Raw genomic sequence first — 56,985 nt, 5'->3', positions numbered from 1 at the left:
CATAAATTGCTGAAGTTCATTGTATCCTGTGTATCCTAAAAATGTGGCAAATCGAACAACGGTGGCCTGGCTGACCTGGGTGAGCTTCGCCAGTTTTCCCACTGTAAGAAATGGCACTGAATGCTGATTTTCCAATATATATTCAGCTATTTTTTTTTGGGATTTACTCATTTCAGGAAGTTTTTCGGCAATTAAGGCATAAACGTTTTGCTTACTCATCATTCATTCCCCCAAGTTCGTCTTTTGTTTCATATAAGATGAAAATAAGTCATTTGTCAAATTGTATTGCATCCCTGCAAACATTATGGCAAATATAAAAGTAAGCAGTACTATTGATCCGATGGAATAACATGCTGAAAGTTAAAATTGAATGCTGACATTGTCCCGGTTTTTACAATAATAAGTTACAAAGGAATAAATATTGGTTAAAAACACTGGATGACTTATGGTATAATCAACAAAATATACATGAGAAACATTTATGTTTACTACCTCCGGAAAGGGGGAAAGTATATTTAACGTCTGTCTGAATTTATATCGGAAAGGAGGAATCAGATGGGAAAGAAAGCCGGCAATGTGGTTCTTTTTCCAAAATGGAAGACATCCCTGGAGGAAAGCAGCCTGCGGGCAATGAAGGAAAAGAGATATGAAGATGCATTGGGGAAGCTGGAAGAATTAATAAGTTATAAAGTAAACCATTATGAAATAATTGTAGGAAAGATTATTTGTTTGATGGAATTAAAAAGGTTTCATGAGGCCCAGGATATATGCGAAGAGATGATGCAGCAGGGAAATGACGATTATTATCATTACTTACATATCTACCTGACTTTGCTTTTTCAAACCAACCAATATGATCTGTTAATAGAACAGGTGGAAGAGGAGCATATAAAAGGATCATTGCCGCCATTGCTTGAAAAACAAAGCAAAGAACTTTACGAGTTAAGTAAGAAAATGAAAGCAGATGTACTTATTGGCGAGCAGTCTGGTTTTATGGAAAACTTCAGACAAGCCATACATAATGATAATCATCTCGAACAATGGAGTTTAGTGGAAAGGATGCGTAAATCTAAAGCGCAGCCTGATAAACATACACTATCCACTTTGAAAGACGAACATATACATCCTGTTGTAAAAACTGCTATTTTTCAATGGCTGCAGGAAACATTAATAAAAGAAAAAGTACATATTCGTAAACTCGGTCTTCAATTAAAGGTAAAGCCTGCAGAAGTAACGGAGCTGAAAGACCAAAAAATCCTGAAAGAAACAGTATATTATCTTGATGGGATAGAACAGCAAAATCCATCCCTGATGAAGCTCTTAAATAAAATTTTATACCGTTATATATATGTAAGGTATCCAATAATGCCGCCTACAGAAGATGCCCAAATTATAGCTCAGGCATTAATACATATTGGTAAAGAGTATGTAAGTGAAGGAGATCATTCCATATCGGAACCGGATGAATTGATCGCTTCCTATCTGAAGGAAATAAATTTGTGTGAATCATTATTCCTGAGTATCATAGATGAGTAGATGGTGGAGTAAACACTTGAAAGGCGTATGAATTATGTTATAATGAGATGGTTGTAAATTTGAAATGGATAGTTAATCAATAAAAATTGCAAAAAAATGTATGGAATCTATAGATTTTGGAGGGAAATAGCATGACAGCAAATTGGGAAAAGAAAGAAGGAAATGAAGGGGTTTTAACGTTTGAAGTTTCAGTGGAAGATTTTGATCAGGCGTTGGACCAGGCGTTCAAGAAAGTATCCAAGGATGTGGAAATACCGGGTTTTCGAAAAGGGAAAATTCCGCGTAAGCTATTTGAAAGCCGCTTCGGTGTAGAAGCACTGTATCAGGATGCTGTGGATATCGTACTGCCTGATGCTTATGTGAAGGCGATTGATGAGACCGGCATTGAACCAGTTGCACAGCCGGATGTGGATATAGAAACGATTGAAAAAGGCCAGCCTCTCGTTTTTACTGCAAACGTAACAGTGAAGCCGGAAGTAACACTTGGTGAGTATAAAGGTCTGGAAGTGGAAGAGCAGTCTGTGGAAGTTACAGATGAGGATGTAGATCATGAATTGGAACATCAGCGTGAACACCATGCCGAATTAGTGGTTAAAGAAGATGGCAAGGTGGAAGAAGGCGATACCGTTGTAATGGACTTTGAAGGATTCTTGGATGGAGAAGCATTTGATGGCGGGAAAGGTGAAAATCATTCCCTTGAAATTGGCTCCGGCCAGTTCATCCCGGGATTTGAAGAAAAATTAATCGGAAAAGAATCGGGAGAAGATACTGAGATTGAAGTAACATTCCCTGAGGATTACCATGCAGAAGAATTAGCAGGTAAAGAAGCAATATTCAAGGTGAAAATCCACGAAGTAAAATATAAGGAATTACCGGAACTTGATGATGAGTTTGCAAAAGATGTGGACGACGAAGTAGAAACACTGGATGAACTGAAAAAGAAGAAAAAAGAAGAACTTGAAAAGCAAAGGAAACAGGATGCGGAAAACCAGAAAAAAGAAACCCTTGTTCAAAAAGCATCCGATAATGCCGAGGTTGATATTCCTTCTGCGATGATTGATACCGAGCTGGATCAGATGGTAAGAGAGTTTGAACAACAGCTGCAAATGCAGGGAATGACTATGGAGATGTACAGTCAATTCTCCGGGCAGGATGAAAGTGAATTAAAAGAGCAAATGAGAGAAGACGCTGAAAAACGCGTGAAAACAAACCTTACGCTTGAGGCGATTGCAAACAAAGAAGAAATTGAAGTTACCGATGAAGATATTGACGCGGAAATGGAAAACATGGCTTCTATGTACGGCACGGATGTAGAACAAATAAAACAAATACTGGGAGCAAATGCAGACGCACTAAAAGGAGACCTGAAAGCACGGAAATCAATTGATCTTCTTTTGGAGGAAAGCAAACCAGTCAGTGCCGCTGATGAAGAATAATTGAGTATAGGAAACTCATTTGAAAATCAGTAAGTTCAAAAAGGGACGGTTAAACTGCCCATGCAAACCCTAAAACAAGGTGCGAGGAATCGTACCTTGTTTTACATTTATTATGCAGGTGATATACTATTTTTTATATGAGCTAATTATTTTTTAAATGTAACATATAGATAAATAGTACGGGCCTAAAAAGTATATTGTTTTGTTTTTTGAATTCCATCTGATATGATGACTATAATGTTGAAACAGGAATGCATGACTAGGGAAAGATACAGATCTTTTAGGGGTGAAATGAAATGTTTAAATTTAACGAAGAAAAAGGACAGTTAAAATGTTCGTTTTGTGGAAAAAGTCAGGAACAAGTCCGTAAACTTGTAGCTGGACCTGGTGTATATATATGTGATGAATGTATTGAGCTTTGCACTGAAATTGTTGAAGAGGAATTAGGTACGGAGGAAGAAACTGAGTTAAAAGAGATTCCAAAGCCAATGGAGATCTGCGAGACATTGGATGATTATGTTATTGGCCAGGAAAAAGCGAAAAAGAATTTATCCGTTGCTGTTTACAACCACTATAAGCGTATTAATTCAACAAAGGGAACTGACGATGTGGAACTGGCAAAAAGTAATATTGCCATGATCGGTCCGACAGGAAGCGGGAAAACATTGCTTGCACAAACAATGGCAAGAATTCTGAATGTGCCGTTTGCCATGGCTGATGCAACATCACTTACAGAAGCCGGCTATGTTGGTGAAGACGTGGAAAATATTCTGTTAAAGCTGATACAGGCTGCAGACTATGACGTGGAAAAAGCAGAAAAAGGCATTATCTATATTGATGAAATTGATAAAGTTGCCCGTAAGTCGGAAAACCCTTCCATTACCCGTGATGTTTCCGGAGAAGGTGTACAGCAGGCATTGCTGAAGATTCTGGAAGGAACGGTTGCCAGCGTGCCTCCACAAGGCGGGAGAAAGCATCCGCACCAGGAATTTATTCAAATTGATACGACAAACATCCTGTTCATTGTCGGCGGAGCTTTTGATGGCATCGACCAGGTTGTTAAGCGCCGTTTGGGCAAAAAAGTAATTGGCTTTGGCGCCAATGAACAACAGCAGGATTTGGATATGTCCGAACTGCTGGAAAAGGTATTGCCGGAAGATTTATTGCGCTACGGACTCATTCCGGAATTCATTGGAAGAATCCCTGTAATCGGCAGTCTGACTCCTTTGGATGAAGAAGCACTCGTGGATATTCTGACAAAACCAAAAAATGCCCTGGTCAAACAATATGTTAAGTTGTTCCAGATGGATGATGTGGAGCTTGAAATGGAAGAAGATGCATTAAGAGAAATAGCGCGTAAAGCGATTGAAAGAAAGACTGGTGCACGTGGACTACGTTCCATTATTGAAGGCATTATGGTTGATGTAATGTTTGAATTGCCATCAAGGGACGATATCGAAAAATGTATCATTACCAAGGATACCGTTATTGAAGAAGATGGCAGTCCCAAATTGATCTTTAAAGACGGGACGATCAAAGAAGGCAATAAAAAGCATCCGAGAGAAAGTGCATAATTAATAAAAAAGACGAATGGAAGAGACTGACGTGGCATTACCAGGCGTAGTGCACCCGTTAGTCTTTTTTTGCCGGAAGAGGCAGGAATAAAAGTACACAATTCCAAAGGAAAGTCGGCTTCTCGAAATTTTTATTTGCTCCGGCAACCAATATTGCTTAACATGGTCAACCGGTAAGCGGATAAGCATCTTTGGTGCTTGGAGACACGGGTTCTCATTAACGGATCTTCTTCTTTGGACAAGTGGTACTTAGGAAATGTACCAACTTCCGAAATAATGTTTAAGGAGTCTGTTTTTGATTGTCAGAGATTCTCTTCCTGCGTAACTAAACCCAATGATATTGATCTCTTCTCCAATAAGTAACAAAAGATTAGATCCGGTTTTGAGCTTTTGAAGAAGTTGAAAGCTGCTATTTTGAATCAGCATTATTTATTCAAAAGTTTAGTATAGCTTGTAAAGGAAATACTAACGATAAGTAAGGTATTTTTTCTCATTATAAAACAATGATATAATTTTACAATTAACATGGTTTTCTATAGACTTTATGAATATATATTTTAATTTACATAATGATAGGGAGGTACCCACAATGAAAAAACAACATATTCAAGTTCCCCTCCTTCCTTTACGTGGGCTGCTCATCTTTCCATCAATGGTGCTTCACCTTGATGTGGGAAGGGATAAATCAATTGCAGCACTGGAAAAGGCAATGATGGGTGATCAATCCATATTTCTTGCAGCCCAGAAGAAAGTAAGTATGGAAGATCCCAAGCCAAAAGACATATATAAAATAGGAACCCTTGCAACTGTAAAACAAATGCTTAAACTTCCGAATGGAACGATACGTGTTCTGGTGGAAGGGTTGCATAGAGGGGAAATTGCTGCTTTTACGGAAGAAGATGATGAATTTATAGTGGATATCGAAAAGCTGGAGGATGTCCATGGGGATGAAAATGAAGAGGAAGCGTTAATGCGCTCCTTATTAAAACAGTTTGAACAGTATGTAAAGATTTCCCGAAAAATTACCAATGAAACATTTTCCACTGTCTCGGATATTGATGAGCCTGGCAGACTTGCAGACATCATTACTTCACACCTCTCATTAAAAGTGAAGGATAAGCAGGAATTACTGGAAATTGTTAATGTGCAATCCCGACTGCAGAAATTGATTGAAATTATAACAAATGAGAAGAAAGTACTGGACCTGGAGAAGAAAATTGGCCAGCGGGTTAAAAGTTCCATGGAAAAAACGCAGAAGGAATATTATTTGCGTGAACAATTAAAGGCAATTCAGCGGGAATTGGGGGAAAATGACGGTAAAACCGGTGAAGTGGGCGAATTACAGGAGAAAATCGATCAATCGGATATGCCGGAAAACATCCGGGAAGTTGCGTTAAAGGAATTAGGAAGGTTTGAAAAAGTACCTCAAAGCTCCGCAGAAAGCTCAGTCATCAGAAATTATTTGGAATGGCTGCTTGCCTTGCCATGGACAAAAAAATCCGAGGACAATATTGAAATTGATTATGCCGAGGAAATCCTGGATGCGGATCATTACGGATTGGAAAAAGTGAAGGAACGGATTTTGGAATATTTGGCTGTACAAAAATTAACCCAGTCGATCAAAGGCCCGATATTATGCCTTGTCGGTCCTCCAGGCGTCGGGAAAACTTCCCTGGCAAAATCCATTGCCCGTTCAATTAACCGTAATTTTGTCAGAATCTCCCTTGGCGGTGTCCGTGATGAAGCGGAAATCCGTGGACACCGAAGAACTTATATTGGTGCAATGCCAGGAAGGATTATCCAGGGAATGAAAAAGGCGGAAACGGTCAACCCGGTATTTCTGCTTGACGAAATAGATAAAATGTCCAATGATTTCAGAGGAGACCCATCATCCGCAATGCTGGAAGTATTGGATCCGGAACAAAACAGTGCATTCAGTGATCATTTTATAGAGGAAACCTATGATTTATCGAATGTACTATTTGTTGCAACGGCAAATTATGTGAACAATATTCCTTCGCCACTTCTGGATCGCATGGAATTAATCTCTATAGCTGGATATACTGAAGTGGAGAAAATGCATATTGCAAGGGATCATCTCCTGCCAAAACAATTAAAAGAAAACGGATTGCAAAAAGGAAATTTGCAGATACGTGATGATGCTTTATTAAAACTGATCCGGCGTTATACGAGGGAAGCTGGAGTTAGAGGGCTGGAACGCCAGCTGGCCACTATTTGCCGGAAAGCGGCTAAAATTGTTATTTCCAAAGAGAAAAAACGGGTCATTGTTACGGAGAACAGCATGGAAGATCTACTTGGTAAGCCCATGTACCGTTACGGAATGATGGAAAAAGAAGACCAGGTTGGTGCCGCCACCGGACTCGCTTACACTACGGCAGGCGGTGACACTTTATCCATTGAAGTAACCTATTATCCGGGCAAAGGGAAATTAACACTTACAGGAAAATTGGGAGAAGTGATGCGTGAATCGGCCCAGGCGGCGTTCAGTTATATCCGTTCACGGGCACATGAATTAAATATTGATCCTGATTTCCATGAAGAAAATGATATTCATATCCACGTTCCTGAAGGAGCAACACCGAAGGACGGACCTTCAGCAGGTATTACAATGGCAACTGCACTTGTTTCCGCCTTAACCGGAAGGGCAGTCAGGAAAGAAGTGGGGATGACAGGGGAAATTACATTGCGAGGGCGTGTTCTGCCCATTGGCGGGCTGAAGGAAAAGTCGCTAAGTGCCCATCGTGCTGGTATTACTACTATTATTATACCGGAAGAAAATGAAAAGGATATAGAAGATATTCCCGAAAGTGTACGCAGCGATTTAACATTTATAAAAGTAAACCACTTGGACCAAGTACTGGAATACGCATTGAAGGGGAAGCAGCATGAAGGTAACTAATGCGGAGATTGTCATCAGTGCAGTAAGTAAAAAACAGTACCCTAATGATGGCTTGCCGGAATTTGCATTAGCCGGCAGGTCGAATGTGGGAAAGTCTTCTTTTATCAACAGACTGATCCATCGGAAGAATCTTGCCCGCACGTCGTCCAAACCGGGAAAAACACAAACGTTGAACTTTTATAAAATTAATCAGGCATTTTATTTTGTTGATGTTCCCGGCTATGGCTATGCAAAAGTTTCCAAAAAGGAAAGAGAAAAATGGGGAGTGATGATGGAGGAGTATTTCCAAACAAGAGATACGCTTCAGGCTGTATTACTGATTACGGACCTACGTCATGAACCAAGCGGTGATGATTTGCAGATGTATGATTTTTTAAAGTATTACGATCTTCCGGTTATTATTGTAGCTACAAAACTTGATAAAGTATCAAAAAGCAAAAGGGCAGCTCATATGAAGCGCGCGAGCAGCGCATTTCAGATAGAACAGGGCGATGTGCTCTTACCGTTCTCAGCGGAAACAGGAGAAGGAAAAGAGGAAGCTTGGCGGCTTTTACGGGCTTTTTTGTAGAAAGTGAAGGATAGGGGGGGAGGAACCTGGGAATGCACTAAATGTTCATTCCACTGAAAAGATTCGTCCCTCCTGCCCAGCCTTCTATTTCCCTCTTCTAAGCAAATAAATACCTATAATAATTAATATGATTGCCCAATACCTTTCCACTAATTCAAAAACAATATAAATCCAGCTTAACCAATCAGGCAAGTTGAAAGGGAAAAGCAGGAGAACAGCTAACCCTGAAAGCAATATTCCGATTAAAAAGCTATCCTTTGTTTTTGTAGATCGGATCAGAAATGCCATACCAATAATCAAAATATATACTGCCCAATGATCAATCCAGAATGTATAATGTTCCAAGCCGTGAAAATGAATGCCAATCCCCAATAGGACAATACCACTGAAAATATTCTGATAGCTCTTTGTTTTATAGCTATGTATTAAAAAGGCCAATCCAATAATAATAACAATCGTTTGCCACGAATAAAAATTTGTAAGAATAGGTACCTTTAATTGTCTGAGCAGAAAGAAAACACCTATTCCGATTAATATATAAGCTCCAATGGATTGCTGTTTTTTCAACGAACCCCGCCTTTCGCTTCAATTGCTTGCTTCTCACATTTTCTTATGATAGAGTACAACCGTATACAACTCCTATACGATTGTATGTAAGTAAAGTTTCAGATTCTGTTCACATTTTACCAGAAAACTGCTTTTTCGGCATGTTATAATAATGAATAAAGTGTATAAAATAATAACTTATATAATCATGGAGAATTGTCTTAAACATAAAGTTGTCATTTTAAAGTATTCATGTGGGGGTAGATCAAGTGCATATATTGAAAGTCGGCTTTAATTATAAAACAGCCCCTGTTGAAATTAGGGAAAAGCTTACATTTACAGAGGATTCATTGCATAAAGCAATGATTGAGTTAAAGGAACGGAAGAGCATTCTAGAAAATGTAATTATATCCACATGCAACAGGACTGAAATTTATGCTGTTGTAGATCAGCTTCATACTGGACGTTACTATATTAAGCAATTTCTATCCGATTGGTTCCAAATAGATAAATCTGATTTTTCGACTTATCTTCATATTACGGAGGATGACGGTGCGATGGAGCATTTATTCCGTGTATCCACCGGGCTTGATTCCATGGTTCTTGGTGAAACGCAAATTCTGGGGCAGGTAAAGGAATCCTTTCTCACTTCCCAGCAACTGAAAACAACCGGAACAATTTTTAATGAGCTGTTTAAACAGGCAATTACCTTTGGGAAACGAATGCATAAAGAAACGGCTATTGGCGAACAGGCAGTTTCCATCAGTTATGCTGCCGTAGAACTTGCAACAAAGATCTTTGGTGATTTGAAAAACAAACAGGTTGCAGTACTCGGAGCAGGGGAAATGGGAGAACTTGCACTTAAGAATATTCATGGTGCCGGGGCAACGAATATTACCGTCGTAAACCGGACATTGGAAAAAGCGGAAAAAGCCGCAGCACCATATAATGCAAAAGCGGAAACCCTGGATCAACTTGATAACCTCTTGGAAGAAGCAGATATTTTAATTAGTTCTACCGCTGCAAGAGACATTGTTTTGACAAGAGAAACTGTGGCTGACATTCAGAAGAAAAGGAAAGGCCGCCCTCTGTTTTTAGTCGATATCGCCGTTCCAAGGGATATTGATCCTGAAATAAGTAAATTGGATAATGTTTTTCTATATGATATTGATGACTTGCAGCATGTGGTGGATAAAAACCTTGAAGCTCGCAAGGCCGCAGCTGAAAAAATTGAGTTACTGCTGGAAGAAGAGATCGTGAATTTTAAAGAATGGGTAAAAACGTTGGGAGTAGTTCCGGTAATCTCGGCTTTAAGACATAAAGCCCTATCCATCCAGGCGGAGACCATGAAAAGCATTGAGCGGAAAATTCCCGACCTGACTGAACGGGAAAAGAAAGTTTTGAGAAAGCATACGAAAAGCATTATTAATCAGCTTTTAAAAGAACCGGTAACTCAGGCGAAAGAACTGGCGGCAAGTGACCAGGCAGAGGAATCCCTGGATTTGTTTATCGATATTTTCGGTATTGAAGCAGAAGTAAAAGAAGAATTTGAAAAACAGGCAAAAAAAAATGAAACGATGATAAAGTTAAAAGCGAATGAACGTGCATTTGCCCTGCGAAAAAAAATACAGACCATTTAAGAGGAAGGACACCCTATATGGCTGAATGGAAATGGGTATATGAAATCATTCTTATTTTGTATGTTTTAAGTCTCATCAGCTACTTTTATGACTTTATCTGGCATAATCGGAAGGTGAAGCAAATAGCCTTCCGGTTACTTACTATGGTTTGGCTTTTTCAAACCGTTTTTTTATTGTACCAGGTGCTTATAAAAAATAATATTCCGTTATTGACATTGAATGCCAGTTTGTTTTTTTATGCTTGGGTACTGCTAACGTTGGCAATTGTTTTTAATCGGTTATTATCCATTCATTTCATTGTGTTTTTTACGAATGTTTTCAGCTTTTTTGTTTTTCTTTTATATACATCCACTATAGCCAGGGAAATGCGGCAGCCGGAAGGGGCACAGTTTGCACATGAGATTTTAATCTCCCATATTACTTTGTCCATCCTTTCCTATGGGTTCTTTACAATATCATTTTTGTTTTCCCTTATGTATCTGATACAATATCGGTTGTTAAAAGAAAAAAGAGCCATAAAGTGGATTTGGCGCTTTGGGGATTTGCAGGCACTGGATATCCATGCGTTCCGTGCCATTTCCATCGGTGTTCCAATATTATTGATAGGAATCATTTTGGGGATAGTGTGGGCTTATGTTTCCCAGTCGGAATTTTACTGGGTGGATATAAAAACTATTGGATCAATACTTTTATTGGCAGTGTACAGCCTGTTCTTAATTCTGAGACTTGGAACAGGCTATAGAGGGAAGTCCATAGCAGTTTATAATGCAGCAGCCTTTTTATTTATGCTGATTAATTTCTTTTTATTCAGCCTGCTGTCCGGATTTCATATTTAAGCGGAAGCTTGGAGACCATGTTAAGGAGGAAAAAAGATGCGTAAAATTATTGTAGGTTCAAGAAAGAGTAATCTTGCCCTGACACAAACAAACTGGGTCATTGAGCAATTGAAAAAAGCAGGTGTAAAAAACGATTTTGAAGTGAAAAAAATCGTAACTAAAGGAGACCAGATTCTCGATGTTACCTTATCAAAGGTAGGCGGGAAAGGTCTTTTTGTGAAGGAAATTGAACAGGCGATGTATAATAAGGAAATTGATTTGGCCGTACATAGTATGAAGGATATGCCTTCAGAAATGCCGCCGGGACTTATGATAACGTCAATTCCGGTAAGAGAGGACCACAGGGATGCCTTTATTTCAAAAAATAATATAGCTTTACAGGACTTGCCTGAGGGTGCGATTATTGGTACCAGCAGTCTGCGGCGGTCCGCACAGATGCTTGCAGAAAGACCGGATGTACAAATTAAATGGATTCGCGGAAATATAGAAACCCGGCTTAAAAAACTGAATGAAGAGGATTTTGATGCAATTATTTTAGCGGTCTCCGGATTGAAACGGGTGGGATTAAGTGAAGATCTGATCACGGAATACCTGGAGCCGGATGTATGTGTGCCTGCTGTCGGCCAGGGAGCACTGGCCATAGAATGCCGTGAGGAAGATGATGAGTTAAGGGAAATTCTATCATCTATTCATGATGAATATACAGCCAGAACGATTGGAGCTGAAAGAACTTTCCTTCATTTACTGGAGGGTGGATGTCAGGTGCCAATCGGAGGTTATGCCTATTTGGAAAATGAGGATGTAGTCCTGACAGCATTGGTTGGCACGCCGGACGGCAAAACGATTCTTAAGGAAGAAGTACGCGGAGAAGATCCTGAAGCTGTCGGAAAAGAAGCTGCCGACCGTCTGATCAAACAGGGAGCAAAAGAAATTGTGGAAAGCGTAAAAGAGGAGCTTGACAACTGATGGTGTCATTACATGGAAAAAGGATTCTTGTAACGAGAGAGGAAAAGCAGGGGAGGCAATTCGCTGCGAAAATCCGTCAATATGGAGGGGTTCCGATTGAAGTACCTCTTTTACAAATTTCATGTAAAGATCATCAGGAGAATATTACTTTCTTTAAACAGTTGGCAAACTATAAATGGATATTTTTCACAAGTTCGAATGGAGTACATTGTTTTTTCAAATTAGCTGATTCATATCAAATCGATACACAGTTTTTAAAAACGGTAACCCTTGCTGCAGTGGGCCATAAAACAGGAGATGCACTAAAAAATCATGGGTTTAATGCTGCTTTTATTCCATCTGTTTATAATGCGGAAGTGATGGCAAAGGAATTTTTTCAGGTTTATAATGATGTGTCTCCTGTACTCATTGTCAGAGGCAGCAAATCCCTCGATATTCTTCCGGCTGCATTTGAAAGCCGATCGATAAAATATGATGCCATGGAAGTGTATGAAACAGGCTCCCGAATGGATATGAAATCACGTTTAAATGATACGTTGAATACAGGTGAAATTGATTTTATTACATTTACGAGCCCTTCTTCCGTTGAAGCATATCGTGCAATGGCCCAGGTGAATTTGGAAGTGCCGGTCGTATGTATTGGAACTACGACAGAAAAAAGAGCAAAACAATTAGATTTTCAATCCATATTAGTGCCTGAGGAGTTTACTATAGACGGAATGATTCACAGATTGGGAAAGTATCTTTCGAAAAAGGAGCTTGATGAGTAATGACCAATAGTTTTGACCGTCACCGAAAATTACGCACTTCAAGTGCAATGCGTTCTTTGGTACGGGAAACCCATCTTCACGTTGATGACCTGATCTATCCATTATTCGTTGTGGAAGGGGAAAATGTAAAAAACGAAGTACCTTCCATGCCGGGAATTTTTCAAGTATCCCTTGATCACCTGCAGGAAGAAGTGGCGGAAGTTCAGCGTTTGGGGATTAAAGCAGTGCTATTGTTCGGAGTGCCGAAAGAGAAGGATGAAAAAGGAACCGGAGCGTTTATTTCCAGCGGTATTGTTCAGGAAGCTACTCGTTTTCTGAAAAAGGAATTCCCCGAAATACTTATTATTGCCGATACCTGCTTATGTGAGTATACTTCGCATGGTCATTGCGGCGTCATTCATGAAGGGGACGTGGATAATGATGAATCGTTAAAGCTGCATGCGAAAACAGCTGTGTCCCAGGCGGAAGCGGGAGCGGATATTATTGCTCCATCCAATATGATGGACGGGTTTGTTACCGTAATTCGTGAGGCGCTCGATGAAGCAGGTTATCAAAATATCCCAATCATGTCCTATGCCATCAAGTACGCCTCTGCTTTTTATGGTCCGTTCCGTGATGCAGCAGACAGCACACCGCAATTTGGTGACCGCAAAACATATCAAATGGATCATGCCAACCGTCGGGAGGCATTGCGTGAAGCAGAATCGGATATGTTGGAAGGTGCAGACTTCCTTATTGTTAAGCCAGCCTTTTCATATTTGGATATTATTCGTGACGTGAGGAATAATTTTGAAGCACCTGTAGTTGCTTATAACGTAAGTGGTGAATATTCCATGGTAAAAGCTGCAGCGCTAAACGGCTGGATCGATGAAAGGGAAATTGTACTGGAAAAGTTGACATCCATGAAGCGGGCAGGAGCCGATTTAATTATCACATACTTTGCAAAAGATGCAGCAAAATGGTTGAATGAATAATATAAGCTGAACCATTAAAATCAGAGATGGATTTTGACCCCCTGATCGCTGGTTGAACAATTCTGGTTCTTTTACTGGCTGATGATTCTTATAAAACTACTCAATGGCCATTCATGGAATGCGATCCAGGGACGTTACAATATTATTGGCCGGCCAATATAACCTGCAATAAACTAATGAGGTAAGGGTGATGATGAATGAAATTCGATAATTCTGTTGATGCGTACAAAGAAGCTGTTGAGTTAATGCCGGGGGGAGTAAATTCACCGGTCCGTGCCTTTAAATCTGTTGGCATGTCACCGATTTTCATGGAATCGGGCAAAGGATCCAAAATCAGGGATATTGACGGAAATGAGTATATTGATTATGTATTAAGTTGGGGACCTCTTATTTTAGGACATGCTGATGACCGTGTTGTGGGCAAGCTGCAAGAAACAGCTGCAAAAGGAACAAGCTTTGGTGCCCCATCTATTTTGGAAAATAAATTAGCTAATCTTGTTATTGAACGTGTACCTTCCGTAGAAATGGTTCGCATGGTAAATTCAGGGACGGAAGCGACGATGAGTGCGTTGCCTTTAGCAAGGGGTTATACCGGAAGAGACAAGATCCTTAAGTTTGAAGGCAATTATCATGGGCATGGGGATTCTCTGCTTATTAAAGCAGGATCCGGAGTGGCTACTTTAGGTTTGCCGGACAGTCCAGGTGTACCTGAATCCATTGCGCAAAATACGATTACTGTTCCATATAATGATATGGAAAGTGTAGATTACGCATTTAAAGAGTTCGGAGAAGATATAGCCGCTGTTATCGTGGAACCTGTTTCCGGAAATATGGGTGTGGTTCCTCCGGTTGATCAATTCCTGGAAAAGTTAAGAAAAGTCACGGAAGATAATGGCTCCCTGCTTATATTTGATGAAGTAATGACAGGTTTCCGGGTAGGATATAAATGTGCGCAGGGGCATTTTGGCGTTACCCCTGATTTAACCTGTTTAGGAAAGGTGATTGGCGGAGGTCTGCCAGTAGGTGCATACGGTGGTAAAAAGGAAATAATGGAAAAAGTAGCACCGACCGGTAACATTTATCAGGCAGGAACACTTTCCGGTAATCCGCTTGCTATGACTGCTGGCTATGAAACATTAAGCGCATTGGATGAAGAAGCCTATACGGAGATTAATAAAAAAGCAGACCGATTAGTGGAAGGATTCGAAAAAGCAGCAGCAGCATATAATATTCCAATTCATATAAACCGAGCAGGTTCCATGGTTGGCGTTTTCTTTACAGACGAGAAAGTGATCAATTATGAGACCGCACAATCATCCAATTTGGATCATTTCGCTAAATATTACCGGGCAATGATCGAAAAGGGCGTATTTTTGCCACCTTCGCAATTTGAAGGATTATTTTTGTCGACTGCTCATACAGATGATGATATTGAAAAAACAATCGAGGCTGTTGACTATGCATTCTCTAAGTTAAATTGAATATATTGTAGTAAGAGTACAAAGCTATTCCTTCGACGGGGAATAGCTTTTTTTAATTGCAGCAGCAGTGCAGTCGGCCTTTCGTCCACAAGTATTGCACTTATCAACCTGCCCCAGCAGCACTTAAATTAGCATATTCTTGCATGCAGGTTCATATAGTTAATTTAGACAGGAATATATGGAGTATATTAGGAAGGGAGGAAATCCGTTGTCACAAGGAAATCAGACATTCCGTTTTGAATTGAATGAATCCATTTATTTTGAAAAAGGACAGGAAGTAGATGAAATGAAAGGAATTTCACTTGATCCGGATATAACCATAGAACCATATAAGGACTATATTTCAATTAGAGGGGTCATTGAACTTAAGGGGGAGTACCAAAAGAAGACTTATGAAACAGAGCAGGAAGAAGAAGTAATTAATCCGGATCAATTTGAGTCCAAACATTATGTAGAGCGGGTCGTTGATTCAGACGATGGAGATACGACGTTCATCCATCGTTTTCCTGTGGAAATTTCTGTGCCAACTTATAGAATCACAGATTTAAATGATGTGACCGTCTATATTGAATCCTTTGATTATGAATTGCCGAAAGAAGATTTACTGAGGCTGTATTCCACCATTGAGATTCATGGCATTCATGAAACGATGAAAGATCAGGAAAACGAAAGTATGGAGGGTTCACGGAAAGAAGAGGAAACGGAAGACATAAGGGAAAATGAAAGTTTTCAATTCGAAGTGAAGGATCAGGCTGAAACTTCTTCTGAGTCATTTGAGTCTCTTCATACAGATCATTTACCGGTTTTGGAAGAACAAAAAGAAATACCGGAAGAAGAAAATGCTAAAGAGGAATCCGGAGAAAAAGACAGGTGGAAGTATAAGGAAACAAAAACATTAAAAGAGTTTTTTGCTCAAATGCCTTCCAGTGAGTCGGAAAGCAGTTCTGCCTCCAGCTCAGAATCAGATATTTCTTCAGAGGGATGGTTGGAAACATCGGAAAATGAATCTTCGTCGATGACTTACGAAATCAGCAGTGATGACAGAGAAGAAAAGTTGGAAGAAGATGTGGATTATTTATCCGCGATGTTCCGCGCAGAAGAGGAAGAAGAATTTGCAAAGGTCAGGTTATGCATTGTGCAGGAAAAAGATACGATTGAAACAATTGCAGAGCGGTATCAGGTAACTGCATTGCAATTAATTAAGCAAAACGGGCTGGACAATGATTTTGAAATCAGAACAGGACAATTATTATATATACCATACTAGATAAAGTACTTCAGTTTCATTTGAAGAAAGTGAAAAACACAGACATGGGCAGTGCGGATTATCTTATCAGGAAACCGCTGCCCTGCTTGTGTGAAGCTTACTTAGTTATACCATTTTGCTACTGTGATGTTAAAGTAGCTGGGGGGAGCAAAATTTTTACAGAAGTAATAGATGTCTTATATCTTAGCTGGAGCAACATACGGAGCTTTACTCACTTTCGGCTCCATTACTTGCCCTTTGGAATATGAGGTTTGCATCGTCGTGCAAACCAGCTTTCTGTTTTTTTAAAGGCCAAAATAGTTTTATAGGGGCTGAATAAACATGGAAATTGTTCAAAAAGTGCTTGCTGCCTATAATATATACCCACTGCATATCGAACAAATCACTGAAAATGTGTATAAAGTTAGTGATGGGAACAGGGACTATGCCTTAAAAAGAAGCATCCTGAATAATGAGCACGAAGCCCGGATATGGAAGCACGTATATGAACAGGCATACCACCAGAATCTTAATTCTGTGTTACCGGTATATCTGACAGCAAAAGGGGAACTGTATGCAATTCAAAATCAACATATTTATTACTTGAGTCCTTGGCTGGAAGAAGCAGTGGTACAAAAGGATAAAAAAACGATTGAGCAATTTTATCGCACAATCGCATATATTCATGCCAGAACAAGGCAAGTACAAACTGCTGAGACATCGGAATTTCTCCCTGGTTTCCGGGAATACAGATCATATTGTGATCATGTACAGCAATCACTTCTCGGATTTGTGGAACAATTTGAGAAGAACCGATTTATGTCCCCATTCGAATTGTCCGTCTGCACCCATTTTCGAGACGTCGAGTACTCTCTCATGGAAATGAAGAGACGCATTGAGCAATTAATGGAAATAGAGGAGGATACGATTCCATGGAGTATAAGCTTATGTCATTGCAATTTGGAATTCAGTCATATGTTAAAAACCCGACAGTTGCATTTGATTAATTGGGAAAATGTACGATATGACAATCCAACAAGGGACTTGGTCTCCTTTTATAAGAATGAAATGAAAAACTATTATGCTCCAACAGATGAAGCCATTGATTTATTCAAAAATTATATGAATGAAAATGAATTAACCAAAATAGAGCTTTACATACTTACCATCCACCTTTTAGATCCGACCCCCTATTTAACTATCGTGCAAAACTACACTGAGCGCAAGTCCGGTGAATCAATGATGCATCAAACGAAAATACTTCAGCAAACCTATCGGCAAATACTTTTCGGGTTAAAGTGGTCCCGGTATGTGGAAAACGAATATGATACATTGGATTTAGATGAACTGGATAGTTAAATCCAGCCAAGAGAAAAACAAATATAAATAAACACGATGATACCGAGCAGAAAGACATCCAAAGTTGTCGGGAAAAATAATGTGCGAACCAGCTGGAATATAAGAATCGGCAGCGTAACTTTTTCTGCTATCAGAATGCATTTTAACGCCCACGGCGGCAGGCGGTAACGATAATATCGAGCCATGTCCTCACCTCTTTTCGGAAGGTTTCATTTTCAAGGAACTTTATAATATACTATGTATAGGAAGAGGTACTTTGTGCAACAACTTTAATAAAGGCTTGACGCGTCACAAACTTATCGATAAAATATGTTGTAACAGTCAATAATTTAAATGTTATGATAGGGAAGAGTACAGGAAAAACACCAACAGAGAGGGAATGATTGCTGAGAATTTCCCGGAATGTTTTTGCTGGAAGGTCGCCCTGGATACAGCTTCTTTGAACTTGCAGTAGATGATACTGTAACAGTAGAAGAGTGCCGGTAAATGTACCGTTAAAACAATGAAGTGTACAGAGGTGTATTTACTGATCTGTAAACAAAGGTGGTACCACGGAAATCATGCCCTTTTCGTCCTTTATTAAGGATGCAAAGGGTTTTTTTGGGTTAAAAAAAGTACCATATATATTACTTTAAAAGGAGGCAATTTTTGTGGAAAATAAAGAAAAAGCATCACTTTCACCGAAGTACCATCCCGCGGAAGTGGAAAAAGGACGTTATTCATTTTGGCTTAAGGGAAAATATTTTGAAGCAACCGGAGATAAGGATAAGGAACCATTTACGATTGTCATTCCGCCGCCGAATGTAACCGGGAGACTTCATTTGGGTCATGCCTGGGATACCACGATGCAGGATACGATTGCCCGAATGAAACGGATGCAAGGGTACGATGTATTGTGGCTGCCGGGTATGGACCATGCTGGTATTGCCACTCAGGCCAAGGTAGAGGGAAAGCTGAAGGAACAGGGCACAAACAGATATGAGCTTGGCAGGGAGAAATTTTTGGAAACTGCCTGGGAATGGAAAGAAGAATACGCAGACTTCATCCGGTCGCAATGGGAAAAGCTCGGTCTTGGCCTTGATTATTCACGGGAGCGTTTCACCCTGGATGAAGGTCTGTCCAATGCGGTTAGAGAGGTGTTCGTAAAACTGTATGAAGAAGGCCTGATTTACCGTGGAGAATATATTATCAACTGGGATCCGAAAACGAAGACAGCACTTTCGGATATAGAAGTAATTTATGAAGAAGTACAGGGTAAATTCTATCATATGCATTACCCGATCAAGGGCAGTGGTGAAACGATTGAAATAGCGACAACGAGACCGGAAACGATGCTTGGGGATACCGGAATCGCTGTTCATCCGGAAGATGACCGTTACAAGCATTTAATTGGTAAAAAAGTCATATTGCCAATAGTAGGTCGGGAAATTGAAATTGTTGCTGATGATTATGTTGACATGGAATTTGGTTCCGGCGCTGTCAAAGTGACGCCTGCACATGATCCAAATGACTTTGACATTGGAAACCGTCACCAGCTGGAGCGCGTATTGGTCATGCATGAGGATGGAACCATGAATGAAAATGCAGGCAAATATGAGGGGCTTGACCGATTTGAATGCAGGAAGCGGATAGTAAGCGATCTTCAGGAACAGGGTGTATTGTTTAAAGTGGAAGATCATACACATCAGGTTGGCCATTCGGAAAGAAGTGGTGCAGTTGTGGAGCCATACCTATCAACGCAATGGTTTGTAAATATGCAGCCGCTTGCCGACGCTGCCATTGAGCTGCAAAAAGAAGAAGAAAAGGTAAACTTCGTGCCACCAAGGTTTGAACGGACCTATTTAAACTGGATGGAAAATATTCGTGACTGGTGCATATCCAGACAGCTTTGGTGGGGACACCGGATCCCTGCGTGGTATCATAAGGAAACAAATGAACTTTATGTTGGCAAAGAAGCACCTGAAGATATTGAAAACTGGGAACAGGATGAAGATGTCCTTGATACATGGTTTTCTTCTGCATTGTGGCCATTTTCCACGATGGGCTGGCCGGACGAAGAATCAGCGGATTTTAAGCGTTACTTCCCGACAGATGTGCTTGTTACCGGCTATGACATCATTTTCTTTTGGGTAGCCAGGATGATTTTTCAATCAAGGCAGTTTACCGATGAACGACCATTTAAAGATGTACTTATCCATGGACTCATCCGGGATGCGGAAGGCCGGAAGATGAGCAAATCACTCGGCAATGGGGTAGATCCGATGGATGTCATTGAAAAATATGGAGCTGATTCCTTACGTTATTTTCTGCTGACTGGTTCCACCCCGGGTCAGGATCTGCGTTTCCATTGGGAGAAAGTGGAGTCCACTTGGAATTTTGCCAATAAAGTCTGGAATGCAGCCCGTTTTTCATTGATGAATATGGAAAACTTTGCGTATGAGGATATTGATCTGTCAGGGGAGTTATCACTTGCTGATAAATGGATCCTGACCCGCTTAAACGAAACTATCGAGCACGTAACAAGAAATACGAATAAATATGAATTTGGAGAAGCCGGACGTCACTTGTATAATTTCATTTGGGATGAACTTTGTGATTGGTATATTGAAATGGCTAAGCTTCCGCTTTACGGAGAGGATGAAGAGAAAAAACAAACAACCCGTTCTGTACTGGCATATGTTTTTGATCAGACGATGCGTTTGCTTCACCCATTCATGCCATTTATTACAGAGGAAATCTGGCAGCAGCTTCCGCACAAAGGAGATTCCATTACTGTCAGTGATTGGCCTAAACCAAGACAGGAATTTCATGATGAACAAGCTTCCGAGGAAATGAAACGTCTTGTTTCCATTATTAAATCTGTGCGAAATATTCGGGCAGAAGTGGATACACCAATGTCCAAAGAAGTAACGCTGCTTATCCAGCCTGAAAATGATATGATTGTTTCGGAACTTGAAAGAAACCGTGAATATTTGGTCCGCTTCTGTAATCCGGGCGAATTGATGATTTCTGCAACTATTGATGTCCCGGAAAAATCCATGTCACAGGTGGTAACAGGCGCAGAATTGTTTCTGCCGCTGGAAGGGCTGATTGACATTGATCAGGAACTGAACCGGCTGGAAAAGGAACTGGACAAATGGACGAAAGAAGTACAACGTGTTCAGAAGAAGCTGGCAAATGAAGGGTTTGTCAATAAAGCACCTGAAAAAGTAGTGGAGGAAGAACGGAAAAAGGAAAAGGATTATTTGAATAAACAGGAAAAAGTAAAAGCTCGGATAGAGGAGCTAAAAAGATAGTAAAAAGCGGAATTTCAAAAGATTACTTGAAATTCCGCTTTTTCAATTGTCCTGTAATATGATGCGTGTATTTATGAAGTATATTGATGTCGCTGACGGCCGACAATGTTCTTGAACCAACTACATCTTCTATTTCATTAAAGATAAGTTCCCCGTCCTTACCGACTAAAAAATCTATCCCTGCCATCCCAAAATTAAAGGCATGCATGATTTTTTTCACCATGGCCCGCTCCCCATCTTTCAAATGGTAAAGGGAAGCACTGCCGCCGAGTTTAAAGTTTGCCCTGAAATCGTGTTTGTTTTCTCTAAGGACCGCACCGACAATTTCTTTCCCGACAATAAAAATGCGAATGTCTTTTCCAAGCTGCACATTACATCTTTGAACGATTAATTCCCGTTCAGACAAAACTTCCATGCAGGCCAACAGATCAATTCTATTCTCAATAAGAAACACCCCAGTACCGCCTTTTCCTGTATTTTTCTTTACAATAAATGGGTATTCAAACGGCTGTTCATTATATAATTGCTCCCTATTGGTAAATACAGTGTCCACCATGCGGATGTCGAGTTCAGATAAATACAGATGTGTAAGTGCTTTATTATTACTGATCCGGGAAATATGGGAAGAATTAAAAACAGATATCCCGCATGTTTCCAAATGACGGCTTAAAAAAGGATCCATTGTTCTGACAATGGCAGTATCGGGCATCGTTACTTTCTTATCCCCTATGCAGATGGTCGGTTTATTATCTTTCATCCCAAGTTTCAATTCTTCCCGGAAGACTAATCTAAGGGACATATTTTGTAAGCGTGCTTCTTCGATAAACCATTCAATAAACGATTGGTTCTCATTTGCATCTTCTTTTGCATATATGAGCCATCCTGAAAACATATGGGTTTCACCTCTTTATGAAACCGGAGTAACCGGCTATTCTATTTTCTGCAGAATATAATCCATTATATAATCTGCGACATTAATATTTGTACAGTCGTACATATTCCGAATATGGGCATTGGAATTCACTTCACAAATAAGAGGGGAGTCTTCCGGACCGAATAATAAATCCACTCCGGCAAAATCAGCACCGATGGCTTTCGTTGCTTGAATCGCCAATTCTTTTTCCTCTTTATTTGCTTCATAAGCTTCCATTTTGCCTCCCGCAGTAATATTTGCCCGAAAATCAGTGTAAGAGATCCTCTTCATCCCGGCTACTACTTTATCGCCAACAACATGGAGCCGGATGTCCCGGCCGGAGCTTGTGGAGATGAATTCCTGAAAGACAAATGCTCTCTCTTTTAAATCCTGCACCTTTCTAATAAGCTCTTCTTCGCTATGAATGAGATAAACCTGTTCACCAAATGATCCGTATGCTTCTTTGACCACCATCGGAAAGCCAAGCTTCTCCATGGCTCTTGAAATAATATGATGGTCAGTTACACCATTTCCAAATACTTTTGGATAAATAATGGTTTTCGGAATCGGAAGTTTATGTTTTATTAAAGCCAAATACGTAGCAATCTTATCGTCACTTATATCTATTGTACCGGCAGAATTAAAAACCGGTATTCCCATTAATTCAAGCTGCTTCGCCAAATAAATATCCTTGTCAGTAAACACAACGTAATCCGGAATATTCTGCTGTTCAATGAATTGCAGTTCTGTCTTCCCAATTATTACCGGAAGCTCATTGTTTTTATAAATGGCTGTCGAGGATTTTCTTTGTAACGCAGCTTCCTGTATCCATTCAGCAAAATCGAGAAATTTATTTCCCGGCAGACTGCCGTTATAAATAATCCATCCATGTGCATGCATTGCAAAAGTCCTTTCTGTTATACTGTAATAGTCATTATGTTGATCAGAGAGGGGCTGGTTACATGTTTCAAAACCTTCAGGAGGCTGAAGCATTTCTATCAACCAGAAAATCATTGGGTATTAAACCAGGCTTGGAAAGAATGCAAAAATTGCTTCAAAAGGCTGGTAATCCCGAGAAAAAAATCCGGGCTGTTCATATTGCGGGAACCAATGGAAAAGGCTCCACGGTTCAATTTATAAACTCTGCACTTCAGGCCAACGGCTATCAAACAGGAGTATTTACATCACCAAGCCTGCAAGGTTTACCTGGTTATATATATCATAATAATGTTCCGGTTGAGGAAGATATCCTGATTGAATTATGCAATCAGCTGTACCCCGGCATTAAACAAATGGACCGCGATGGTGCCGCTCCTACTGAATTTGAAATTATCACCGTACTTGCTTTGATGTATTTTGAAAAAAATGTTGATTTAGCATTGATTGAAACCGGAATGGGCGGGAGACTGGATACGACAAATTGCTTGGATCCCCTACTTTCCATCATAACAAATGTTTCTATTGATCATATGCAGTTTCTCGGTTCAACCATATCAGAAATAGCCTATCATAAAGCAGGAATTATCAAAAGAAATAGACCTGTTGTCATTGGCGAAATGTCGAAGGATGCATTCAGGGAGATAGAAAAAGAAGCAACTGATCTGAAAGCCCCCATATACAAATTGGTTCAGGATTTCACCTATATAAAAACAGGTGTTAGTAAAGGAGTGCAGCGGTTTATTTGGAATGAAGAACAGCCGATGGAAATATCCATGTTAGGGGAGCATCAGATTAAAAATGCTTCAGTTGCTTTTCAGGCAGTCATGCTTTTAAAAAAGCTGAAATATCAAATCAATATCGATAAAACAGTAAAGGCATTTTCACGTACACAACTGCCAGGCAGGTTTGAAATGATACAGGAAAAACCGGCGGTAATTTTGGATGGAGCGCATAATGCAAAAGGGATGGAAGCATTCATTGATACGATATTAACCCATTACAAGGACAGGCAAAGGCATTTGCTTTTTGCCGTATTTAAAGATAAAGAAATAACAGAGATGCTAAAGTTCGCAGTCCCGCATTTTTCTACTGTTACTTTAACTTCCTTTGATCACCCCAGGTCAGCATCACTTGAAGATTTAAAGTATTTTTCCAGGAAAGAAAATGTTTTTGTTGCGGAAAATTGGAAGGAAGCAACAAGAAGCATAAAAGATCATGCATCTGTTTATTTTGTAACGGGCTCCCTTGAATTTATATCAAGAGTTAGAAGATATTATGCCAATAAAAAATAAATCATTCCCATGTCAATTTGAGTTGAGTTTTAGAAGAATGCTTCGTAAATTGCAGAACGAATTTTTTTATTTGTGACACCAGTCGTCTTACTTTTTATATCACCTGTGCTAGAGTCGATATACAAACATGCAGGGGGATGTGAGAAAGTGGCCGGTAAAAAGAAAAATCATAGAGCAAAATTCCACATGAATAAGCTGAATTTACACAGAAAAAAAGACGAACAGGCAGCCACAGTGGAAAATACCAATAAATCATTCGGGACTTTCAGAGAAATATCCAACCATTCCGGTTTATGGAAAAAGAGGCAAAACGCAAATCTGGTAAAACCGGTCATGCTTGCTGTCATTTCCGCATTGGTGATCGGATCTATATTAGGGATTATCATGTTGCGTATGTTTGTTACAATGGACGGCTCACCTGGATTGAGCGGCAACAATAATCCTGCGGCAGTGAGCATGGATGATGCCGGGGAAGAAAATACAGAGCATACATTGGAAAATGAATTACAAACGAAAGAGTTGGATGCCATTGATGCTTATGTATTACAGGCAGGAGTTTTCTCGGAAAGGGAGAATGCTGAAAAATTGGCTGAAAGTTATGAAGCGGCAAACATTCCGGTGATGATTTGGAACAGGGATGATCTATACTATTTATTTGCGGGTGTCACTAGCACTGCTGAAGAAGCGGAAAAGGCTGCCGGCCAGCTGGAAGCAAAAGAACTTGAGCTATACAGTAAAGCATGGGATACAGATGCAGTTGAATTATTATTAACCGGAAATGAAGAAGAATGGCTGCATGCATATACCACATGGTGGCACCAGGCAATTGCAGCTGATGCAGGCGAAGAATCTGCCAGTGATCTGGAACAGTTAACAGAAACTTTTACGGATGAATCAAACGAGCTTACCGGTTTATATGAAAAACTGGAAGTTGTGCAAAGAGAAAATGAAATTACGGATAAAAACCTTTTGGAATTATGGCATATATATGAAACATTGGGTGAATGAAGCAGGTAGAGAAAAAACCTGCTTTTTTCAATTTTCATGCCTGTTCAGTGCTTAAATCTTCCATTTCCCCCTGGAGAAATTTTAAAAAACCGGACATTCCTTAAGTGAAGAAATCATTTTTTGCGCGTTTGTTAAAACAATGCTTTACCTCTAATATATGTGTAATGTAAGAGAGGAGGTGAAGTAAATGACTGTTCCAACCATTATGATTAAAGATGTACCGAAGGACGACCGGCCCAGGGAGCGAATGCTGAAAATGGGGGCAAGCCACTTGTCCAATCAGGAGCTCTTAGCCATCCTGCTTGGAAGCGGGACGAAAGATGAATCCGTTATGTCTTTGGCCAATCGTGTCCTTATGCATTTTGAGGGCTTGAGTCTCATGCAGGATGCAGCTATTGAAGAATTAACAGCCATCAAAGGGATAGGTACGGCAAAAGGTGTATTGCTTCTATCCGCGATAGAGCTTGGAAAAAGGATGAGTCAGTATAAGCCGAATGAAAAATACGTCATTCGTTCGCCAAAAGATGGAGCGGATTATGTTATGGAAGAAATGCGAAATTTAAACCAGGAACATTTTGTAGTTCTATTTCTCAATACGAAAAACCAGGTCATCCAAAGGCAGACCATTTTCATCGGAAGCCTTAATGCATCCATTGTGCACCTTTACTGTATAGGGGTTGATATGACAAGGTTTGTGAGAGCAGTAAATCAAAAAGTGACGAGAAAGTGACCAACACTATAAAATATTATCGAATACGCTGGCACTTTCTTTATGTTGATCTTCTTCCAGGTGCGAATACAAATCCAGTGTAATGCCTATATTAGCATGTCCTAGCCGTTCTTGTATGATTTTAAAGTTAACACCCTTCTTAACCATTAAAGACGCACAGGAGTGTCTTAATTGATGAAATGAGATGTTTTTTAACCCATGTCTTTTTTTGATTTTATCCCATTCATTCCTTAAGGTATTTAGATGGGTAGGATAACCATCTTCTTTCACAAATAAAAGATTGATCATTTTTCCTTTGTCATCATAAATACCTTTCCATGCATCTCCCATTTGCATTCTAACAGCTTTAAAATCAGTGTGGTAAGTTTTTAACTCTTTCATAAACTCTTTTGGAAAATAGACGGTACGTGGTTTTTTATTTTTAACTGGTGCAAGATAAAACTGTTTTTTATTTTTATCGTATCGCAATTGTTTATCAATATAAATTGCACTGTTTTCATAGTCAATTGATTCTTCTCTAACGCCTAATATTTCACCACGTCTTAATCCGCCAATCGCAGCTAATTTAATCATAATACGGTGTTTTGGATAACAATTTTCCAGCACCTTAAACAAATGATTCAATTCATCTTCATTGTAAAAATCAACTTTTCGTTTTTCCCTTTTCGGTTCTTTAATTCCGGTTGTAGGATTGTTATTTATTACGTCCCATTCAAAAGCTTTAGCGAAAATACTTTTAATCAATAAATATTTGTTGGGAATAAGCGGTTTATTAGAAGCTTGTTCCTCTGCCAAGTATTCCACAATATGATATTTTTTAATATCTTTCATTTTCATCTTTTTGAAATGATCAAGTACACCGCAATCATTTAACAGGTATTCATAGGATTCTTTACTGGTAAGAGTGAGATTAACATCAACATGATTTTTTAACCATCTTTTTACGAATCCCTCAAAAGTAATATTGTCGATAGGTTCATCTTTTTCATTAAAACATTTAATTTCAAAATCCCTTATCTGTTTATTGAGGTTTCTCTGACTGGTAGCAGTGATTGTTTTTGTTCTTCTTATCCTTTTTCCACGTTCATCATATCCAAGCTCTACATAGATTTTAAACTTTCCAAAACCTAAATCTTCATAACTTGCCATTGTTTTTTCCTCCCTCAATCTTCAAACCACTTAATAACTCCTAGTGGTTCAAAAGAAATAATATAATCATCAAAATTGACAGTAGCACCAAATTTTTCTTTATACCTTTCTAAAGCGGAATCCAAAAATGATTCAGTAATCCCTAAGTGATCAGCGAACTCATACTTACTTTCAATGTATAATTCATGCGCTTGTATGATTTTTTCAAGAGGAACTAATTTTTCATATGCCCATGATCGCGCCTTTTTTTCTTGTTTCCTGTTATTTAAATTAGTTTGATCAATGATATCTCCAGCAGAAGTATAATGGTGACCAAGTTCTTCAGCAAGAGTACTAGCTTTTTCTTTAGATGTTTCAATGTACTTATTAATCCAAATTACATTATCACTATATAAACCCTTATTTCTTGGCAACATTGGTATTTCATAGATGTCAATGCCCTGTTGTTGAGCCTCCTTCAAAAGATTTTCATATGGCATTTAATCACTCCTGTTGTTTTCTTTTCATTCTTACGAATTCTTTAAATCGCTCTATTTCTTCTAGTTCTTCCTCAGTCCAATCCTCGCCTTCATGGTGAGCTGCTATTGTATGTACATCATTGATATTATATTTTTCTTTGAGTTTTTCTAAAATCCTTTCACCATATTCCATGAAATAATAAAGATCAATTGATTCTACAGTACCATGATCAAAGTGATTAATTTGAACTGTCTCAACGCCGTCATTGTCTTTAATATCTATTTCGAAATCATTATCTGCAAATAGTGCAATGAGATCGTCTAGGGTCTCGGCTTTTTTAAATTCACCTAACTCTTCATCAAATCCAGTAAGGTAATCAAGAGACACCTTAAAATAATCTGCTACTTTTTTAACATTTTCTAATTTTGGGGATGAGTTATCCCAACGTCTAATTTGTCCATTTGATATTCCTATTTTTCGTTCTAGCTCAGCAAAAGTGATATTTTTCTCATCACAAAGCATTTTTATTTTCTTCACTAAACTCACTTCCATCAACCTTTCGTGAGCTTATGTCAAAATACGTATTAGCAAAAAAGCTAATTTATTGTTGACAAATAGCAAGTACGCTAATATACTATGATCATAAGCTATTTTAATAGCTAAAAAAGAGTATAAAAAATACGACCTAATTTAAAACATTTTAAACGCTGGGGAGCTGAAAAAATGTTGATGTTTAAGGCTTTTTAAAGTCTTATTTAGCTATGCTCTTATAATAGCATTTAAGCTAATAACGGTCAATATATATTTAATAAATTAGCTATTAAAATAGCTTAAATTAGAAAAGGGGGTGTCACTATGTCGCAAGAATTAGGAGCAAAAGTACGTTCAGAATTGTTTAAGAAAAATATGAAGCATGGTGAGCTTGCAGAAATGCTAGGAATATCCGGTGCTTATTTATCAGATATTTTAAATGGAAAAAGAACAGGTCCAAAAGCTCAAGAACATGTGCAGCATATCCGGAAGATTCTAGGTATTTGAAGGAGGGATCCAAATGAGAAACGTCAGAGGTGCAAAAGCCTTGTCTGAATATCTTGAATCCGTGGGAGCACCTATGAGCGAATCAACGATATTCAATTTACTAAGACAAGGCAAAATTCCTCATCAACGTCCATCTCCAAGGATATTGATTTTTAACTTAGATGCGATTGATGAATGGTTAGGGATAGGTGGTGAAACAGAATGACAAATGAAGAACTGCAAGCTTACCGTGATCGGTTTGCTGAAATCCTTAAATGTGAAGAACCGATCCGGACTAATCGGCTTACAAACTTAATGAACGATCTGGAGTGGACTTATCATATCCCGACATTAGGTAACCCGGATTATGAAAAGAGGCATCCGGAAGTGATGAAACTTTACCGGGCTGTTAGCGTGAAAAGAAAATTTTAAAATTTGTAAAGCATTCAGAGGATGAATTTGGACCACACACAATCGAATACGGAACTGTTAGTGAGAGTGCCTTGAATCGTATTTTGGATACTGCTGAAGAACATGAAAAAGTTGAATTTAAGGAGGTGAACTAGTTGCCACTTAAAGATCATTATCTTCCTGAGGATTACGAAATGCTCACAGATAACCTGGAGCGCTTGCACAAGACATTTACCAAAGCGCTGGTTTGCGCGACAAACGCAGAATTCAGCAGTAAAGACGACATCCTGCAATCAGTAAATGAATCGCTAACATTGCTCATGACTTTAAACGCGAAAAAGATGCAAAGGGATGAACTAGAAAAAGAAGGTTATCTGAGGAGGAATTACTTTTAATGTTTTATGTAGCTGTAATCGCATTAGCAATAATCGCGGTACTTTGGATGGAGTATGAATGGTAGGAGGTGAGTCAATTGAAACAAGAGAGTTTCTTAGGTGCTTTAATTATCTGTTCAGTTTTATTCATCATCACAATATAAAAAGGCAGCTATTGCAGTAGCCACCCAAAGAAAAACTTTTATCGGATTCATTATAACACAAGGCAGGTGAGTATTTAAGTGTCAGTTTGGACAATGCGGGATGGAACAAAAGTTGCCATTAAAGATATGTCAACAAGCCACATTGTAAACTCCATGAAAATGTTGGAAAGAAACGTTATGCATATAAAAATGCAATATGGAAGTAGAGCCTTGTCATTTGTAAATGGAGATATGGCAACTATGGCTGCTGAAGATTATGTTACTGAAATGTACGAGATGCCGGATATTGAATTTTTACGAGAGCACACGGATTATAAATCGCTTGAAATAGAGTTGGAGATGCGCAGTGAGTATTAAGTTATTTCCACACCAGGAACGAGTATTAAACGACACGTATCATCATGACAGAGTGGCTTACTATTTGGACATGGGTCTCGGAAAAACATTTGTTGGTTCAGAAAAAATGTGGGAACTGAATACGCCATTCAATCTATTAATCTGCCAAAAGTCAAAAATAGGTGATTGGTATAACCATTTTAAAGAACATTATGTAGAGTACGAAATAATTATTTTCGACAAGCAGTCATTCGATAAAGTTCCTGAAGACAGCATTTTAATTATTAATTATGAAAAAGCCTGGAGAAGGACGGAACTTAAAAAGTTAAATAATTTCACGCTTATGTTGGACGAGTCATCACAGATAAAAAATGAAAAGTCTAAGCAAAGTAAATTTATCCTTGGACTGGATCCTGAGCATGTCATTTTATTATCCGGTACTCCAACAGGTGGAAAGTATGAAGAATTGTGGTCACAGCTCCATTTACTCGGTTGGAAGATTGATAAGAAAACATTTTACAGGCATTATGTCGTTCGAGAATGGGATGATCTCAACCAGCAATATAAGATCGTCGGTTATAAAAATGTGGATAGGTTAAAGCGGAAGCTGCGAAAATATGGTGCGGTATTTATGAAAACAGATGAAGTATTTGATTTACCGGCAACCAATGATATACCAGTTAAAATCTCATCTACCAAAGAATACATGGAATTTGCCAAACACAGCATTGTTGAAATTGGTGATGAATTACTTGTGGGCGATACAGCACCAACTAAAAAATTGTATATGCGGCAGCTTGCTGGTGTCTATAATCAGCACAAATTAAATTACGTCAAGGATCTTATTGACAGTACCAATGACCGGATCATCATTTTTTATAACTACACCAAAGAGTATGAAACATTGAAAGGTTTAACGGATAAACCGGTTTCCACAGTCAATGGGGCGTTGAAAGATTTAACTGCATATGAAGAGCAGGAAAACAGTATAACGCTTATTCAGTACCAGGCAGGGGCTATGGGTCTTAATCTACAAAAAGCCAATAAGATAGTCTATTTTACGCTTTCTGACAGCAGTGAATTATTCGAGCAAAGTAAGAAGCGGATCCACCGGATAGGGCAAGAAAGACCAGTATTTTATTACTATCTATTAACTGCCGGTTCCATTGAATGGCGAATGAAAGAGGTTTTAGAGATGCGGAAAGATTACACGGATGAACTATTTGAAGAGGAGGAGATGTGATTGAACGTATGGATAGTGGTTGAGACAAAAACGTCTACTTCAATGAATGAATTGGAACATATGTCATATGAAAATAAGTCAGATGCACTAGCACAAGCAGTTGATGTTGCAAATGGTTCAAATGGATTTGGTGACGATGTCAAGTTGCAATCTGTCTATAAGATTGATTTGACTTTTAAAACGGTGGAAGAATTGCAGATTACAATTACTGATGGAAGATTCGACTTAACCAAGAAGGAGGACAAGTAAATGACTAACGAAATAACACCATTTGAAAATAAACATTTAGCGGTAATGGCAGAAATAGCTGCTATGGATAAACACCAAAAAGAACTTGCAACTAAAACCAAGGAACTTAAAGCAGAACTGGAAAAGGCAATGGATGAACACGACATTAAGTCTATTGACAATAAATTTTTAAAGATTACCAGGGTGGCTGCTAGTCAATCTAGGTCCATTGATCTTAAAAAGTTGAAAGAAAAAGAGCCTTCTTTACACGGCGAGCTATTGGAAGATTATCCAAAAGTCACGAATAGAAAAGCTCATGTGAAATTCACGGTGAAGTAAACGATTAAGATCATCGGGGAGAAGTCAGGAAAAGTTTATGCAATGGGTGAGACAAGAGCAGAATGTTTCCGTTATTTAAATAAGAAATATCCGTATAAAGATAGGAAAGTTTATCCTGAAAGGTTGTGGGTGGTGAGCGGATGAAAGAAGCAGCATTTCAAAAGAAAGTAATTGCTTTTCTTAAAGAAAAAGATGTTTGGCACTTAAAGTACTGGGCGGGCGCTCAATATACCAAACAAGGTGTTCCTGACATATTGGCTTGCATTGATGGCACCTTTCACGGCATTGAATTAAAAACGGATGTTGGTAAAGCTACTAAATTGCAAATCTATAACATTCGTAAAATAAAAGATTCCGGTGGTGAAGCGTATATTTTGAGACCGAAAGATTTTGACGATTGGAAAGAGAGGTGGTTCAGTGTCTGATAAAAAGAGAGTCATTATCACCGTTGGGAATGTCCGTATAAAGGAATACGATAGCATGAATGTCACGGTTGAAAGGTATGAAGATGTGTTTATACCTACTTTAAAACGAAAGGACAAGAGATGGGCATTTAAGGCTTATCAGAGCAACTTGTTATCAGCCATGTTGTACATCCATAGGAATGAATTGCTTATTGATAAGGATAAAATAACTGATTTAAATACTCATTTGGAGCAGGTTAAAAAATCTAATGCTGAATTGCTGGAAGCGGTGAGGGAATGACATGCAATTATTGTACGCCTGACAAACATGGGAAAAGAATGCCGCTAGATATATACACATTTCCATTAAAGAATCACAGTGTAAAAAAAGTAAAGAGAAACACTTTAAAAATATATCGAAAACGCAATAAAAAGAAGAATTATTTTATCGGGAGTTCTTCTTTTGACATGTCGGAAGATGGAAAAGCCATGTATAGAAACAATGGATTAACCTTTAAACGAGAAATTAATTATTGCCCAATGTGCGGCCGGAATTTAAGGCAGGTGATTAAATGACCCAATACTCTTATTCACGTGTTTCACTATTTGAAGATTGTCCATACCATTTTAAATTACGTTATATTGACAAACTGGCCGAAATACCAAAACTGGATGCAGATAATCCGTTAATCATTGGTAACGCGCTTCATAAAGGCATTGAAACAGATGTAGAAACAGCATTGGAAGAGTATTATAACTCGTTCCCGGTTCTCACAAATGCGATTATCCATGAAGCTATGAAACTGGAAATCTTAATACCTAAAGTGAAAGATTATCTGGCTGATAACTTTATCGGATTTGATTATATCCATGAGTATTACATTGATAAGAAAAAATACCGGGGATATGTTGACCTGATACTCAGTACTCCAAACGGTGAATGCATGGTAATTGATTTTAAATACAGCAACAACATTAAAAATTACCTTGAATCCGGACAGCTTCATATTTATAAGCATTACCTGGAGCAAGATGGATTTGATGTTAAACGAATGGGATTTCTGTTCGTTCCTAAAACAAATATTAAGCAGAAAGATACAGAGGATCTATTTCATTTCCGGAAACGGTTAGTTGATACCGTAGAGGAATCAGAAGTTAAATTGGTACCAATTGAATATGACGAAATGGAGGTTGTTTATTTTCATAACAGCATTAAGAAAATAGAGTCAGCAAAAGAGTATCCAAAAAACGTGAGCGGCAATTGCTTCAGCTGCAATCCACGGTTTGCACCAAATTACTTGGATGCAATACAAAATGAAAAAGGAGATGTTGAGATGGCACTACCGAAAAATGAACGCAGGGAAAGAAAGATTGATACACATCCGGATTTTTGGATTTATGGTGATAGTTATGTTGGAAAGAGTACTTTTGTTGACCAGCTTGAAAACGTCCTGTTTTTAAATACTGATGGAAACACGGATAACACCACTGCACCTGTTCAACCAATTAAAAATGAGGTTAAAAAAGAGGGACGTCGGACAAACGTAACATTGGCTTGGGAAGTATTCTTGGATACTATTAATGATTTAGAAACTGAAGAGAACGATTATGAAGCTGTAGCGATAGATTTGGTCGAAGATTTGTATGAGCATTGCAGAGTTTATGTCTTTGAAAAAAATAATTGGGAGCACGAAAGTGATGGCGGCTTCGGTAAGGGATGGTCAAAAGTTACCACTGAATGGCAAAGAGCTATTAAAAGATTGAAAGCACTTGGCTATCAGGTTGGTTATGTAAGTAAAGAAAAGGTTGAAGAAATTAGTTTAAAAGGTGGTTCCAAGCGTACAACTTTCAAGCCAAATATCAATGATAAAGTTGCCAACTTCTTAACCGGTACAGTGGATCTAACAATGAGAGCATTCACCAATTCAGATGATGAAAGGTTTCTGCAGCTGGCAAAGAAAAATAATGTATTTGGTGGAGGTAGATTCCAGTTTGAGGTTGAAACGATTCCCCTTGAAATGGAAGCATTCATTGAAGAATTGACAATTGCCCAAGAAGGTAAAGTCACAAAAAAGAAAGAAAAGCCGGCACCAGTTAAAGAGGACAAGCCAAAACGTGAACGTAAGAAGCGTGATCCGGAGCCGGAAGATACTGAACAGGAAGAGACACCGGAGGAAGATAAGGAAGAAAAGCCTAAAAAACGTACTCGTAAGTCAGCTGATAAATCAGAGGAAAAACCAAAAAAGCAGCGTAAAGAACGTAAGGCAGTAGATGATACTCCTCCAGGTGAAACTGATGATGAGGCTGATGATAAGGAAGAAGAGGAGAAGCCTAAGCGTACTCGCAGACGTAGAACTCGTGTTAAAAGCGGTGAGTAATTAAATTAAAAAAGGAGATTGATTAATTATGTCAAAACGTGAACTGAACACTAAGGAGCAGCACTATGCAGATACTCGGAAAGAAGCAGAAGATATTGTAGCTGAAGCAAAGGAGGACATGCACCTTACTTCTTGGAAAATTAGTGAAAAGCATAATAAATATGGTCAGTATTTCGTTATTGATTTGCAGTTCACCTTTAATACACCAAAAGAAATCATGGAGGTTGATGTATAAAATGGCAAAATTCGATTGGAGTAAGTTTGATAAAAACGTAGATGTTGAAGCACTTCAGGAAGATGTTCAAGAAGTAGAAGAAAACGGATTTGGGGACTTTAAAGAAGTCCCGGAAGGTCAATATGAAGTGTCCGTTGAAAAGATGGAAATGGTTGAATCCAAAAAAGGAGACCCAATGCTCTCAATTTGGTTCAAAATCCTTGAAGGCGATTATGAAGGACAGCTTATCTTTTATAACAAAGTAATGCAACCGCAAAATGATCGTGCCTTTGGTCTTCAGGTACACCAAAATAATGAAATGCTTAGATCACTTTGGGATTGTGAGAAGGATGACGTTAAGTTTACCGGTTTTGCAGATTATGCTGATTTGGTACTGGACATCCATGAGGACATAGACGGTGCATTTGAATATCTTCTTGAAAAAGGTACTAATAAAGATGGATATGATACGCATGAAATTTTAGAAATCTATGAAGTTGAATAATTGAATAAGGGGCGGTCGTACGGCTGCCCTTTAAATTTAAGAAGGTGTTCATATGTTGGATTTTGTTTACTATATAATTCGTGATTCAGAAGGTTTTCATTATGGTTGTGCATTTGACTTAAACACGGCTAATGATTATGCAGCATATTTGGATAAAAAATATAAATGGACTTCTTTCAATATTGAAAGAAATGAAGTTAGAAATGATCATATGCAATTAATGTTGTTCTAGGGGATAGGAGCATGAAAAAGATAAATGGAATTTTAATGAGTGAAGATGAATGTTACCAGGAACATTATAGATTAATTTACCATGCTTTAAGACCATTTTTATATGGTGATACAGGTGTAGATCCGGAGGACTTAATTTCTGAAGGAAAGATTGGTTTCATAAAAGCCTATAGAAATTTTGATGATTCTTTGGGATATAAATTTTCTTCCTATGCAATAAGGATCATTAAATTTGAGGCAATGCGATATATACGTGATAAAGGTAAATCAGTTAAGCATCCAAGGACGGCTATAGAGCTTGCTAATAGGATAAACGCTGCAGGTTTGGAAGAGTTTTCGTTAAAAGATATAGCAGTCAAATTCAATACATCGGAGAAAGATGTGGAAATAGCATTAGAAACTATGAAAGTGGTTGATTCTCTTAATGCTTCAGTTTTCCAAGACAGTGAAAAGGTAACTATGTTAGATCAGCTAGGCAATGAGGAAGATTTCACGGCGGTATATGTAAAAGATTTTTTGGAATCATTGAACGGTGATGAAAGACAGATTATAAATATGAGGCTGGAAGACCGTACACAACGTGAAATTGGAAATGCAGTCGGTGTCTCGCAAATACAAATAAGTAGGAAATTAAAGAGCATAGGAGAGAAGTATTTGGAATACGTGGTGTAGACGAAAAATTTGACATAAATAGGGAGGTTAAACAATGTCTTCTAAAGAAAAACCGTCAATGACCATTTTACCGGAACACATATCTAAATTAAACAGTCGCACCAAAATAATAAATGATATTAATGATGAACGTTCCCGGCAGAATTACAAATGGGGTGAACAGCATCATTCTTATGATACCTGGTACACCATTTTAGGTGAAGAGTTTGGGGAAGTTGCCCAAGCTATTCAAACAGACAAGCATTGGGGTAAGAATAGTGATAAATCAAATTTATATAAAGAATTAATACAGGTTGCGGCGGTGTCCGTTGCCATTGCCGAGCAGGTTTTGCAAGATGAGTAAACGTAAGCGTAAATGGTTCCTTCTTTATCGTGACCATGTTTGGTTATACGAACCGTTAAGGAAGTATGAATTAAATGCTAAAAAGCGCAGAGGGTGGAAGGTGATTAAGTGATGGGATGGGACGGTCTTTCTAATAATAAATTGGAATCAATAGCAAAAGCAGGTTTTGAGATTGCTAAAGCAATTAATAGATTAGCAGAAACTCAAGAAGAGGATAATGAAGAAACTGAATCCCAAAGAAAAATAGGATTCATTGATCGGGAGTGAATACAATGAAGCGTAAGCTGAAAGACGTTCGTAAAGGTGATTTCATAAATCTTTTTCAACACGGAGAACCGCCAAGGCATAAAAAGACTATTCCATTCAAAGTAATGCATATCGAATTTAGGGATAAACAAGTACTTGATTTAGTTATGATTAATTCGACAGGAAGAAAGAAGCATTTTGGTTTTTTGGATTGGGAAATGGAAGTGTCAATAGCTAATCAATTTGAATTCGGTTTTTGCCCTACTTGCGGACAAGAAATTAAGGAGTGATACCATTTGCTCTTTTATGAAGATTATAAAGTATATATGAATGGAGATTATCCTGCAGTATATAAAGATGGAGAGAATTGTCACATTCACCGACTTGAATGGGAAAAATTTAATGGTAAGATTCCAAACGGTTATGTCATTCATCATAAAGATGAGAACAAGCTTAATTGGTCGATAGATAACCTTGAACTATTAACACGTGGTGAACACGTTAAAAAACACAAGGATGTAGTGAAACGCCCTGGGGTTGAGGTTATAGCAAGAAAGTGTGGTCAAATAATAGTATTCAACAGTATTAAAGAGGCCGCTAGGTTTTGTGGAACATACACTTCTTGCATACAAAAGATTTTCAAAGGTAAGCAACATACAGCTAATGGATGGTCTTTTGAAAGAGGGTGTTCATAATTTTATTCTACGATTTTGAAGTATTCCATGATGACTGGCTTGTATTAATCATAGATGCGACTACTAAAAAAGAACACATTTTCCATAATGATGAACAGGGTTTAATAGATTTTTATAATCTCCATCGTAATGATATTTGGATAGGCTACAATTCCCGGCATTATGACCAGTATATTTTAAAAGCGATTATTTGCGGCTTTACTCCACAGGAAATTAACCATTGGATCATAGTTAAACGGAAACAAGGATGGAAATTTTATAAAGATTTTTGGAAAATACAGCTTTTCAACTTTGACATTATGACAAATAAATTCCGGTCATTAAAGCAGCTGGAAGGTTTTATGGGTCACGATATCAGAGAGACTTCAGTTTCTTTTGATACAATGCGGAAATTAACGGATGAAGAGATCCAGGAGGTAATTAAATATTGCCGACATGATGTGCAGGAAACTATGCATATTTTTGCTGAAAACGTTGACGAATTTACTTCACAGATGGAACTCTTGAAAATGTTTAAGCTGCCAAAAAGAAATATTTCTAAAACAAAAGCACAGCTGTCAGCTGTCATTTTGGAAGCAAGGCAGCCAAAGATACCACGGATGGATGAGTTTGATTACACTTTCCCAGATACATTACAGATTAATAAATACACTGATGTACTCGATTTCTATGAACATGCTAGATCAGTTCCGGAACCATATTCATTATTTCATGATACGGAAATAGCCGGGGTGCCGCACATTTTCGCATGGGGTGGGCTGCATGGTGCAAGAAATAATTATTTCGGTGAAGGTGATTATTTATTAATTGATGTGGCCAGTTATTACCCGGCCTTAATGATCGAATACGATTATTTAAGCCGCAATGTTAAAAACCCAGCAAAGTTTAAAGAAATTCGTGACACCAGGCTTAAATATAAAGCTGCCAAAGATAAACGCCAGGCACCTTTGAAAATAGTTATTAATGGTACATATGGAGCCATGAAAGATAAATACAATGGCCTGTATGATCCACTTCAAGCAAACAACGTATGCATAGGCGGCATGACTTTACTTCTTGATTTGATAGAAAAATTGGAGCCATATTGCACATTGATACAAAGTAATACTGATGGTGTCCTGGTCAAATTGCATCATCCGGATGACTATTATCTCATTGATGATATTTGTTACGAGTGGGAACAGCGAACAAGGATGGAATTAGAGTTTGAAGAATATACAAAAGTCATTCAGAAAGACGTTAACAATTATATATTGGTTGCAGCAGATGGCAGTTATGAGTCGAAAGGTGCTTATGTTAAAAAATTAAATCCATTAGATAATGATCTTCCAATAGTAAATGAAGCTGTAGTTAATTACTTCATTAAAGATATTGATCCAGCAGATACAATATTTAATTGCACTGAATTAGTAAAGTTTCAAAAGATAGTCAAAATATCCAATAAATATGAATATGCCAGGTATGGCAGGAAAAGAATGACTGAAAGTGTATTCCGGGTTTTTGCTTCAGTAGATGAGAATGATGGTGAATTACTAAAAGTCAGGGATGGATCTGCAAGCAAAATCGGATACACACCAGATAGATGTTTCATTGAAAATAATGATGTGAACGGAATGGAAGTACCGACTAAATTAGACTACTGGTGGTATCTTGATTTAGCGAATAAACGGATTAATGATTTTTTAGGGGAGGAAAATTAAAGATGAATGATACAAACGTGATGATTAAATTCATTGATAACGATATTCCATCTAGGTTCTACGAATCTAATATTAAGATTTTCAAAAGTAACTTGTTTCATGATAGACCGATAATCATTATTAGCGAAAATAAAACAATTTATATAAATAGAGATACAGTTGAATATATAGAGATTCTCGATAAAGAGGAGTGAATAAGCAATGAAAATAACTGTAAATGAACAGGTGCAGCGTTTTTATTTAGCATATGAAAAGAAGTGGAAACCTGTTGTTGGTCATGAAATCCAAGTGGGTAAATATCGGTTTTGTGTTATTCCAAAAGACGACATGATAAATGTTTCTGAGGTAACAAGCGGTACCAAAGTGTATGATTTTTATATTAATTTTAACATTTCAATGCAAACGGAAACCAAAGAAGATGCCATTAAATATTTTAATAAAATTGGTGAATCTCTTAAACGGCTTATTAATAAACAAAAAGATTTTGATAAGGTGCTGGAAGAATCAAAGAAAGTGGCTATTAAACGATTGGGGGAAATGCCGGAAATAGAGGATGTGAAGGTTTATGAATAATCACTGGAATGAAGTTATGGAGTTAGCAGAAAAACACGGGTTTATCGTACAGGCATACGGCGGTGTAGCTACTATTGCTACCCATGAAGTACAAAAAGAACATTATGGTGAAGAAAAATATAGAGAAATACAGGAAATGAATTCGAGGGGCGATTCCAAATGAACAAAAAAGATTTTGATGAAATATGGAAACCTGTTTCTAACGTAATTGCAAATACGCGTATGGATTATGCTGAAGCAGTAACAATTGGTGGTCAGTTTGGAGAGTTGATAAGTGAGATTAAGAGATTGCGAAAACGTGTGAAGGAATTGGAGTACGCTGCCAAGTACAACGGAGAACTGAATGAATTTCTACAAAAGAGAAAGTTACCACCAAATACGCTGGGCAGGCATGTTGTTGATGTCGTTATTGAATTCGTTGAGGAATTGGAAAGAGAAAACCGCAATTTAATCGAGGAAACCGGATATTTAGAGCAGCAAGTTGATGAACTGGCAGAAGGATTAAAGACATTGGAGGAATCGGAATGAGTAAATGGGATTGCCTAAAATGCAATTGGTCAGGAAACGAGCCAAAGACAGTGGATCCATTCAAAGACGGAGGCTGGAAAGAATGCCCTGAATGTCGAAATTACGCGACACTACGATTTAATCATCCTGAGAACCATTAAATTAACATTCCTCACCACACCAAAGAAAGTAGGTGATTAAAATATATAAAGGTTACCTAAAAGGATACGGAAAACATGCTGCTTCCAAATTTAAAGATGGTACAAAACTATTAGCCTATCATACGGCACGTAAGCATGATTCGTTTGTCGGTATTTTGGAAGATAACTATATCATGGTCGACATTGACGATATAGAAGAGGCAGAAATATTAATGGATATTGTAGAGGACAAGGACATTCAATGTTCTGTCCTCGAAACCACTAATGGCATGCATTTTTACTTTAAAGGTTACGATTTAACTGCTAATAAAATTAAATGGTACTCCAATATAGGATTGTACGCTGATTATAAGCTAGGCGTTAAGAATACGGCCGATCCACTAAAAATAGATGGCGTTACCCGTAAATGGATACGAAAAGCAAAAGAGCATGAGCCTTTACCCGTTTGGCTTTATCCATACAGTAAGAAAAATCCGTCACTCAATGATTTGGCCGAAGGTGACGGCCGGAACGATAAATTATTTACGTACATCTTAAAAATGCAATCGCAAGGAATGGCCAAAAACGATATTAAAGAGACCATTTCCATTATTAATAATTATGTTTTGGAGGAGCCGGTTTCCAATTCAGAGTTAAATGTCATTCTACGTGATGAAGCATTTATGAAGGAATCATTTTTTATCAAAGGAAACTTCCAGCATGAAAAATTCGGTGACTTTTTAATTAATGAGCATCATATTTGTAAAATCGCGAACGTGTTACATATATACCAGGACGGTGTATATTCGGACGATCAGGAAGATATTGAAGCAATGATGATTAGACATATTCCCAATTTAAAAAGAATGCAACGTCAAGAAGTACTCGCTTACCTACAGCTGAAAGCCCAAAATAAAAATTTCTCATCCGCCAAATATATCCCGGTGCAAAACGGAGTATTTAATTTAGAGACTTGGCAGCTGCAGGACTTCTCACCGGAAATCATAACAAGAAATAAAATACCTGTTGCTTATATACCCGATTCTTATTATGAAGTAACAGATAAAACATTAAATAAAATCGCTGTTCAGGATAAGAAAATACGGGCCATTTTGGAAGAAATATTGGGTTACATTTTATTTAGACGTAATGAATTTGCTGCAACATTTATATTGACCGGTGACGGTAGCAACGGAAAATCATCCTATTTAAAAATCATTAGGAAATTAGCCGGCAGGGATAATGTAGCTTCACTCGATTTAAAAGAACTGGACCAGCGTTTTAAAACAGCTGAATTGTTCGGGAAGCTGGTTAATATCGGAGACGATATTTCAAAAGGTTATATCAAAGAATCATCCGTATTTAAAAAGCTATCTACCGGTGAAGCGTTAAACGTAGAAAGAAAAGGTAAGGATCCATTTGATTTTACAAACTATGCAAAGTTGATTTTCAGTGCAAACGAAATGCCGCGCATTAATGATTTTAGTGATGGTTTAGGTAGACGACTTCAGATAGTACCTTTTAAAGCTAAGTTCAGCCCTGATGATAGCGATTATGACCCTTTTATTACTGATAAGCTATTAAGTGATGAGTCAATGCAATATGTCCTAAACTTGGCTTTAAAATCATTAAACAGGCTGCTTAAAAATAATAAATTTACACAATCAAGAGCGGTTCAGTCCGAAATGGAAAAATATCAAGAAGAAAATAATCCGATCATTAGTTTCATTAATAATGAGGATGTGGAGCTGGAAAGACAAGTAGTTAAAGACATTTATGATATGTACCGGCTTTATTGTTCAGATAATGGTTATCAAGCTGTAAGTAATGTTAGTTTTGGTAAACAGGTACGCAATCTTTACGGTTACATTTCAAAAGTGCAGCGAGTAGATGGTGAAAATAAACGAATTTTTATAAAAAAGGAAGCTGATTAAGAATGAGTAAATTTAAAAATCGCCTTCCCAAAAATGGTCATGAAAATAAAAGCTTGACCATTTTTGGTCAAAAAGAGGGGTATTTGACCAGTTTTTGGTCACGAAAAATCTTAAATTTCCCTAATAAATGGTAAAAAATCGCCCTTGTAACAGGTTTATCTGTTACACGTAACAGGTTTCTGTTACACCTTAAAGTCAGTAGTGACAAGGGATTAGAGGACGTGTAACAGATGTAACAGATAAAACTACTTTCTTTTAAAATATATAGTAAAAAAATTTTTTATATAGATATATATAAGAAAATAAGGGGGTTTATCTGTTACAAACACCTATAAAAAGCGACTCAAACCCTTGATATGACTGGCTGTAACAGGTGTAACAGATTGTAGCAGATTGTAACAGATTTTTCCCTAAAGGCAGGTGAAGCATGTTGTATGAATGGCTGCTAAATTATCAAAAGTTAGAACAAGAAATTGATTATATCGAATTTGAATTGAACCGTAATAAAAAAGAATTAAAAAGATGGACTTACGGAGATCTCCAGGACGTACGATTAAATGAAAAATCCATTGCTTCAGGATTAGAAGAAAAGATATTCGAAATTGAATATGAACTTGCACATAAGATGAATGATTTATATGATGCTAAAAAGTTAATTAGTACGTTCAAAGGATTAGAAAATAAAATTTTATATTATAAATATGTAGATGGATTGACGCTCTCTGAAGTAGCCGACACTTTAGGATATACCTCAGGACACATTTATAATAAACATGCTGAGATAATGAGAAAGATAGACTTCGCATATCAGATTAACTTAACTTAAAATGAACCGATAGAATCTATTGAAAATCTATTTTATAGTAGTAGCATAGAAAATTTCATATACGAATTGGTTAATCTTAGCCCTATAAAAGTCTAAATAATAGTAAAAATCGTAGGGTTAAAGAATGGATATATTATATAGGCACACCACCAACTTCGCTTCTGTTATAATGAAAAATTCACTATATTAAGGTTTAACTAATTCTAGGTTTGTGACGGCGGTGACCTCTGACCCATGTCCCATTTGACCTTGGATAAGGCTTAACGGGTACGGTCATTGGACCACGACGACGGGGAGAACAGGAGCACTTCCCAGGACGTCTTGCCATATTGACCACCTCCAATCTCAAAGAGATTAGAAGTGAGCGGTTGATGGGTGCCTATATTAATATATTCTACACATTTCTCCATTTTCCTTTTTGTGTTTTTTTCTTTTAATATTAGTGATTGCATAATCCTTCCAATTGCCTGATAATATAATCAAAAAGGGAGTTGGGGGATTATGTTACTTAACGAGTACAAAGATGTTTTTAAAGAAGTTGTTAGATTAGCTAAGAAGAGAAGACTTGATCACGTTCCGGTCTCAACATCATCTTTTGAAAAGAAGTCATTTGCATACTACTGGGTGAAGAAAGATGATGATGACAAAGAGAATTTAAAAAACTTCTTAAATGCTTTAGACTTTGAAACAATTAAAGTATTACAAACTCTTATGTACCTTGGCCGGGATAAAGATTTCCACGATAATTTAAGCAGAAGAGAAATTTACCGAAGAGAAAGAAATTATTTTGATAATGAGGTCGGATGGAAAACAAAAGAAATAGAAATCAATCAAATGGTTGAAAAGCTACCATTAGATGAATATTTAGAAGATGCATTCGAGGTTTTAAAGATTGAATTATAAACTCTATTGCTTAAACTTTCCAATTCCGTCATAATTGTACCAAAAAGGGGTTGGGAGATTATGCGGCAAGTAGTTTTTATATTGTTAGCAGCATTAATGTTAGTGTCATGCGGGAAAAACAGTGAAGAAGAATTAAATACTTTCGTAGAATCCTTTAACGAAATCGCTGTTTCTTCTGTTTCAGTAAAACAGATATTCGAAAATGAGATCAGTGAAATAGAAAACGGATCTCAAATGTTAGCCGATATGAATAACAGTCATACTATTTATGCTAAATACGATGATAATAATCTGACTGGGTACCGATTGAAAATACACGAGGAAAGAACATCAAGCTATGATGCTGCAGAAATAATTGCAGAAGCACTAGGATTAGACGAAGAAAATTTCAGTGCATCATTAGATACAGGTGATGCTACTTACTCGGATAACGGTTATGATATAACCATATACCATACAACAATAGATTTTGATAAGACATCTCAATGAGGTGTCTTTTTATATGGTGATGATAATGTACAAAACAAAAGAACAGAAACGTGAATTCTATAATAGCCGGCACTGGAAAGCAATGAGCTTAGCTGTAAAAAAACGTGACAATTATGAATGCCAGGAGTGTAAGCGGCAGGGATACGTTAAGATTGACACCTATGAAATAAAAGACAATGGACGCAAAAAGATTATATTGGTAGCGGATCACATTAAAGAACTGGAAGACTATCCAGAGCTTGCCTTGGATCCGGACAACCTTGAAACACTTTGCGTGAGTTGTCATAACAAAAAACACGGAAGATATTTTATATTTAATTTTAAAAAGAAGAAAACAAAATGGGATGATGAGAGGTGGTGACGTAATATGTCCAGGAAAGAAATCATAATTAATTATGAGTTAGGACATACTATTGAGTTTAGTTACACCAAGTCAAACATGTATTGTCCTTCATGTGGAAGGCAAAGTGTTTGGTCGGAAGAATCGGAAGGAGACTTTTATTGTGGACCCGATTATGCTTGCAGTCATTGTAAAGCATCTTTCTCCATTCAATTAGGAACCAATGAAAATAGTTTTGAAGGCGAACAGTTAATAAAACAAATAAGAGATATGCCCCCCGGCAAAAAGTTTTGAAGAAATATCGCGCCGGGGAACCGGTGCAGGGGGCTTTACTCTGCAGATGCGGCGAAAAAATTACACCCCTCCCTCCTGGTAGCCTGTAGAGAAAGAAGGTGATTAATTTGGATAAAGAAAAAGTAGGGTTTCGAATGCGAGAAATACGAAAAGAAAAAAAGCTGACGCAAGTTGATTTTGCTAAGAAAGCCGGCATTTCAACGAATTATTACGCAAGCATTGAACAAGGCAGAAATTCTCCCAGCGTTGAAGTCCTGGAAAGAATAGCAAAAGCATTAGATGTATCAGTGCTTTATTTATTAAACGACAGAATTGATGATACGGAAAACCGAGTTGCTGCAGAGGTAAAACGGTTAAAGAAACTTTTCAAAAACATTCCAAAAAATGAACTGGATGTTGCAGAAGGATTAATCACACAGGCTGCCAGATTAAGAGTTTTATTAGACGACAATTGGAAAGACATATTGGAGAATGGGGAGTATGAAAAATTCGCCCAAAGCGAAAATCAAGTTCCTTATGATCGCAAAAGACCGATCGTGGAAAATTACGATAACCGGGATAAAACTTATCAATCGATCATTAAGCAGTTAACTGATTTATTGCCGCAACCTAAGCAGGATCGAAAATCAAAGTTATTAGGCCGGTAGCTTATGCTGTATAACAAGTACGTTGACGAGTATATAAAAAAATGGAAAAGCGGCAAGATTTTATTAAATAAAAAGAGGATCCAGTTAATCCGGCTGATTGAAAAGGAAATATTACCACGATCTGATATTTATTATTTTGATGAAGAACAAATTGAAAACTATATAGATTTTAGTGAAACCTGGTACTTCAAATTAGATGAATGGGAAACTTTTATAGCCCCGTTCATTTTTTTATTCCATAAAGAAGATGATGAACCTGTTTTTGATGAATTCGTTATAAACATGGGAAGGGGTGGAGGGAAAAACGGATTCATTTCCACACTTGCAAATTATTTCATCAGCCCTTTGCACGGTATCGATTATTATGATGTGTCAATTGTTGCTAACTCTGAAAAGCAGGCAAAAAGAAGTTTTCTGGAATGTTTTCGTACCATTAATAAAAAAGGTAACGAGGATTTAGTTGATGAATTTGAAGCATATAAAAGCAGTATAACAGGATTAGCTACTCAATCAGTTTTTGAATATAAAACCAGTAATGCAAGTTCCCAGGACGGCGGCCGAGAGGGTGCCGTTATTTATGATGAATATCACGAAATGGAATCCGCGGAGATTGTGGATGTTTTTTCTGGCGGACTTGGGAAAGTAGACTGGGGGAGACAGTTCTTTATAGGCACAAAAGGTTTCGTGAGAGATGGATATTTTGATATAAAATATCGTGAATGTGAGGACGTGCTGAACGGTGCAATAGAGTTTGGTGGTGTTTTCCCGTATATTTGTGAACTGGATGAGTTAGAAGAGATGGACGATCCTTCCAAGTGGGCAAAAGCTAATCCTGCGCTGCAGGAACCTTTAAACAAACGTGGCAAGCGGCTGTTTAACACAGTTATGAAAGAATATAAAAAACTAGTGTACAATCCTTCTGGTTATTCAGCTTTTGTTACAAAACGAATGAACTTCCTGGAAGATGATATGGAACATTCAGTTGCTTCATGGGAAGAGATCAAAGCAACGAACCGGCCATTTTTTCAATTGAACTCCAAACCAATTGGATCATTTGATTTTGGCAGCGTGAGGGATTTTACTTCCTGCGGGTTGCTATTTAAACAGGGTGACGAATATGCATTTAAAACCTTTACTTTTGCTATTAAACACTTTTGCGATGTCCATTACGGATACTCAAATACCGCCAATGAATTTGGTGCCGAGAAAAAAGCACCGATCAAAAAATGGGAAAAAGAAGGACTAATGAAAGTGGTTGATGAACCATCATTAAATCCCATGCATGTTGTTAATTGGTTTGTTGATATGAGGGAGCAATACGGTGTCGAAAAAATAATTGCAGATAATTACAAACTGGATATACTAAGACCTTTGTTGGAAGAAGAAGGTTTTGAAGTGGAAGCAATCAGAAGACCTTCAAGTATTCATCCTTTGCTTGCTCCACGTATTGAAGATGGCTTTGCAAATCATAAATTTATTTTTGAAGATAATCCATTAATGAGGTGGGCAACCAATAATGTATATGTAAAAGAAACACAAGCGGGAAAAGTATTCGAGAAAAAAGAGGAAGTGAAGCGTAAAACGGACCCGTTCCAGGCATTTGTCCATGCTTTATATCGGGCTAACGAATTGGAAGAGGAACAGGAATTCTTCTTGGATGCAATTAATTTTTAGGAGTCGATAGTATGAGAGCTTATAAGCATCAATGCAAAGTTTGTGATACCAATTTTTATATAGAGGATCTTTTACTTGTGTCTATTGCTAAATGTCCTAAGTGCAAAAGTGAAAGTTTCTATGTTGGTGAATACAAAAATCAGGAGGTGCAATGATGGCACTTGGAAGCATTGAAATAAAAACGGCTGCATTGGAATCAAAGTTAAAAAAAGTCCATGAGCACTTAGGCAATTTAATTAAAGATTTAGAAGCCGTATGCTCTAATTGCGGGTCTAGTAATACCAAGGAAATTACCATTAATTCTAATGACTCGATCATTAACAAAACAAAAGAATGTGAAGATTGCGGAGCGGGAGAGATTATAGAATTTAGAAAGGGGTGATCCACATCTAATCTAAATGAAAGGCGGTGATGAACTATAGGACTTTTAGACGTATTTAAAAGAAATAAGGAAATTCTTATTTTGGATGACACTGATTTATATGATGCCGATTCAAAAAGCACTGCTTCAAAAAGGATGGCGATAGAATCTGTTATAGGGTTTATTGCACGCATTATTATCCAGTCTGAATTCCGGATAAGAAAAAATAAACAATATGTGAATAACAACATCACATATTACAAATTCAACGTTAAACCAAATAAAAATCAGACAGCAGCAAAGTTTTGGCATGATGTTGTATCTAAATTGGTCTATGACGGGGAATGTCTGGTTATCAAAAGTCGAACAGATGACTTACTTATTGCTGATGACTTTAACCGGAGAGAGTATGCAGTAAGGGAAGATGTTTTTTCCAATGTCTACGTAAAAGGTTTGGAAATGACAGGAACATTCACCAGAAGTGAAGTTTTGTATTTTGAATACGGAAACGAGGAGCTATCGAGATTAGTCGATAGTCTTTTTTATGATTACGGTGAATTAATTTCACGCATGTTTGAAACACACAAAACAAAAAATCAGATACGATCGACGGTAGATGTCCCTGCTCAAATGATGAAAACAAAAGAGGGGCAAGGTAAATTGCAAGCCTTCATCGATAGAGCATATAAGGCATTTAAAGAAAAGGCGATTGCTATTGTTCCGCAGCAGGATGGGATGCAATACCAGGAACATTCCAAGCCACAAGGCTCAGCAGGTCAAAGTGTGGATGAGATCAACAAAGTGACTAATGGTTTTTTAGATAAGATTTGCCATGCAGTTGGCTTGCCTCCCAGCTTATTAAAAGGTGATATGGCAGATGTGGAAAAGCTAACCAGGAATGGAATGAAGTTCTGTATAGACCCTATTTTAACAATCATCAAAGACGAGTTAAATATGCAGTTTGTTGATCGTTCTGATTATTTAAAAGGCGAACGCATTGAAGTTAAACGTATTTCTTACAGAGATATGTTTGATGTTGCAGCAGCTATTGATAAGCTACGCTCTTCAAGTGTGGCAAACGGCCATGAATTACGTGATGAAGTTGGTTTGGAGCATTCAGATAATCCGATTCATGATGAATTTTTAATGACCAAAAACTATGAGTCTGTTGAAGGAGGTGAGGATGAATGAAAAAAATAAACATTAAAGGTCCTATTGTTCCGAGTGATGAAAAATGGGTATACGATATTTTTGACATTGAAGCCACTACTCCCAAAGATGTCACTAAGGTGTTGGAAAACGCTAACGGAGAAGAAATTCAACTAAATATTAATTCACCGGGAGGAGACGTATTTTCTGCTTCTGAAATTTACACAGAATTAATGGATTATGATGGGGGGGTTGAATCTCGTATTGTGGGAGTAGCTGCAAGTGCAGCATCCGTTATAGCAATGGCAGGTAAAATTAAAATGAGTCCTACAGCACAAATGATGATTCACAATGCCTGGACTATAGCAATCGGTGATCGACATGACATGCAGGGTGTATCGGATTTTCTAAAAACAATTGATAAATCTATTGCAAATGCATATCAGAAAAAGACAGGAATGTCTGAACAAGATTTACTTTCTCTCATGGATAAAGAAACTTGGATGGATGCTGAAAGCGCAAAAGAAAAAGGTTTTGCGGATGAAATCATGTTTGAGGATGCACCTAAAGCTGTAGCAAGCTTACCAGGAGCTTTACCAAAACAGGTAATCGATAAGATGCGCACTGATGAACTGAAAAACTCTGATACTGTAACAATTGATGATATTAAGAATGTTGTTGCGGATATGAAACAAGAAATCATCAACGAATTAAAAAACGATAATGAACCAACAAATCCACCAGTTGGAAACAGCTGGTTATTTTAATTTAGGAGGAATGAATCAATGAAATTTACTGATATTCAAGAAGCTAAAAATAATTTTGCTGAGGTGTCTCAAAACCCAGACGCTACAGCAGAAGAAAAAACACAAGCACTCGCCGATTATATGGAGGCAGTGCAGAAAGATGCAGAAAATCGGATTTTAGAAGAGGCTCAGACATTTGCAAGTGACAACAATGTTCTTCAATCACGCGGTCAGAACGTCCTAACATCAGAAGAACGTAAATTCTTTAATCAAGTCATCGATGAAGGCGGCTTTACTGATAAAAGCATCCTACCAGAAACAACACAAGAACGAGTGTTTGAGGACGTCGTAAAAGACCATCCCCTTTTACAAGCTCTTGGAATCCAAAACTTAGGAGCAGCAACCGAATTTATTTTTAGCGATCCTGAATTGGCGTATGCGTGGGGACCACTTTTTGGTGAGATTGACGGAAAACTAAATGCTGCTTTTAGAAAAGAACGTATAGAGCAGTTGAAATTAACGGCGTTCATCCCTATCGCAAAAGATATGTTAAAGCTTGGTCCTGCTTGGGTAGAACGTTATGTTCGCACAATTCTCGTGGAAGCGATGAGGGCAGGCCTTGAATACGGATATGTTACTGGACGAGGAGTAGCTCAGAATGAACCAGTAGGTTTATTAAAAAATGTAGATAAAGAGACTGGTGCTGTATCTGATAAAGAAGCAGTAGATACACTAACATTTAAGCCAGGACGTACAACAATTAATGAATTAAAAGGCGTTGTTAAGAAGTTAGCTGAAAAACTCGATAAAGATGGTAATGTGTCTGAACACCCGCGAAAAGTAGAGGGAAGAATTGTAATGGTATCTAACCCTTTCGATTCGTTTGATATTCAAGCAAACGCTACTATCCAAAATGCGAACGGGGCTTATGTGACGAATCTTCCATTTAACCCTACTATGACAGAATCTGTGTTTGTACCAAAAAATAAAGTTCTTTTCTTTGTTCGCGGTGAATATTTGGCGGCGGTTGGCGGTGCAATGGACGTCCAACGCTATAAAGAAACGTTAGCAATGGACGATGCAGACTTATACATTGCTAAACAGTTTGCTACTGGTAAGCCAAAAGATAACAACGCTGCACAAGTGTATGACTTAGATTTAGCGATTGTAGAGGATGACGGAAGCGATCCAGAAGGCGCATAAAAAGGGGTGATCTAATTGGTCACTGATGAATTACTAGAAGAATTTAAGGGTAGGTTTAATTTCTCCCATAATAGCCAGGACGGTGACTTTAAAAAGTTACTGTCCTATTCTATTGATTATATACGGCATAAATGCGGTGAATTTAAAATAGATGGAGACAAGCATACAGATAAATTAGCGAGAGAATTAGTGTTCGAGCGAACACGTTACGCTTACAATGACGCTCTCGAATATTTCGAGGAAAATTTTAAAAGTGAGATATTTTCCTTAGGAATTGAAATGGCAGGTGATACCGATGAGGAAGTTTGAATACAAGCCGCCGCGCGTGCATTCCGGTGAATTACGCACTCCGGTTACGTTTTATAAGATGGTACCAAAGCCGGGGCCGTTACCTGATGAAACGGAAAAGGTCATCCTTTATGAATGCATGGCTAAGATTGACCAGGTGTGGTTGAGAGATGTTCAAACCGCAAAAGCAAATGGTACATTGTCGGATATAACAATTACCATACGGGATCCACAAGCTGAATTTATCCCGACGAACGAGCATTTCATTGAGATTGATGCGCCGGAATATCGCGGAAAACATTATAACGTTACAGACGCACAGCCCGATTTGCAGCATAAACAGTTTATTAACATCATTGCGGAGCTGCTGACATGAGCGTGGAAATAACCGGATTGCCGGAATTGCTTAATGAATTGGATAGACGCTTAGGGTCTGCAAGGATGCAGGAGATCATGGATATTGCCTTGAAAGCTGGTGCTGAAGTGTTTGTAAGAGAGCTTAAAAGCCAGTTTGAAAGGTTTGCAGATACTGGGGCTTCGCTATCTGAAATTACGGTATCAGAACCAATGACAGAAGCCGGCGTGCGTAAAATTAAGGTGCACTGGCGCGGACCCCGGGGAAGATATCGCATTATCCATTTGAATGAATTTGGGACTGTCAAAAACCCGAATCCGCGCGGTAAAGGTGCAATTGCTCGTGCCATGCGTGCTGCTGAAAGAGAATACCGGGATGCAGTCAGGCGTGAAATTGAAAGGGGGATGGGCGGATGAAGATTAAAATCCAAGCAGCTATATCCAATGATTCATTTATCAGGGATAAAGTTAAGGATAATCATATTAAACTATATGAATCTCCATCGACAGATTTAATGGAGCCGCATATTGTCATCGATCCCCTTGATGTGCCTTTGCCTGGTGATTACGGAGATAATCAATGGCTTACTGAGGACCATATGCTGCAGATTGAAGTTTGGTCGAAAAGTTATTATGATACTGAAGCTTTGTCAAAACGAATAAGGGATATAATGTGGGAACAGTTTGGTTTTCCCCAGGGCCCCGGGATGGATGAGTATGACAGTGATTATAAAATTTACCGCGATGCAAGAAGGTATCGCGGGAAGGCTTATGTAAATTAAAAGGAGGAATCATAATGCCAGAAGAAGAAGTTTACCGTTCGTCCACCGGAGTGGATGAATTTCATTATGGAGAAGTCGGTGAAGGAATAACTGCAGAAGAAATTTTCCGTGTTAAATTTTTACAGGATATCAACGTGGAAATGCCGCAGGAGATAGTAAGAGCTTATGGAGATAATACCACTGCTGAAATGGCTACTGCAGCCGGAGACATCAGTGTTACTTCTCAGTTTCATAAAATCCCTATCATGCACAAGAAAAACCTGCTGAATTGGGAAGAAAAAGATGGCTTGGTTGCGGCAGGAAGTAATGATAATCCGCCGTATGTTGGTGTGATTTTCGCCAAAACATATGAGGATGGATCCAAGGAATATGTAGGATTGCCACGCGGAATGTTCACACGTCCAAATATTCAAGGTGCAACAAAACAAGGGACTACTGAATTTACCAACGAATCAATTTCTGCTCAGTTTATGGACCGTAAAGTAGAAGGTTTCGACGAAGAAAAGTCGGTTATCTTTGCGTATGATAAACCGGGAGAAACTACCAACCGTGACGCTTTGTTCCAGCTGATTTTCGGAAAGCCGCATCCTAACGCTGAGCCGGAGGGAGCATAATGACCAAAGACGAAATTAAAAATGAACTTGAAGCTTTAGGCATTGAATTTGACGAAAAGATGAAAAAGGATGAACTGGCTGATTTACTTGAACAAGAAAAGCAGATGAAGAAAACATATGTGGTTATCCATGATTTTAAGGATTTAAAGGATAACGATAAGATATATGTAAAAGATGATGTTTATCCACATGAAAAAGTATCTGATGATCGTATTGAAGAACTAAAGTCATCTAACAATAAAATTGGAAAACCATTGATAAAAGAGCAGGAATAAAACCCCTGCTCTTTTTATTTTAGGAGGAAAATACAAATGGCTAATTTAAAAAGACATATGATCGAACTTGTGAAAGAAGTGAAAGAAGGCGAAATTGTAACTGAAAAATACATCACTCCTGTTTTTGTCCCCTTGAAAACTGTCTATGAAGCAATTGATTTAATGGGCGAACTAAATAATCAAAAGATGACTCCAGAACTGGAAAAAGGAATCATAGATGAGATGCTGGATTTTGTCGTGAAAGCATACGGTGATCAGTTTACTAAAGATGAGCTTTTCAATGGTCTACATGCACCTGATGCAATAAGTGTATTACAAGATCAAATTATGTTCATTGCAAGGGGGTACCAGAACAGTGATACAAAAAAGTACCTGGCGAACAAAAGTTAGTTGATGCAGATTTTACTCCTGAAAAACAGAAGGAGTACATGGATAAGATCGTCCTTGACATGATGAAAAACGGCAAGGATGTCAATGAAATTTTAAATATGCCTTTTAATTTTATGCTTGAAATATTAGCTGAAAAGAATAAACCGGAAAAGAAGAAATCATTAATTGCTGCATTTGGCGGTTAATTTTTTTATGCCTTGAAAGGCAGGTGAAAGTAATTTGGCACAGCGTATAGAAGGGCTCTCCATTGGGCTTGACTTGGATGCATTGGCTCTTGATCGGGGCCTTACAGGTGTAAAAGATAGGCTGCGTACTGTTAATTCTGAAATGAGACTTAACATGTCTGCTTTTGATCGCGGAGATCGATCTATTAGTAAGTATGAAACTAGACTTGACGGTCTTAATAAAAAGCTTGACGTTCAGAAAAAGGCAACAGAAGAAGCCTATAAAGAATACCAAAAGATGGTACAAGAGCATGGAGAAGGTTCGCGTGAAGCCGAAAAAGCAGAGCGTGCGTATAATAACCAAGCAGCTTCTTTGAATAACCTGGAGCGTTATGTTGAAAACGCAACAAAAGAACTAGAAGAAATGCGAAAAGAACAGGCCTTCCAGGAATCAGCATGGGGAAAAGCGACAACCAACCTAGAGAGTTTTTCTGATAAGGCCGGAAAAATCGGAGATTCCTTAACTGATTTTGGTAAAACGATGAGCACAAGAGTCACAGCCCCTCTTTTGGCTGCCGGCGGCGTCGCGTTTGCAGCAGCTGATCAAATAGACAAAGCATATCGTGAGCTAAGAGTAGGCACAGGCGCGACTGGTGAGGCGTTGGATGAATTGGAAGAGTCTTTTGACAAGGTGTTCAAAAGTGTACCGGATGGATCCGAACAAGTAGCCAGTTCTATGGCCACTTTAAATACATTCACCGGAGCCACTAACGAGACATTAGAGGGCTTAACTGTATCCCTTTTAGACGTATCTCGTTTGTTAGGGGAAGATGCGGCACAGAACTCTCAAACCTTTGGTGAAGCACTGCAACAGTGGCAACGTCCAGCTGAAGAAGGAACAGAAATATTAGATTATATGTTTACCCTTACTCAGGAATATGGAGTGGGCTTAGGTGAATTAAATGGACAGTTAACAAGGCATGGGTCCGTTTTAAATAATGCCGGCTTTGAAATGGAAGAAGCAGCGCACTTCATGGCAGGTTTAGAGAAAAACGGGATCCAGGTAAGCCGGGTTATGCCAGGTCTAAACCAAGCGTTTAGGAATTGGGCAGATGAAGGTAAAAACAGCCGAGAAGAATTAGAGCGTGTGGTTGAGACAATAGCAGAAACTGAAGATAAACAGGAAGCTTTATCACTTGCTACTGAAGTATTTGGTTCCCAGGGCGCACAAAGGCTAATGACAGCAATCAGGAACAGAGCTATCCCTGCTTTTGAAGATTTGGGATCCGGTGCCGACGATGCAAGTGGATCTATCCAAGAAACCGCAGAGGAAACTAGGACAATCGGTGAAGAATTTCAGATTTTGAAGAATAACACCATGCAGTCTTTGCAACCGGTTGGAGAAGTATTGCTTGATTTAGCAAGAAGGCATATCCCGCCTTTGGTAGACGGAGTGCAGGATTTAGCTGAGTGGTTTGATGATCTTGATGAATCCACACAAAGGAACATTATAGCTATTGCGGGAGTAACGGCAGCTACTGGACCTGCAAGTGTTGCTTTAGGGGGAATGTTTAATGTCGTATCGACTCTTTCGGGTGGATTGGCAAAAGTAACAGGCATCATCGGAAGAGCAGGCGGAGCAGGTGTGGCAGGTCGATTAGGTCTCTTGGGAGCTACAGGTGGAGCTCCAGTTGCGTTAGCGATTGCAGGGGTGGCGGCCTTAGCAGGAGGTATTTACTATTTAAGCAATAGGAAAGATGAATTGCATGACATATCACTCGATACTACAAACAGCTTGTGGGAACAGGCTGATTCTTTGGAAAACCTTGTTACTGAATATGAAGAGCTAGAGGCTAAAAGTAAGCTTACCAAGGAAGAATTTGGTCGGCTTTTAGATGTTCAAAAAGAATTAGAACAAACGCAGAATCCTGGGAAAATTGCGGAATTAAAAGATGAATATGAAGAGTTGGCTGATAAAAGCGGACTGAGCAAAGACGAAATAAACGAGCTGATTGAAGCTAATAACGGTATCATCGAGCAATCACCAGACGTTGAAAAGTCTTTTACCGATAAAGGTAATGCAATTGTCGAATCCACGGATGCAGTTAATGATTACATTCAATCTTTACGCGATATGGCTTGGGAAGAGCTTGAAATAGAAAGAGTAAAAGCCCTTGAAAACGAAGAGGAATTGAGACGCAGAAACAAAGAGTTGAATGAAGAAATTGCACAAACAGAGGAAGACATACAAGAACTAATGGCGTTAAGAGATGTTCCCATGTCCGATATTGAAGCAAGGTTAGAAGAAATTAATCGTAAAATGGATTCCGGTTTAGTCGGTGAAGAAGAGTATATTGAATTAGGTAAAGAAAGAGGGTTGCTTCAGAAGGTATACAACGGCGGATTAGTGGAAGGACTTGAAACGCTGCAGGATCAAAAATCCGAGTTACAAGACAAAGTCGACAAAAACGATGAAGAAATAGCAAAATTAGAAGAAATAAATATCCAAATGGCTGATATGCTACTGCAAGAAGTGGACATCAATTATGAAAAAGGCGAAGGTCTCACAAAATTAGACGAACAGATTGATAAGTTAAAAGATCAGCGCAGGGAAATGGTCGAAAACACTTCCGAAGAAATGAAGAAAAGCAGTGAATATGATGAACAATTAGGATTGCTCGATGAAGCTATCAATAAGCATGAAGGCATCAGGGATAGAATTTATGAAGAGACAGGATATCAGTCCGAGTCGAACGCAAGGAAAGAAAGAGCTATAGAACTACTGGACATACAGGAAGGCAATTTAAATCGTATTGGTCAATCAATACTTGATAACAATACCGGCATCGATGATGGTACTGGCAAAGCAGCAGATATGAATCGGGAATTAGGTAAAGATGTAAGTAAGACAATCGGCTTGGATGCGAGTCCTTCCATTGATGAATTCAACCGCAGCATAGGGTCATCTATCTTAAAAAGAGTTAACCTTACCGTTGCTGGTGGAGCAGGCGGCGCAATGTTAGGTGCTTACGCAACCGGAACAGACAATCATCCGGGAGGGCCTTTTATTGCTGGTGAAGCAGGTTGGGAACTTGGCCGGATGGGGAATAATTGGGAAGTCTTGAATGCCGGATTATACGATAGGCCAGCGGGATACCAAGTATTTACTCATAGTGAATCCAAGCGGATTATCA

General features: G+C 38.3%; 68 protein-coding genes, 4 pseudogenes and 1 other annotated feature (2 of these 73 only partly in view). Of the genes and pseudogenes, 63 read left to right on the top strand and 9 right to left on the bottom strand.

All coding sequences use genetic code 11. From position 1 onward, the window contains the following. On the bottom strand, window positions 1-222 hold the 5' portion of the coding sequence (locus ACZ42C_RS06505) for a MurR/RpiR family transcriptional regulator (protein WP_464891338.1). It extends 645 nt beyond the left edge of the window; only the first 222 of its 867 coding nucleotides appear in the window; its start codon is at window positions 220-222; its stop codon lies beyond the left edge, outside the window. Window positions 223-555: 333 nt separating this feature from the next. On the opposite strand from ACZ42C_RS06505, the gene ACZ42C_RS06500 reads away from it, so the two are divergent. The 5 genes from ACZ42C_RS06500 (at window position 556) to yihA (ending at window position 8,034) form a co-directional block, all read left to right on the top strand. After that, on the top strand, window positions 556-1,536 hold the full coding sequence (locus ACZ42C_RS06500) for a tetratricopeptide repeat protein (RefSeq protein ID WP_461181764.1): 981 nt from the start codon (window positions 556-558) through the stop codon (window positions 1,534-1,536). A 131-nt stretch (window positions 1,537-1,667) separates the two neighbouring features. Beyond that, on the top strand, window positions 1,668-2,972 hold the full coding sequence (gene tig / locus ACZ42C_RS06495; RefSeq protein ID WP_461181765.1) for a trigger factor: 1,305 nt from the start codon (window positions 1,668-1,670) through the stop codon (window positions 2,970-2,972). A gap of 296 nt (window positions 2,973-3,268) precedes the next feature. Then, complete coding sequence (clpX, locus tag ACZ42C_RS06490) at window positions 3,269-4,546, top strand: ATP-dependent protease ATP-binding subunit ClpX (RefSeq protein WP_461181766.1); 1,278 nt, start codon at window positions 3,269-3,271, stop codon at window positions 4,544-4,546. 589 nt (window positions 4,547-5,135) lie between these two features. Then, window positions 5,136-7,466, top strand: coding sequence for an endopeptidase La (gene lon, locus ACZ42C_RS06485; protein ID WP_461181767.1), 2,331 nt, complete (start codon window positions 5,136-5,138; stop codon window positions 7,464-7,466). Further along, the gene (gene yihA / locus ACZ42C_RS06480; protein WP_461181768.1) at window positions 7,453-8,034 is read left to right on the top strand and encodes a ribosome biogenesis GTP-binding protein YihA/YsxC; all 582 of its coding nucleotides are present in this window, start codon (window positions 7,453-7,455) and stop codon (window positions 8,032-8,034) included. The genes lon and yihA overlap by 14 nt, the downstream gene beginning before the upstream one ends. A gap of 84 nt (window positions 8,035-8,118) precedes the next feature. Here the strand turns inward: yihA and ACZ42C_RS06475 are convergent, their stop codons facing one another. Further along, a complete protein-coding gene (locus ACZ42C_RS06475) occupies window positions 8,119-8,601 on the bottom strand; it encodes a LiaI-LiaF-like domain-containing protein (RefSeq protein ID WP_461181769.1) in 483 nt (160 codons plus the stop codon). Window positions 8,602-8,849: 248 nt separating this feature from the next. On the opposite strand from ACZ42C_RS06475, the gene hemA reads away from it, so the two are divergent. The 8 genes from hemA (at window position 8,850) to ACZ42C_RS06435 (ending at window position 17,852) form a co-directional block, all read left to right on the top strand. Next, entirely contained in the window at window positions 8,850-10,220 is a 1,371-nt protein-coding gene (gene hemA, locus ACZ42C_RS06470; protein ID WP_461181770.1) for a glutamyl-tRNA reductase, read from the top strand. Window positions 10,221-10,237: 17 nt separating this feature from the next. Beyond that, window positions 10,238-11,056, top strand: coding sequence for a cytochrome c biogenesis protein CcsA (ccsA, locus tag ACZ42C_RS06465; RefSeq protein ID WP_461181771.1), 819 nt, complete (start codon window positions 10,238-10,240; stop codon window positions 11,054-11,056). Window positions 11,057-11,092: 36 nt separating this feature from the next. Next, complete coding sequence (hemC, locus tag ACZ42C_RS06460) at window positions 11,093-12,022, top strand: hydroxymethylbilane synthase (RefSeq protein WP_461181772.1); 930 nt, start codon at window positions 11,093-11,095, stop codon at window positions 12,020-12,022. Further along, complete coding sequence (locus tag ACZ42C_RS06455) at window positions 12,022-12,792, top strand: uroporphyrinogen-III synthase (protein WP_461181773.1); 771 nt, start codon at window positions 12,022-12,024, stop codon at window positions 12,790-12,792. The genes hemC and ACZ42C_RS06455 overlap by 1 nt, the downstream gene beginning before the upstream one ends. Next, complete coding sequence (hemB, locus tag ACZ42C_RS06450) at window positions 12,792-13,766, top strand: porphobilinogen synthase (protein WP_461181774.1); 975 nt, start codon at window positions 12,792-12,794, stop codon at window positions 13,764-13,766. Before ACZ42C_RS06455 ends, hemB begins: the two co-directional genes overlap by 1 nt. 197 nt (window positions 13,767-13,963) lie before the next feature. After that, window positions 13,964-15,247, top strand: coding sequence for a glutamate-1-semialdehyde 2,1-aminomutase (hemL, locus tag ACZ42C_RS06445; RefSeq protein WP_461181775.1), 1,284 nt, complete (start codon window positions 13,964-13,966; stop codon window positions 15,245-15,247). A gap of 208 nt (window positions 15,248-15,455) precedes the next feature. Beyond that, complete coding sequence (gene spoVID, locus ACZ42C_RS06440) at window positions 15,456-16,514, top strand: stage VI sporulation protein D (RefSeq protein WP_461181776.1); 1,059 nt, start codon at window positions 15,456-15,458, stop codon at window positions 16,512-16,514. A gap of 321 nt (window positions 16,515-16,835) precedes the next feature. After that, entirely contained in the window at window positions 16,836-17,852 is a 1,017-nt protein-coding gene (locus tag ACZ42C_RS06435; RefSeq protein ID WP_461181777.1) for a hypothetical protein, read from the top strand. Here the strand turns inward: ACZ42C_RS06435 and ACZ42C_RS06430 are convergent. Further along, on the bottom strand, window positions 17,849-18,037 hold the full coding sequence (locus ACZ42C_RS06430; protein WP_461181778.1) for a hypothetical protein: 189 nt from the start codon (window positions 18,035-18,037) through the stop codon (window positions 17,849-17,851). The genes ACZ42C_RS06435 and ACZ42C_RS06430 overlap by 4 nt on opposite strands. Before the next feature lie 144 nt (window positions 18,038-18,181). After that, window positions 18,182-18,432: a binding site (T-box leader), on the top strand. A 70-nt stretch (window positions 18,433-18,502) separates the two neighbouring features. Here ACZ42C_RS06430 and ACZ42C_RS06425 point away from each other — a divergent pair. Beyond that, window positions 18,503-21,148, top strand: a complete 2,646-nt coding sequence (locus ACZ42C_RS06425) for a valine--tRNA ligase (protein WP_461181779.1) — start codon at window positions 18,503-18,505, stop codon at window positions 21,146-21,148. A gap of 22 nt (window positions 21,149-21,170) precedes the next feature. Here ACZ42C_RS06425 and ACZ42C_RS06420 read toward each other — a convergent pair whose 3' ends face one another. Both ACZ42C_RS06420 and ACZ42C_RS06415 read right to left on the bottom strand, forming a co-directional pair. After that, window positions 21,171-22,040, bottom strand: a complete 870-nt coding sequence (locus ACZ42C_RS06420) for an ATP-grasp domain-containing protein (protein WP_461181780.1) — start codon at window positions 22,038-22,040, stop codon at window positions 21,171-21,173. A gap of 36 nt (window positions 22,041-22,076) precedes the next feature. After that, on the bottom strand, window positions 22,077-22,961 hold the full coding sequence (locus ACZ42C_RS06415) for an ATP-grasp domain-containing protein (protein WP_461181781.1): 885 nt from the start codon (window positions 22,959-22,961) through the stop codon (window positions 22,077-22,079). 62 nt (window positions 22,962-23,023) lie between these two features. Between ACZ42C_RS06415 and ACZ42C_RS06410 the strand changes: the two genes are divergently transcribed. The 3 genes and pseudogenes from ACZ42C_RS06410 to radC form a co-directional block, all read left to right on the top strand. Continuing rightward, window positions 23,024-24,292: a bifunctional folylpolyglutamate synthase/dihydrofolate synthase gene (locus tag ACZ42C_RS06410; protein ID WP_461181782.1), complete on the top strand. Its 1,269-nt coding sequence runs from the start codon at window positions 23,024-23,026 to the stop codon at window positions 24,290-24,292. A 147-nt stretch (window positions 24,293-24,439) separates the two neighbouring features. Then, window positions 24,440-25,300, top strand: coding sequence for an SPOR domain-containing protein (locus tag ACZ42C_RS06405; RefSeq protein ID WP_461181783.1), 861 nt, complete (start codon window positions 24,440-24,442; stop codon window positions 25,298-25,300). Between the two features lie 187 nt (window positions 25,301-25,487). Further along, a pseudogene (gene radC, locus ACZ42C_RS06400) lies at window positions 25,488-25,961 on the top strand (RadC family protein); the annotation flags it as partial. Between the two features lie 75 nt (window positions 25,962-26,036). On the opposite strand, the gene ACZ42C_RS06395 reads toward radC, so the two are convergent. The 4 genes and pseudogenes from ACZ42C_RS06395 to ACZ42C_RS06380 form a co-directional block, all read right to left on the bottom strand. Next, window positions 26,037-27,179 carry a tyrosine-type recombinase/integrase gene (locus ACZ42C_RS06395; protein WP_461181784.1) on the bottom strand — a complete coding sequence of 381 codons (1,143 nt, stop codon included), beginning with the start codon at window positions 27,177-27,179 and terminating at the stop codon, window positions 26,037-26,039. Window positions 27,180-27,193: 14 nt separating this feature from the next. Further along, on the bottom strand, window positions 27,194-27,658 hold the full coding sequence (locus ACZ42C_RS06390) for an ImmA/IrrE family metallo-endopeptidase (protein WP_461181785.1): 465 nt from the start codon (window positions 27,656-27,658) through the stop codon (window positions 27,194-27,196). A gap of 4 nt (window positions 27,659-27,662) precedes the next feature. Then, window positions 27,663-27,773: pseudogene (locus ACZ42C_RS06385) on the bottom strand (helix-turn-helix domain-containing protein); the annotation flags it as partial. A gap of 246 nt (window positions 27,774-28,019) precedes the next feature. Then, a pseudogene (locus ACZ42C_RS06380) lies at window positions 28,020-28,160 on the bottom strand (helix-turn-helix domain-containing protein); the annotation flags it as partial. Between the two features lie 333 nt (window positions 28,161-28,493). On the opposite strand from ACZ42C_RS06380, the gene ACZ42C_RS06375 reads away from it, so the two are divergent. From ACZ42C_RS06375 to ACZ42C_RS06150, 46 genes and pseudogenes are all read left to right on the top strand, one after another. Beyond that, a complete protein-coding gene (locus ACZ42C_RS06375) occupies window positions 28,494-28,676 on the top strand; it encodes a helix-turn-helix domain-containing protein (protein ID WP_461181786.1) in 183 nt (60 codons plus the stop codon). Between the two features lie 13 nt (window positions 28,677-28,689). Continuing rightward, a complete protein-coding gene (locus ACZ42C_RS06370; RefSeq protein WP_461181787.1) occupies window positions 28,690-28,881 on the top strand; it encodes a helix-turn-helix transcriptional regulator in 192 nt (63 codons plus the stop codon). After that, window positions 28,878-29,087, top strand: coding sequence for a hypothetical protein (locus tag ACZ42C_RS06365; RefSeq protein ID WP_461181788.1), 210 nt, complete (start codon window positions 28,878-28,880; stop codon window positions 29,085-29,087). Before ACZ42C_RS06370 ends, ACZ42C_RS06365 begins: the two co-directional genes overlap by 4 nt. A gap of 134 nt (window positions 29,088-29,221) precedes the next feature. Then, window positions 29,222-29,461 (top strand): hypothetical protein, encoded by a 240-nt coding sequence (locus ACZ42C_RS06360; protein ID WP_461181789.1) that lies wholly within the window; start codon window positions 29,222-29,224, stop codon window positions 29,459-29,461. 221 nt (window positions 29,462-29,682) lie between these two features. Then, the gene (locus tag ACZ42C_RS06355) at window positions 29,683-29,961 is read left to right on the top strand and encodes a hypothetical protein (RefSeq protein ID WP_461181790.1); all 279 of its coding nucleotides are present in this window, start codon (window positions 29,683-29,685) and stop codon (window positions 29,959-29,961) included. After that, window positions 29,957-31,183, top strand: coding sequence for an SNF2-related protein (locus ACZ42C_RS06350; protein WP_461181827.1), 1,227 nt, complete (start codon window positions 29,957-29,959; stop codon window positions 31,181-31,183). The genes ACZ42C_RS06355 and ACZ42C_RS06350 overlap by 5 nt, the downstream gene beginning before the upstream one ends. Continuing rightward, a complete protein-coding gene (locus tag ACZ42C_RS06345) occupies window positions 31,184-31,432 on the top strand; it encodes a hypothetical protein (protein ID WP_461181791.1) in 249 nt (82 codons plus the stop codon). It abuts the gene before it with no gap. Further along, on the top strand, window positions 31,433-31,750 hold the full coding sequence (locus ACZ42C_RS06340; protein WP_461181792.1) for a hypothetical protein: 318 nt from the start codon (window positions 31,433-31,435) through the stop codon (window positions 31,748-31,750). 140 nt (window positions 31,751-31,890) lie between these two features. Continuing rightward, the gene (locus ACZ42C_RS06335) at window positions 31,891-32,175 is read left to right on the top strand and encodes a VRR-NUC domain-containing protein (RefSeq protein ID WP_461181793.1); all 285 of its coding nucleotides are present in this window, start codon (window positions 31,891-31,893) and stop codon (window positions 32,173-32,175) included. Next, a complete protein-coding gene (locus tag ACZ42C_RS06330) occupies window positions 32,168-32,455 on the top strand; it encodes a hypothetical protein (RefSeq protein WP_461181794.1) in 288 nt (95 codons plus the stop codon). The genes ACZ42C_RS06335 and ACZ42C_RS06330 overlap by 8 nt, the downstream gene beginning before the upstream one ends. A gap of 271 nt (window positions 32,456-32,726) precedes the next feature. After that, window positions 32,727-34,532 (top strand): AAA family ATPase, encoded by a 1,806-nt coding sequence (locus ACZ42C_RS06325; protein ID WP_461181795.1) that lies wholly within the window; start codon window positions 32,727-32,729, stop codon window positions 34,530-34,532. A gap of 28 nt (window positions 34,533-34,560) precedes the next feature. Next, a complete protein-coding gene (locus tag ACZ42C_RS06320; RefSeq protein WP_461181796.1) occupies window positions 34,561-34,767 on the top strand; it encodes a hypothetical protein in 207 nt (68 codons plus the stop codon). 1 nt (window position 34,768) lies between these two features. After that, on the top strand, window positions 34,769-35,251 hold the full coding sequence (locus ACZ42C_RS06315) for a DUF669 domain-containing protein (protein WP_461181797.1): 483 nt from the start codon (window positions 34,769-34,771) through the stop codon (window positions 35,249-35,251). 52 nt (window positions 35,252-35,303) lie between these two features. Then, entirely contained in the window at window positions 35,304-35,483 is a 180-nt protein-coding gene (locus tag ACZ42C_RS06310) for a hypothetical protein (RefSeq protein ID WP_461181798.1), read from the top strand. A gap of 11 nt (window positions 35,484-35,494) precedes the next feature. Next, complete coding sequence (locus ACZ42C_RS06305) at window positions 35,495-36,154, top strand: sigma-70 family RNA polymerase sigma factor (protein ID WP_461181799.1); 660 nt, start codon at window positions 35,495-35,497, stop codon at window positions 36,152-36,154. Window positions 36,155-36,188: 34 nt separating this feature from the next. Then, entirely contained in the window at window positions 36,189-36,497 is a 309-nt protein-coding gene (locus ACZ42C_RS06300) for a MazG-like family protein (RefSeq protein WP_461181800.1), read from the top strand. A gap of 108 nt (window positions 36,498-36,605) precedes the next feature. Further along, window positions 36,606-36,764, top strand: a complete 159-nt coding sequence (locus tag ACZ42C_RS06295) for a hypothetical protein (protein ID WP_461181801.1) — start codon at window positions 36,606-36,608, stop codon at window positions 36,762-36,764. A 5-nt stretch (window positions 36,765-36,769) separates the two neighbouring features. After that, window positions 36,770-37,033 carry a hypothetical protein gene (locus tag ACZ42C_RS06290; protein WP_461181802.1) on the top strand — a complete coding sequence of 88 codons (264 nt, stop codon included), beginning with the start codon at window positions 36,770-36,772 and terminating at the stop codon, window positions 37,031-37,033. Between the two features lie 6 nt (window positions 37,034-37,039). Continuing rightward, the gene (locus tag ACZ42C_RS06285; protein WP_461181803.1) at window positions 37,040-37,438 is read left to right on the top strand and encodes an HNH endonuclease signature motif containing protein; all 399 of its coding nucleotides are present in this window, start codon (window positions 37,040-37,042) and stop codon (window positions 37,436-37,438) included. Then, complete coding sequence (locus tag ACZ42C_RS06280; protein WP_461181804.1) at window positions 37,429-39,138, top strand: hypothetical protein; 1,710 nt, start codon at window positions 37,429-37,431, stop codon at window positions 39,136-39,138. The genes ACZ42C_RS06285 and ACZ42C_RS06280 overlap by 10 nt, the downstream gene beginning before the upstream one ends. Before the next feature lie 201 nt (window positions 39,139-39,339). Further along, complete coding sequence (locus tag ACZ42C_RS06275; protein ID WP_461181805.1) at window positions 39,340-39,711, top strand: hypothetical protein; 372 nt, start codon at window positions 39,340-39,342, stop codon at window positions 39,709-39,711. Then, on the top strand, window positions 39,704-39,874 hold the full coding sequence (locus ACZ42C_RS06270; protein ID WP_461181806.1) for a hypothetical protein: 171 nt from the start codon (window positions 39,704-39,706) through the stop codon (window positions 39,872-39,874). Before ACZ42C_RS06275 ends, ACZ42C_RS06270 begins: the two co-directional genes overlap by 8 nt. After that, complete coding sequence (locus tag ACZ42C_RS06265) at window positions 39,871-40,239, top strand: hypothetical protein (RefSeq protein ID WP_461181807.1); 369 nt, start codon at window positions 39,871-39,873, stop codon at window positions 40,237-40,239. Before ACZ42C_RS06270 ends, ACZ42C_RS06265 begins: the two co-directional genes overlap by 4 nt. A 181-nt stretch (window positions 40,240-40,420) precedes the next feature. Then, a complete protein-coding gene (locus ACZ42C_RS06260; protein WP_461181828.1) occupies window positions 40,421-42,292 on the top strand; it encodes a DNA primase family protein in 1,872 nt (623 codons plus the stop codon). Window positions 42,293-42,294: 2 nt separating this feature from the next. Then, window positions 42,295-42,426: a hypothetical protein gene (locus ACZ42C_RS06255; RefSeq protein ID WP_461181808.1), complete on the top strand. Its 132-nt coding sequence runs from the start codon at window positions 42,295-42,297 to the stop codon at window positions 42,424-42,426. 296 nt (window positions 42,427-42,722) lie between these two features. Further along, window positions 42,723-43,118, top strand: a complete 396-nt coding sequence (locus ACZ42C_RS06250; protein WP_461181829.1) for a hypothetical protein — start codon at window positions 42,723-42,725, stop codon at window positions 43,116-43,118. Window positions 43,119-43,619: 501 nt separating this feature from the next. Beyond that, window positions 43,620-44,021 carry a hypothetical protein gene (locus tag ACZ42C_RS06245; RefSeq protein WP_461181809.1) on the top strand — a complete coding sequence of 134 codons (402 nt, stop codon included), beginning with the start codon at window positions 43,620-43,622 and terminating at the stop codon, window positions 44,019-44,021. Between the two features lie 60 nt (window positions 44,022-44,081). After that, on the top strand, window positions 44,082-44,510 hold the full coding sequence (locus ACZ42C_RS06240; RefSeq protein WP_461181810.1) for a hypothetical protein: 429 nt from the start codon (window positions 44,082-44,084) through the stop codon (window positions 44,508-44,510). Window positions 44,511-44,529: 19 nt separating this feature from the next. Continuing rightward, complete coding sequence (locus ACZ42C_RS06235) at window positions 44,530-44,871, top strand: HNH endonuclease (RefSeq protein WP_461181830.1); 342 nt, start codon at window positions 44,530-44,532, stop codon at window positions 44,869-44,871. Between the two features lie 6 nt (window positions 44,872-44,877). Further along, window positions 44,878-45,144, top strand: a complete 267-nt coding sequence (locus ACZ42C_RS06230; RefSeq protein WP_461181811.1) for a hypothetical protein — start codon at window positions 44,878-44,880, stop codon at window positions 45,142-45,144. 134 nt (window positions 45,145-45,278) lie between these two features. Then, window positions 45,279-45,437, top strand: a pseudogene (locus ACZ42C_RS06225) (helix-turn-helix domain-containing protein); the annotation flags it as partial. 18 nt (window positions 45,438-45,455) lie between these two features. Further along, the gene (locus tag ACZ42C_RS06220) at window positions 45,456-45,791 is read left to right on the top strand and encodes a hypothetical protein (RefSeq protein ID WP_461181831.1); all 336 of its coding nucleotides are present in this window, start codon (window positions 45,456-45,458) and stop codon (window positions 45,789-45,791) included. Window positions 45,792-45,794: 3 nt separating this feature from the next. Next, on the top strand, window positions 45,795-47,465 hold the full coding sequence (locus ACZ42C_RS06215; RefSeq protein ID WP_461181812.1) for a terminase TerL endonuclease subunit: 1,671 nt from the start codon (window positions 45,795-45,797) through the stop codon (window positions 47,463-47,465). 151 nt (window positions 47,466-47,616) lie between these two features. After that, window positions 47,617-47,847, top strand: a complete 231-nt coding sequence (locus ACZ42C_RS06210; RefSeq protein ID WP_464891337.1) for a hypothetical protein — start codon at window positions 47,617-47,619, stop codon at window positions 47,845-47,847. An 81-nt stretch (window positions 47,848-47,928) separates the two neighbouring features. Beyond that, entirely contained in the window at window positions 47,929-49,017 is a 1,089-nt protein-coding gene (locus ACZ42C_RS06205; RefSeq protein WP_461181814.1) for a phage portal protein, read from the top strand. Beyond that, window positions 49,014-49,742: a head maturation protease, ClpP-related gene (locus ACZ42C_RS06200; protein WP_461181815.1), complete on the top strand. Its 729-nt coding sequence runs from the start codon at window positions 49,014-49,016 to the stop codon at window positions 49,740-49,742. Before ACZ42C_RS06205 ends, ACZ42C_RS06200 begins: the two co-directional genes overlap by 4 nt. A gap of 18 nt (window positions 49,743-49,760) precedes the next feature. Further along, complete coding sequence (locus tag ACZ42C_RS06195; protein WP_461181816.1) at window positions 49,761-50,924, top strand: phage major capsid protein; 1,164 nt, start codon at window positions 49,761-49,763, stop codon at window positions 50,922-50,924. A gap of 15 nt (window positions 50,925-50,939) precedes the next feature. Next, window positions 50,940-51,233 (top strand): phage gp6-like head-tail connector protein, encoded by a 294-nt coding sequence (locus ACZ42C_RS06190; protein ID WP_461181817.1) that lies wholly within the window; start codon window positions 50,940-50,942, stop codon window positions 51,231-51,233. Then, on the top strand, window positions 51,220-51,588 hold the full coding sequence (locus ACZ42C_RS06185) for a head-tail adaptor protein (protein WP_461181818.1): 369 nt from the start codon (window positions 51,220-51,222) through the stop codon (window positions 51,586-51,588). The genes ACZ42C_RS06190 and ACZ42C_RS06185 overlap by 14 nt, the downstream gene beginning before the upstream one ends. Next, window positions 51,585-51,983, top strand: a complete 399-nt coding sequence (locus ACZ42C_RS06180; protein WP_461181819.1) for an HK97-gp10 family putative phage morphogenesis protein — start codon at window positions 51,585-51,587, stop codon at window positions 51,981-51,983. Before ACZ42C_RS06185 ends, ACZ42C_RS06180 begins: the two co-directional genes overlap by 4 nt. After that, window positions 51,980-52,348: a hypothetical protein gene (locus ACZ42C_RS06175; protein WP_461181820.1), complete on the top strand. Its 369-nt coding sequence runs from the start codon at window positions 51,980-51,982 to the stop codon at window positions 52,346-52,348. Before ACZ42C_RS06180 ends, ACZ42C_RS06175 begins: the two co-directional genes overlap by 4 nt. A gap of 14 nt (window positions 52,349-52,362) precedes the next feature. Further along, entirely contained in the window at window positions 52,363-52,962 is a 600-nt protein-coding gene (locus tag ACZ42C_RS06170; protein WP_461181821.1) for a major tail protein, read from the top strand. After that, the gene (locus ACZ42C_RS06165; RefSeq protein WP_461181822.1) at window positions 52,962-53,237 is read left to right on the top strand and encodes a hypothetical protein; all 276 of its coding nucleotides are present in this window, start codon (window positions 52,962-52,964) and stop codon (window positions 53,235-53,237) included. The genes ACZ42C_RS06170 and ACZ42C_RS06165 overlap by 1 nt, the downstream gene beginning before the upstream one ends. A gap of 36 nt (window positions 53,238-53,273) precedes the next feature. Next, window positions 53,274-53,627, top strand: coding sequence for a phage tail assembly chaperone G (gene gpG, locus ACZ42C_RS06160; RefSeq protein ID WP_461181823.1), 354 nt, complete (start codon window positions 53,274-53,276; stop codon window positions 53,625-53,627). A gap of 38 nt (window positions 53,628-53,665) precedes the next feature. Further along, a complete protein-coding gene (gene gpGT, locus ACZ42C_RS06155) occupies window positions 53,666-53,812 on the top strand; it encodes a phage tail assembly chaperone GT (RefSeq protein WP_461181824.1) in 147 nt (48 codons plus the stop codon). Between the two features lie 34 nt (window positions 53,813-53,846). Next, a protein-coding gene (locus ACZ42C_RS06150; RefSeq protein WP_461181825.1) for a phage tail tape measure protein crosses the window boundary here: on the top strand, window positions 53,847-56,985 show its 5' portion. Its footprint extends 314 nt past the window's final position; 3,139 of the gene's 3,453 nt are visible here — the first part of the coding sequence; the start codon lies at window positions 53,847-53,849; the stop codon falls past the right edge of the window.

It is taken from the genome of Virgibacillus kimchii (assembly GCF_055379185.1).
Note: the sequence above shows the minus strand (reverse complement) of the source record. Positions and strands in the feature narration are given on the sequence as shown.

What these genes read in the sequence shown, in the direction of transcription:
- ACZ42C_RS06500 (WP_461181764.1), top strand. Translation starts at nt 556, where the DNA reads ATGGGAAAGAAAGCCGGCAATGTGGTTCTTTTTCCAAAATGGAAGACA.
- tig (WP_461181765.1), top strand. Translation starts at nt 1,668, where the DNA reads ATGACAGCAAATTGGGAAAAGAAAGAAGGAAATGAAGGGGTTTTAACG.
- clpX (WP_461181766.1), top strand. Translation starts at nt 3,269, where the DNA reads ATGTTTAAATTTAACGAAGAAAAAGGACAGTTAAAATGTTCGTTTTGT.
- lon (WP_461181767.1), top strand. Translation starts at nt 5,136, where the DNA reads ATGAAAAAACAACATATTCAAGTTCCCCTCCTTCCTTTACGTGGGCTG.
- yihA (WP_461181768.1), top strand. Translation starts at nt 7,453, where the DNA reads ATGAAGGTAACTAATGCGGAGATTGTCATCAGTGCAGTAAGTAAAAAA.
- ccsA (WP_461181771.1), top strand. Translation starts at nt 10,238, where the DNA reads ATGGCTGAATGGAAATGGGTATATGAAATCATTCTTATTTTGTATGTT.
- hemC (WP_461181772.1), top strand. Translation starts at nt 11,093, where the DNA reads ATGCGTAAAATTATTGTAGGTTCAAGAAAGAGTAATCTTGCCCTGACA.
- ACZ42C_RS06455 (WP_461181773.1), top strand. Translation starts at nt 12,022, where the DNA reads ATGGTGTCATTACATGGAAAAAGGATTCTTGTAACGAGAGAGGAAAAG.
- hemB (WP_461181774.1), top strand. Translation starts at nt 12,792, where the DNA reads ATGACCAATAGTTTTGACCGTCACCGAAAATTACGCACTTCAAGTGCA.
- hemL (WP_461181775.1), top strand. Translation starts at nt 13,964, where the DNA reads ATGAAATTCGATAATTCTGTTGATGCGTACAAAGAAGCTGTTGAGTTA.
- ACZ42C_RS06435 (WP_461181777.1), top strand. Translation starts at nt 16,836, where the DNA reads ATGGAAATTGTTCAAAAAGTGCTTGCTGCCTATAATATATACCCACTG.
- ACZ42C_RS06430 (WP_461181778.1), bottom strand. Translation starts at nt 18,037, where the DNA reads ATGGCTCGATATTATCGTTACCGCCTGCCGCCGTGGGCGTTAAAATGC.
- ACZ42C_RS06420 (WP_461181780.1), bottom strand. Translation starts at nt 22,040, where the DNA reads ATGTTTTCAGGATGGCTCATATATGCAAAAGAAGATGCAAATGAGAAC.
- ACZ42C_RS06415 (WP_461181781.1), bottom strand. Translation starts at nt 22,961, where the DNA reads ATGCATGCACATGGATGGATTATTTATAACGGCAGTCTGCCGGGAAAT.
- ACZ42C_RS06410 (WP_461181782.1), top strand. Translation starts at nt 23,024, where the DNA reads ATGTTTCAAAACCTTCAGGAGGCTGAAGCATTTCTATCAACCAGAAAA.
- ACZ42C_RS06395 (WP_461181784.1), bottom strand. Translation starts at nt 27,179, where the DNA reads ATGGCAAGTTATGAAGATTTAGGTTTTGGAAAGTTTAAAATCTATGTA.
- ACZ42C_RS06390 (WP_461181785.1), bottom strand. Translation starts at nt 27,658, where the DNA reads ATGCCATATGAAAATCTTTTGAAGGAGGCTCAACAACAGGGCATTGAC.
- ACZ42C_RS06375 (WP_461181786.1), top strand. Translation starts at nt 28,494, where the DNA reads ATGTCGCAAGAATTAGGAGCAAAAGTACGTTCAGAATTGTTTAAGAAA.
- ACZ42C_RS06370 (WP_461181787.1), top strand. Translation starts at nt 28,690, where the DNA reads ATGAGAAACGTCAGAGGTGCAAAAGCCTTGTCTGAATATCTTGAATCC.
- ACZ42C_RS06365 (WP_461181788.1), top strand. Translation starts at nt 28,878, where the DNA reads ATGACAAATGAAGAACTGCAAGCTTACCGTGATCGGTTTGCTGAAATC.
- ACZ42C_RS06340 (WP_461181792.1), top strand. Translation starts at nt 31,433, where the DNA reads ATGACTAACGAAATAACACCATTTGAAAATAAACATTTAGCGGTAATG.
- ACZ42C_RS06335 (WP_461181793.1), top strand. Translation starts at nt 31,891, where the DNA reads ATGAAAGAAGCAGCATTTCAAAAGAAAGTAATTGCTTTTCTTAAAGAA.
- ACZ42C_RS06325 (WP_461181795.1), top strand. Translation starts at nt 32,727, where the DNA reads ATGACCCAATACTCTTATTCACGTGTTTCACTATTTGAAGATTGTCCA.
- ACZ42C_RS06320 (WP_461181796.1), top strand. Translation starts at nt 34,561, where the DNA reads ATGTCAAAACGTGAACTGAACACTAAGGAGCAGCACTATGCAGATACT.
- ACZ42C_RS06315 (WP_461181797.1), top strand. Translation starts at nt 34,769, where the DNA reads ATGGCAAAATTCGATTGGAGTAAGTTTGATAAAAACGTAGATGTTGAA.
- ACZ42C_RS06310 (WP_461181798.1), top strand. Translation starts at nt 35,304, where the DNA reads ATGTTGGATTTTGTTTACTATATAATTCGTGATTCAGAAGGTTTTCAT.
- ACZ42C_RS06305 (WP_461181799.1), top strand. Translation starts at nt 35,495, where the DNA reads ATGAAAAAGATAAATGGAATTTTAATGAGTGAAGATGAATGTTACCAG.
- ACZ42C_RS06300 (WP_461181800.1), top strand. Translation starts at nt 36,189, where the DNA reads ATGTCTTCTAAAGAAAAACCGTCAATGACCATTTTACCGGAACACATA.
- ACZ42C_RS06290 (WP_461181802.1), top strand. Translation starts at nt 36,770, where the DNA reads ATGAAGCGTAAGCTGAAAGACGTTCGTAAAGGTGATTTCATAAATCTT.
- ACZ42C_RS06275 (WP_461181805.1), top strand. Translation starts at nt 39,340, where the DNA reads ATGAAAATAACTGTAAATGAACAGGTGCAGCGTTTTTATTTAGCATAT.
- ACZ42C_RS06270 (WP_461181806.1), top strand. Translation starts at nt 39,704, where the DNA reads ATGAATAATCACTGGAATGAAGTTATGGAGTTAGCAGAAAAACACGGG.
- ACZ42C_RS06265 (WP_461181807.1), top strand. Translation starts at nt 39,871, where the DNA reads ATGAACAAAAAAGATTTTGATGAAATATGGAAACCTGTTTCTAACGTA.
- ACZ42C_RS06255 (WP_461181808.1), top strand. Translation starts at nt 42,295, where the DNA reads ATGAGTAAATTTAAAAATCGCCTTCCCAAAAATGGTCATGAAAATAAA.
- ACZ42C_RS06245 (WP_461181809.1), top strand. Translation starts at nt 43,620, where the DNA reads ATGTTACTTAACGAGTACAAAGATGTTTTTAAAGAAGTTGTTAGATTA.
- ACZ42C_RS06240 (WP_461181810.1), top strand. Translation starts at nt 44,082, where the DNA reads ATGCGGCAAGTAGTTTTTATATTGTTAGCAGCATTAATGTTAGTGTCA.
- ACZ42C_RS06235 (WP_461181830.1), top strand. Translation starts at nt 44,530, where the DNA reads ATGATAATGTACAAAACAAAAGAACAGAAACGTGAATTCTATAATAGC.
- ACZ42C_RS06230 (WP_461181811.1), top strand. Translation starts at nt 44,878, where the DNA reads ATGTCCAGGAAAGAAATCATAATTAATTATGAGTTAGGACATACTATT.
- ACZ42C_RS06215 (WP_461181812.1), top strand. Translation starts at nt 45,795, where the DNA reads ATGCTGTATAACAAGTACGTTGACGAGTATATAAAAAAATGGAAAAGC.
- ACZ42C_RS06210 (WP_464891337.1), top strand. Translation starts at nt 47,617, where the DNA reads ATGATGGCACTTGGAAGCATTGAAATAAAAACGGCTGCATTGGAATCA.
- ACZ42C_RS06200 (WP_461181815.1), top strand. Translation starts at nt 49,014, where the DNA reads ATGAAAAAAATAAACATTAAAGGTCCTATTGTTCCGAGTGATGAAAAA.
- ACZ42C_RS06195 (WP_461181816.1), top strand. Translation starts at nt 49,761, where the DNA reads ATGAAATTTACTGATATTCAAGAAGCTAAAAATAATTTTGCTGAGGTG.
- ACZ42C_RS06185 (WP_461181818.1), top strand. Translation starts at nt 51,220, where the DNA reads ATGAGGAAGTTTGAATACAAGCCGCCGCGCGTGCATTCCGGTGAATTA.
- ACZ42C_RS06180 (WP_461181819.1), top strand. Translation starts at nt 51,585, where the DNA reads ATGAGCGTGGAAATAACCGGATTGCCGGAATTGCTTAATGAATTGGAT.
- ACZ42C_RS06175 (WP_461181820.1), top strand. Translation starts at nt 51,980, where the DNA reads ATGAAGATTAAAATCCAAGCAGCTATATCCAATGATTCATTTATCAGG.
- ACZ42C_RS06170 (WP_461181821.1), top strand. Translation starts at nt 52,363, where the DNA reads ATGCCAGAAGAAGAAGTTTACCGTTCGTCCACCGGAGTGGATGAATTT.
- ACZ42C_RS06165 (WP_461181822.1), top strand. Translation starts at nt 52,962, where the DNA reads ATGACCAAAGACGAAATTAAAAATGAACTTGAAGCTTTAGGCATTGAA.
- gpG (WP_461181823.1), top strand. Translation starts at nt 53,274, where the DNA reads ATGGCTAATTTAAAAAGACATATGATCGAACTTGTGAAAGAAGTGAAA.
- gpGT (WP_461181824.1), top strand. Translation starts at nt 53,666, where the DNA reads ATGGATAAGATCGTCCTTGACATGATGAAAAACGGCAAGGATGTCAAT.